This is a genomic window from Streptomyces sp. MUM 2J (genome assembly GCF_022414535.1).
In the GTDB taxonomy this organism is placed as follows: domain Bacteria; phylum Actinomycetota; class Actinomycetes; order Streptomycetales; family Streptomycetaceae; genus Streptomyces.
The window spans coordinates 57063-114424 of record NZ_JADWYM010000008.1; the positions used below are offsets into that span (position 1 = coordinate 57063).

Consider the following 57362-nt stretch of genomic DNA (forward strand, 5'->3'; position numbering starts at 1 on the left):
CTCGCTCGGCACGACGCTCAAGGGCCAGCGAGTCACGTCCGCCAAGCTGAACGTCTACGCCTCCTGGTCCTCGACCTGCACGGCCGAGGTGTTCTACGTGCACCCGGTGAGCCAGTCCTGGTCGCCCACGACGACCACGACCTACCCGGGGCCGTCCTACAGCACGGCCATCGGCTCGGCCACGGTCGACCCCGGCTCCTCCTGCACCAACACCAGCGCCTCCACCAGCGTGGGCGTGAAGATGCCGGTCACCCTCCCGACCTCGTGGTTCGACCAGATCGCCGTCGGAGCCACCCAGTACGGGCTGGCGCTGACCGCCCCGGTCAACGACGGCCTGCACTGGAAGAAGTTCCACTCGGACAACTCGTCCACCTCCGGCTTCCGTCCGGCGCTCGAACTCACCTACACGCCGAACACCAAGCCTCAGGTCAACGCCCAGTACCCGCCGGTGAACTACCGGGCCCGCACCCTCCAGCCCGAACTGCTGGTCTACGCGAGCGACGCGGACAACTGGCCCGGTGCCCTCTCGTACTCCTTCGAGGTGTACGACGCGGACTCCGGCAGCAACACGCCCGTGGCCTCCTCCGGCCTCACCTCCTCGCCGACCTGGCGCGTGCCGGCGGGCAAGCTCACCTGGTCGAAGAACTACCTCTGGTACGTGAGCGTCACCGACGGCTACGACGCGGTGCTGTACTCGGCCAGCCGGTTCTCCACCGCGGTGCCGCAGCCCCCGGTGACCTCGGGACTGGCGCAGAACGCCAACGGCCACGAGTTCGACCCGTCCGACGGCAACTACACCACCGCGGACACCGACGCCGACGTCTCGGTGGTCGGGCCCTCGCTGCGCATCGACCGCGCGTACAACAGCCTCGACCCGCGCATCGACAACGCCTTCGGTGCCGGCTGGTCCACCGTGGCCGACATGCGTGCCACCGAGGCCAAGGACAGCACGGGCACGGTCACCAGCGTGGTGCTCACCTACCCGGGCGGTGAGCAGATCGCCTTCGGACGCAACGGCGACGGGACGTTCGTGCCGCCACTGGGCCGCTACGCCCGGCTGCAGGCCGTCACCGGCGGCTACAAGCTGACGGACAAGGACTTCACCGCCTACAGCTTCACCGGGACCACCGGCACGACGGGCAGCTACGCGATATCCGGCATCACCGACTACGCCGGCCGGGCGGAGACCTTCGCCTACGACACCTCCCACCGGCTGACGAAGGTCACCAACACCACATCGAACCGCTCGCTGACCCTGGCCTGGTCCACGCCGGCCGGGGCCACCGCCGCGCACGTGAGCACGGTGACCACCGATCCGTCCGTCGCGGGTGACGCGACCACGGCCCAGACCTGGACATACGGCTACACCGGCGACCAGCTGACGGGCGTGTGCCCGCCGGCCGACCCGACCGCCTGCACCACGTACACCTACGCGACCGGCAACCACCACCGGACCACGGTGCTGGACGCCGACCCGTACGCCTTCTGGCGGCTCGGTGAGGACACCGGTGCGACCGTCGCCACGGACGCCGTCTCCGTCAACCAGGGCAAGTACAACGCCCTTTACCACGACGTGGCCCTGGGCGGCTCCGGCCTGCTGGCCGGCTCCACCCTGAAGACGGCCGGCTTCAACGGCTCCACCTCGTACGTGGAGATGCCGAGCGCCCCCGGCGCCACACCCTCGTACACGACGATCTCGCTGTGGTTCAAGACCACCCAGGCCGGCGGCGTGCTCTTCTACTACGGCGACCAGCCGATGAGCGCGGCCGACCCGGTCGCGAGCACCCACTACAACACCCCGGCACTCTTCGTCGGCACCGACGGCAAGCTGCGCGGCTGCCTGGCGACCGGGAACTGCGGCACCACGATCACCTCCTCAGCCACCGTCACCGACGGCCAGTGGCACCAGGCGGCGCTCACCGGTGCGGGCAACACCCAGACCATGTACCTGGACGGTGTCTCCCAGGGCACCAAGTCCGGTGAGATCAAGGACTGGAACACCCCGTACATCACGCTCGGCGCGGGTGTGAACACCCACGGCTGGCCGGCGATGGACCCGGACGACGAACTCGGCCACTACGCCGGGCAGCTCGCCGAGGTCGCGATCTACACCGCTCCCCTGGGCGCGGAGCAGATCGGTGCCCAGTACCAGGCGGCCACCCACTCCGCCGGCCTGCTGGACGGCATCACCACCCCGGGCGGCAAGACCCGGTCCTCGGTGGTCTACGGCACCGCCGATGACACGGTCCTGCAGGCCACGGACGGCAACGGCGGCACCTGGAAGCTGCACCCTGCCACCGTCACCGGCTCCTCCCAGGTGTACCGCTCGGCCGTGATGGGCGCCGCCCCGCACGGCTACTGGCGTCTGGGCGACACCCAGGGCGCCGCGCAGGCCGCCAACGAGGTGCACACCGGCTTCGGCACCTACAACACCGTCACCCAGGGCGTCACCGGCCCGTTCGGCGCCGGGGACGAGACGGCGGCCGCGTTCGACGGCACCAGCTCCTACGCGGAGGTGCCGTACGGCGTCTGGCACGACAGCACGGACCGATCGGTCGAGCTGTGGTTCAAGACCGCCGGGCCCGGTGTGCTGATGAGCGACCAGAGCCGCGCGCCCGACGACCCCGCCGGGGTCGGCGGCTCGTGGAGTCCGGTGCTCTACGTCGGCGCCGACCACAAGCTGCACGGCCACTGGTGGGACAAGTCCGGCAGCGGCGGCAGCACCTTCGGCTCCACGTCGACGGTGACCGACAACGCCTGGCACCACGCGGTGCTCAGTGCCTCCGGTGGTCAGCAGACCCTCTACCTGGACGGCAAGAAGCAGGCCGACTACACCGGCACCCCGGACGACCAGACCACCACCCGGACCTTCATCGGCGCCGGGTTCACCAAGAGCTGGTACAGCTCTCCGGCCGACATCAGCTACTTCAACGGTTCCATCGGGGAAGTCGCCGTCTACCGCACGGGGCTGACCGAGGCCGAGGTCGGTCGCCACTGGTCCGCCTACAAGGCGTCCTCGGGCGTCGCCCCGGTCCGCACGGTCACCCTGACCGACCCGGCCGACAAGACGCTCACCTACGTCTACGACGCGGAGATGGGCAACCGCCTGCTGGCGTCGATCGACACCGAGGGCCAGCGCACCACCTACGGCTACGACACCGGTGGCTTCCTGCACACCGTGACGGACGCCAACGGCAACCGGCGCGTCACCGGCCACGACGTGCGCGGCAACACGGTCTCCGCGACCACCTGCCAGGACACCGCGGCCGACAAGTGCTCCACCACGTACTTCACCTACTACCCGGACGCGACCACCGCGTTCCCGCCGATGGACCGGCGCAACGACCTGGTGCTCACCGAGCGCGACGGCCGTTCCTCGGGTCCCTCGGACAACACCTACCTGACCACCTACACCTACGACACGAACGGCAACGTGCTGTCCGTGACCACCCCGCCGGTGGCCGGGCACCCGCAGGGCCGGACCACCTCGACGGCGTACACCACGGCCGGCACCCCGGCGGCGGAGGGCGGTACCGCCACCGCACCCGCCGGACTGGTGTCCCAGGTGACCACCGCCAGCGGGCGGAAGACCTCCTACAGCTACTACGCGAACGGAGACCTCGCCGGGATCACGGACGCCAACGGCGGCGCGGTGGCGTTCGGCTACGACGGCCTCGGCCGGCTGACCACCCGGACCGAGACCTCGGACGCGGTCCCCGCGGGCATGTCGACCACCCGGACGTACGACAAGGACGACCGGGTCGTCACCGAGACCGGGCCGCAGGTCACCAACCGGGTCACCGGCGCGGTGCACCAGGCCAGGACCACCACCGGCTACGACGCCGACGGCAACATCGTGTCGCAGACCGTCGCCGACCTGTCGGGCGGTGACGCGGCACGTACCACCTCGATGACGTACGACGCCCACAACCAGCTCGCGAGCAGGACGGACCCGGGAGGCGGTACCACCTCCTTCGCGTACGACGCCTACGGCAACACGGTGCGGGAGACCGACCCGATCGGGAAGGTCAACACCTACGCCTACGACGGTGAGGGCCGGCTCCTCACCAGGAGCCTGCTGAACTACGCCGGGGACCCGAACAACCCCTCGTCCCCGACCACCCTGGTGCAGGAGTCGCGGTCCTACGACCCGGCGGGACGCCTCGCCTCCCTCACCGACGCGCTGGGCTGGACGACGGAGTACACCTACACCGACGACGGCCGCTCCGCGACCGTGGTCCGCAAGGACCCCCAGTCCGGCAAGTCCTTCACGCTGCGGGACAACACGTACGACGCGGCCGGCAACCTGATCAAGCAGGTCACCGACAACGGTCAGGTCACCAGCGCCTTCACGGTGGACGCGGCCGACCGTACGGTCTCCTCGGTGCTGGACCCGGCCGGGTTCGCCCGGACGACGACGGTCTCCTACGACCCCGACGACAACGTGGTCTCCGAGTCGGAGACCGACCCGGCCTCCGGCGAGGTGTCCACCAAGGACACCCGCTACGACAAGTTGGGCAACGTCACCGGGGTCACCGTCCATGACGGCAGTACGGCGCCGGTGGCCCGGTACGCGCTGGACGAGACCACGGGCTACTCCGTCGGTGACTCCTCCGGCGCGAACAACACCGGGGCCCACGGCACCGGCATGCACTGGAACACCGACCACGGCGGCAGTGCCGTCTTCGACGGCGACGCCCAGTCGTACGCGCAGACCGACGGCCCGGTGGTCAACACCAGCGGCAGCTTCACCGTCTCCACATGGGCGAAGGTGACCGACACGACGGCATCCCGGGGCTTGGTCTCGCAGAACGGCGACAACGTCTACGGATTCGTCCTGTACTACTCCACGAGCCTGGGATGGACGTTCCTGCGCCGGGTCGCCGACAGCACGAGCGCCTCGTACGTCAGCGCCGCATCCGGTACGGCCGCGGTGTCCGCGGGCACCTGGACGCATCTCGTCGGTGTCTACGACGCCGAGGCGGCGAAGATCCGCCTGTATGTCAACGGCACGCTCGTCCAGGAGAAGCCGTTCACCAGCACATGGGAGGCCACCGGCGCCCTGCAACTCGGACGCTGGCAGATCGGGACGGGCTACGACGGCAGGCTCAAGGGCGGCCTGGACGACGTCCAGGTCTACGGCGAGGCACTAACCTCGTCCCAGGTGTCGTCGCTCTACGGCGGCACGCTCCCGGCCGCAGGCAGCTCGGTGCGCTCCACCACCTGGAAGCTCGACCAGCGCGGCCTGCCGCTGTCGATCACCGATGCCGACGGCGACGTCACCGACTACGGCTACGACGAGGCCGGTCGGCAGACCTCCGTCACCGAGCCGACCGTCCAGGCGGAGCAGGAGGGCGGGACCCCGGTCTCCGTCCGCCCCGTCTCCATGACCGGTTTCAACACGTTCGGCGAGGCGACCGAACAGGCCGACCCGCTGGGGAACGTGACCGTCCGCGCCTATGACGCCGACGGCCAGGAGACCTCCACCACGGCGCCGGCCTACACGGCTCCCGGCTCGGCCACGCCGATCACGGCCACCTCCTGGAACGAGTACAACAAGCTCGGTCAGGTCACCGCCGAGGTCGACCCGCTGGGCAACCGCACCTCGTACACGTACACGCAGCTGGGCACCATCGCCTCGGTCACCGAACCGAGCGGCGCCACCACCACGTACGGCTACACCGACAACGGCAAGCAGCTGTCGGTGACCCGGCCGGGCGGTGCCCGTCAGGAGATGACCTGGGACTACCTGGGCAACCAGGTCACCAGCACCAGCGTCGAGCGGGTGCCCACCCAGCAGTCGTACACGACGAGCTACGAGTACGACGCACCCGGCGGCCGGCTCTCCCGGTCCGTCTCCCCGACCGGGGTGGAGCGGACGTACGCGTACGACACCCTGGGACAGGTCACCAGGAGCACCGACGGCGCGGGCAACTCCTCCACGTACACCTACACCATGAAGGGAGCGCTGCTCACCTCCAAGGGGCCCGACGGCACGAGCACCGAGAACACCTACGACGGGTTCGGCAACCCGGTCTCCACCAGAGACCTGGACGCCTCGGGCACCGTACTGCGGACCGCCGGTTCCACCTACGACCGCTCCGGCAATCCGCTGACCTCCACCGACTACCGCGGACACACCACGACCTTCGGCTACGACGCCTCGGGTCTGGTCACCCAGGTGGTGGAACCGGTCTCGGCGACCGAGTCCGTCACCACCACCTACGGGTACGACGCGGCGGGCCACCTCACCCGCTTCACCGACGGACGGGGCAACCCCTTCCTGACGACGTACAACGCGTGGGGGCTGCCGGAGTCGGAGATCGAGCCCTCGACACCGGCCCATCCGGACCTCGCGGACCGGACCTTCACCACCGTCTACGACGCGGCGGGCCGGCCGACGGAGAACCGTTCCCCCGGCGGGGTGACGGTCTCCTACGCCTATGACGCCAACAGCCGGCTGGTCCGTCAGTCCGGCACCGGCGCCGAGGCAGCGACGGAGGACCACACCTACGACTACGACGCCGCGGACCGGGTCACCGCCGTCGCGGGCGCCGGAACGGAGAAGGACACCTTCACCTACGACGACCGGGGCCTGCTGCTCTCCACGGCGGGACCGTCGGGAACCTCGTCCTTCGCCTACAACGGCGACGGCGCGATGACCTCCCGCACGGACGCCTCCGGTACGTCCGCCTACGGCTACGACACGGCGGGCCGCCTCAAGACGGTCGCCGACGGAGCCACCGGCACGTCGATGTCCTACGGCTACGACGTCAACAGCAACGTCACCTCCATCGACTACGGCACGGGCAAGGCGAAGCGGACGTTCGCCTACGACGCGCTGCAGCGGCTGACCGACGACCGGCTCACCTCGCCCACCGGCCAGGAACTGGCGGACATCGGCTACGGGTGGGACGCCAACGGCAACGAGACCTCGAAGACGACCACCGGTGTGGCGGGAGCCTCCGCCAACACCTACACCTACGACTGGGCCGACCGCCTGGCGTCCTGGAACAACGGGACGACCACGGAGGTCTACGGCTACGACGCGTCCGGCAACCGCACCCGCGTGGGAGGCGACACCTACACCTACGACGCCCGCAACCGGCTCACCTCGGACGGGCACAGCTCCTACTCCTACACCGCGCGCGGCACGCTGCGCTCGGTCACGGACGAGGGCGGCCAGACCACCTCGACGGCGGCGGACGCCTTCAACCGGGTGATCAGCGAGGGCGACCGCACCTACGCCTACGACGGTCTGGACCGCGTACTGGGCGCCGAGGACGGCAACGGCACCGAGCTGTACGGCTTCCAGTACAGCGGAACCGGGAACGACGTGGCCTCGGACGGTGTCGCGTCCTACAGCCGCAACGTGGACGGCTCACTGATCGGCGTGAAGACCCCGGGTGCGGCCGTCCTGGCCATGACCGACCTGCACACGGACGTGGTGGCCCAGTTCACCGCGGACGGGGAGGCGCTGACCGGCTCGGCCACGTACACGCCGTTCGGCAAGGTGGCCCAGTCCACCGGGATGATCGGCCGGTTGGGCTACCAGTCGGGGTGGACCGACCCGGGCACCGACAAGGTCAACATGGCCGCGCGCTGGTACTCCCCGGAGACCGGCCAGTTCAACAGCCGGGACACGGTCCGCACCGGCTCGCCCGGTGACTCCGCCTCGGCCAACCGCTACGGCTACGCCAACGACAACCCGATGGCGACCGTCGACCCCACGGGTCACTTCGGCTGGGGCAGCATCGGCTCAGCGATCTCGAAGGGCTGGCACAAGACCACCAAGGCCCTGTCGAGCGCGCGGCGCACGGTCACCAGAACGGCGTCGAGCGTCTACCACTCGTCCGTCGCCGCGATCAAGAACCAGATCAACCACCGGCTCGCCCAGGCGAGGGCGGTCAAGAACGCTCTCAAGGCGGGCGCTCTGCGGCTCGCCCACGCGGCAGGCCGGAAACTCGGCACGGCGGTGAACCGGGTCAAGGACCTGGGGCACAAGGTCAAGAACTGGAGCAGCCAGAAGTACAAACAGGCCAAGAACAGGTACAACCAGGTCAAGAACTACGGCCGCAGGGTGGCCACGCAGGTGGCCAAACAGGTCACCGCGAGGGTGTCCCAGGCCGCGAAGGTGGTCGGGAACGTCGCCGACACCGTCGCGAAGGGCCTCGACAAGGTCGGCGAGGGCATCCAGAAGGCCAAGAAGGCGACCGCGGACTTCGTCAAGGAGAACGCGGCCACCATCGTCTCGGTGGGCGTCGGCTTCGCCGTCTTCGCCGGCTGCACGGTAGGCAGCTTCGGTGTCGGAGCCGTCGGCTGCGCGGTGGCCGCGGGTATCGCGGCCAACAGCGTCGGCTACCTGATGAGCGACGGCCCGAAGTCGCTGGGCGGGTTCGCCCTGGCCGTCGGCGTGGGTGTGGCCACCGGCCTCATCGGCGGCGCACTGGGGGGCGCCGTGGCCAGTTCAGTGGGCCGCGTGCTCTCCGGGGCAGCCGGACGCATCCTCGCGGGCGCGGCGGCCGGTGCCGCGGACGGCGCCCTCGGCGGAGCCGTCACCTACGGAACCTCCTGCGTCAACAGCGAGGAGGGCTGCTCCGCAGGCGGCGCCGCGAAGGCCACCGCGATCGGCGCGGCGATGGGCGGCGTCTTCGGAGCCGTGGGCAGCGTCCGCAGCCCGAAGGCGAAGCCGAAGCCGAAGCCGGGCGGGAGCCGCGGCGGCTGCCGCACGCAGGTGCCGCACAGCTTCATCGGAGCCACGTCGGTCCTGATGGCCGCCGGCGTGACCAAGCTGATCTCGCAGGTGAAGGCCGGGGACTACATCCTGACGGCCGAGCCGGGCAAGAAGGACAAGGAGAAGCACCGCGTCGCGGCGGTGATCGTCACCAAGACCGACCGCGACTACGTGGACGTCACGGTGGCCACCCCGGCCGGTCCGAAGACGATCCACACCACCGAGCACCACCAGTTCTACGAGGCCACCCGGAACGCCTGGACCCAGGCGGGCGACCTCAAGACGGGGCAGAAGCTCCAGAACGACGACGGTGGAACATCCACGATCGTCGGTGTGAAGGCGTACACGGCGCAGCACGTCACGTACGACCTGACCATCGAGGGCCTGCACACGTACTATGTGCTGGCGGGCGAGACTCCGGTCCTCGTTCACAACAGCAACGGCTGTCCCACTGGGAGGTTGTCGGATCCCCTGCCCAGGGGGATGAACAATAAGATCGCTTCGGCCTACGACGACGTGAGGGCAGGGCGGATTCCTTCGCACGATACGTACGGGGGACGTGAACACCCGTGGTGGGCAGGTTCTAAGGAGTACCGCGTGCCGGGCAGGCCTGAAACTGACAGAATCCTGGAAAAGGAGCTGCCGAACGGCGTCAAGGTATACGGCTGGACGTCCACGCATTACACGAAGATTCAACGCTTCAGTGCACCCCATTTCCCTGACTCGGGGTGGAATTAGTAGCTCTATTGGTTAACTGGTGCAGCGACTTGATTGTCGCTGCACCAGTTCCGGTTTGGGGATTAGGTGTGGCTGGCGAACTGCCCGTAGTGGGTAAGGCAGATTTTCCGATGTACGTGGTATCGGATGAAGAGTCCGGGGGGGTGCTTGTTGCCGCTGAGGGAGTAGAGGGGTTTTTTGTCGACCCGGAAGCGGAATCGCCGGAAGTGGCCTTCCTGAGGGCCCATGAGGTCGAGAAGGGTGGGCGGAGGGTCGAAGATGCAGTGATGGCGGTCATGAATCGTCAACGGGAGAAGATTGGCGAGTACTTCATTGGTCGGGCTGTGCTCGGAGACCCTGGCGTAGGGGAGCCAGGCGGAAATATTCCAAGAGTCGCTTTCCGGTTCTTTGGTAATCGTTGCGAGTATCCCGAAGCTGAGAGAATTTGGCTGCGTTGGGCATCAGGGGTCGCCCTGGAGAAGGGTGAATGGGTTCGGTGGCCGGCGAACTATCAGGGCGCATGGCTGCACGTTGTTCAAAACTCCTGGTTCGCTTCGAACCGTAGGGCTGCTCGCTATGGAGTGGAGGACGTTGTCCACTTGGACGGTGGGCAAATTTCCACGAAGTCGGGGTTCTACTGTGCATTGGGTGAGGCAGTCAATGGCCCGGGCGGTTACTTTGGGTCGAATCTTGACGCTCTCGCGGGCTGTATTTCTTCGAGTTTCGGCGAAGGGCCCCCGGCGAGGATTATTTGGCGGAACTTTCAGACGTCTCAAGAATCCCTTGATAATGCCTTCCTGGATTCGATTGTGGGACTAATGCGAGAATTTCGCGTAGATCTCGCCACTTGCTGACTTTGGGGCGCGTGCGCGAGCAAATATGACGCCCCGCCAGATGGCATCTGGCGGGGCGTCTGGGCGGGGTGACGGCAGTAGTTGACGGCAACGTCAGCGGACGGCGGCTCCGACGAGGGGTGGTTCGTTGCCGTCGTCGGGCTTGCTGGTGGTCTCGGTGGGGTTGCGGAGGGCGTGTCCGAGGAGGTCGATGGCGTCGCGCTGGAGGCGGAGCCGGACGTGGGCGTACACGGTCGCGGTGACGCCGATGTGGGCGTGGCCCAACAGCTCCTTGATCACGACGAGTTCCACTCCTTGTTCCAGGAGGAGGGTCGCGGTCGAGTGGCGGAGGTCGTGGAACCGGATGCGGCGGAGCCTGGCCCGGCGGAGCAGGGTGTTGAAGTGCCGGGTGAGGGTGGATCCTTCGATCGGGGCGCCGTCGGGACGGGTGAAAACATAGCCGCTGTCCTTCCAGTCCGTCCCCGCCGCCTCGCGTTCCTGGAGTTGCCGGTTGCGGTGCTGTTCGAGGGAGCCCAAGCACGGCGTGGGCAGGGCGATGCGTCGTTCGGAGGTCTTGGTCTTGGTCGGGAGGGCGGTCAGGCCGCTGGAGTTGGTGCGCTGGAGGGTGCGGCGGATGCTGGCGGTTCCGCCGGCCAGGTCGAGGTCTTCCCAGCGTAGGCCGAGAAGTTCGCCCTTGCGGAGCCCGGTGTGCAGGGCGAGTTCGAACAGCGCCTGCAACCGGTGACCGTTGGCGGCGGCCAGAAATTTGCGGGCTTCGTCGGCGGTGAGGGGTTCGAAGCGGCGGGGGCGGGGTGTGTCGGTGCGGACGTTTCGGGCGACGTTGTGTGGGATCTCTTCCTCGCGCACGGCGTGCTCCAGGGCGGACTTGAGTACGGAGTGCACGTAGGCCAGGGTCAGGGGCGAGAGCCGCCTTGCGCAGCACTTCCCGGCGGCGCAGCAAAGGGGTTGTTCACGGGCCGCGTCGAGGCCGCGGGCGCAGCATTGGCAGCTGGTGCGGAGTTGGTTGAGCCAGGTGCGGACGTCCTTGGCGGTGAGCTTGGCGAGCTTCTTTCGTCCGAGGCCGGGGATGAGGTAGAGCCGGGCGACGGCGGTGTAGCGAGTGTGGGTGTTCTCGCGGATCTGGTAGACGGCGACAGCGTCGAGCCAGTACGTCAGGTACGCGGCCACGCTGCCCTGCGCAGACGGGACGGGGACACCACGGTTGCTGGCGGCGATCTTCTCCGTGAGCTTCGCCAGGGCCTCCTTCCTGGTGGTGCCGTAGACGCGGATGCGCTTGCGAGTGTTGCCGGGGGCGAGGACGTATCCGGCGGCTTCCCAGCGGCTGTCCTTGCGCTGGTAGACGGTTCCGTCGCCGTTGGCGCGGGTGCGGCGGGAGGGGCTGCTGTCTCGGGGAGTGGTCATTACGCGGCTTCCTGGTCGAGGCGGGTGCGGATGAAGTCGGTGAGCGCGTGGGCGGGGATGCGGCGGGCGCGGCCGAGGGTGATCGAGGCGAGCTGGCGGGTGCGGAGCAGGTCGTAGACGGCGGAGCGGCCGAGCTGGAGGCGGGCCATGACCTGGGGAACCGTCAGCAGGTCCAGCGCTGGCTCTGTCTCCGGGTGGAGGACAGTGGGCGGGGGCGAGGTCATCAGCAGCCCCCTTCGGCGATGAACCGGCGTTCCAGCTCCCTGCGATGCCAGACGGCGGCAGCCAGGAGCGCGGCGCCGGGGCTATAGCCCGAGCCGAGATAGGTCCAGTGGCCGACGACGAGGGTGGTGTCCGGGTCGTGCTCGGGCAGGCCAGCGTGGGAGCGGGCCTGTTCGGTGCGCCAGGCGCGGCGGGCGGCGCGCAGCGCGCCGAGGGTGGTGGAGTAGCGGCGGGATTTGGTGGAGAAGTGGCCCCGGAAACCGAGCATGTGTGCCCACTTCCAGAGCTTCAGACTGGCGAACTCTGGCAGCTTGCCCAGCTCCCAGCAGGTGCGGATCATCTGCCGCACGTGGCGTGCGACTGCGAGCCGTGGCAGGGGCCGGGCCTGTCCGGTGCCGTCGCATGCGGTGCAGGGGAGCGGGGTTCCGTGGGGCAAGAGGGTGGCGCCGCGTCCCTGGCAGGGGCGGCAGAACAGGGCGCGGTCGAGGGTGCCGGAGGCGTCGGCGGACTTGGTGGCGTACTTCGCCACGTAGGCGGCCACGGCCTGGTCGGTGACTTCGGCGTCGGTGCCGAAGGCGGCGATCTCGCGTACGTCGAGTTGTTCGCCCCAGGCGAGTTCGCGTTCCCCGACCGCGTCCGACTCGACCCTGACGCGGACTCGGGCGGCGGCGGCGCGTACGGCGTCGGTGAGCACGGCGACGGTGGCGTACGGCGGCGGGGTCTGGCTGGTGCCGTCCGGGCCGTCGAGGCGGATGACGGCGTGGAAGTGGACCAGGCCGCGCTGCTGGTATTCGGCGACCTTGGCGAAGGAGACCCGCATTGCCGTGTGGGCGGCCTTCTGGGTCATGCCGAGTCGGGCGGCGAGTTCGCGGCGCAGGTAGGTGGTGAAGCGGGCCCACAAGGCTCCGGCGTGGGCGTTGAACAGGACCGCGCCCGCGTAGTCGTACGTTGCCGGGTTCAGCGGCGTCCCGAGCAGGGCGTCCGTGGGTTCGTGGAGCTTGCGGCAGCGGCAGGGCCGGATGTTGCCGCCGGGGGTGGTGGGGCGGTTGTGGACGGGGCCGAAGGACGGCGGGGTGAGGGTGACGAAGACGCGGGGGCGGGTGCGGACGGTGTCGGGGACGGTCTTGCCGCCGGAGAGGCCGGCGCGGATGAGGTGGTAGGTGTCGGCGGCGTAGAGGCGGGAGCAGGCCGGGCAGCGGGAGGCGCGGCGGTTGCCGCACGCGGTGAGCAGGCTGCCCATGGGCTCCTCGGACGTGGTGTAGGAGCGCAGTACCTCGCCGGTCGTGGTGTCGACGGTGGCAGTGTGGCCGGTCAGGCGGACGGGTTCGGTGCAGCCGCCGAGGCGTTCGATCTGGTGCTGTGCGCGGTCGAAGTCGGGCTGGTTGACGAGGTGGAGCAGGTCCCGCACGGCGGGGCTTGCCACGTGGCGCAGGTCCAGGGTGACCATTCGGGGCGTGTCCCTTCTGTCGGGTGGGCTCCGGGCAGCAACCGGCCAGGGAAGGACGGCGAGTTGGCTTGTTGCCGGAGGCATGACGAACCAGGCCCAAGAGGTGGGCGACTGGTTCGGAGAGGGTGAATCGGCCGGCGGGTGGCCCAGGTCAGAGCTGGGCGAGCGCGGCGGTGGCGACCGGCAGGGCGACGCCCATACGGGTCTTGAGCTGGGCGGCCGTGATCGGCGTGCCGTGCTCGGCGTGGTGGTTGTCCGCGATGCGGCGGGCCGCGTCCAGCAGTGCGGCGGGCAGGGCCGGGCGGGAGGCGGTCGCGGTGGTGCGGGTGGCGGTGACCGGTGCAGCGGCCAGGGCCGGGGCGGGGGTGGGCGTCTCCGTGACGGGTTCGGGCACCGCGGCAGGTGCGAGTTCGGGGGCGGGAGTCCGCAGGGCGGGAGCGGTGTGGGTGAGGGCGTGGAACTGGGCCAGGAACGAGGGGCCCACGGTCCCCCAGCCCAGTAGCAGGAGCGGGGCGACGGTGTCGAGCGCGGCGCGGCCCCAGTGCTGGAGGATCAGCGGTTCGGCGGTGTTCAGGCCCAGGGTCAGCACGCCGCACAGGTGCAGCAGGCGGGTTCCCGCCTTGAGTTCGGGTTCGGGGACGCCGCGCAGGGCCAAGAAGCGTAGGGCGACGAGGAGCCCGACCACGGATAGGTCAACCATGGGCGCGATCAGCGGCGCGATGGGGTGCGGGACCCCGAGTCGCAGGGCGAGCGCCCAGACGTTGCCGAAGGAGAAGACGAAGGCCAGGGCGGCGATGACCGCCATGACCACGGTCACGGTGCGGCGGGTGAACTGTTCCTCAGTCATGGCTCAACCTCCTTATCCGGAAGCAGGGTTCAGGTACGGTCAGCGCCGGGCGATAGAGACGACGGTCGTGCCGTCGTCGTCGGGCAGGTCGGCCCACAGTTCGGGGTCGCTGGTGTCGAGGAACAGGGCGGGGTCGATGGCCAGGTGAGCGGTCGTGATCGCGATGCGGGCCGCGTCGGTGTCGTCGACGTACGGGGTGCGGATGCGGGCGAAGCCGGGCCGACCCTGCATCGCCATCACGGCGACGCCGGTGTAGGCGGGGTCCTGCAAGGTCACTGGGCTCGCGTCCGGCCAGTTGCGGATGTCGTCGCCGAGCGCGGCCACCGCGGCTTCCACGGTCTTCTGCGCGAAGGACAGGCCGACCGGGCACACATCGCGGATGAACGTGGGGATCGCGTCGCCGGTCACCTTCTGGCTGACGATCAGCACCAGGAAGCCGACGCTACGGCCCTTCTTCACCAGGTCTTCGACCAGGCGCGCGTTCTCCGCTGTCAGCGCGGCGAGCCGCTTGGTTTCCTGGTCACTGCCCTTGTACTCACGGAAGTACGTGTGGGCCTCATCGATGATCAGCACGGTCAGCGGCCAGACCTCCGAGGGGCCGACGTGCCACATGTTCTTGACCCCGAGGACGTTCCGGATCACCGACGAACGCGCCCGCCGCAGCGCAACGAGCCGCTTGAACAGTGCGTTGGCGTCGTCCAGATCGTCACCGACGAACGCGAACAGCCGCTCGTGTACGTCGGCGTAGTCTCCCTCGGACGCGGCCGACACCTTGCCGTCTGCCACCGCGAACTGAACCGCAGGCGACGGCGCGAGATCACAGACGAGCTTGTTGATCATCGACGTCTTGCCCGCACCCGGCACACCGGCCACGGTCACGCCGGGCACGTTCGCCAGCGAGACCATCACCTCAGTGGCGTACTCGTCCACGCCCAGACTCCACCGCGACAGATCGGCCGGCACCGCCCCGTTGGGGTGGTGCTCGGTGGCCATGACCAGGGGATCGGTGCGAACGCCCCGGATCACCACGCGGCCGGGGCCGTCCGGCGTCACGGACACGCGTGTGCACCGCCAGGCGTCCGCGAGGAAGCGGGCCGAGCGCTGGAACTCCTCCAGGCCGACTTTCGGCAGGCACTTCGCCCGCACGATCACGCCGAACCGGTCTGCCCTCACCTTGATCTTGGGCACCAGCACGCGCGGTGCGGTGGTGCCCTTCGGGGCGGTCAGGTCCGCCAGCCAGCCGGGCGTCTTGTCCGTCACCGTCAGGCCCGCCATCCGGGCCAGGCGTATCCAGCCCCGGCGCACCCGCATCGCCTGACGAATGCTTGCCCGTGTCGCCCGGTCGGCCCGCATGTAACGCACCAGCGCCAGCCCCAGTCCCAGGCCGACCACTGACACCGCGATCAGCAGCACGTCCGGCGCGTGGTTGATCACGTCCATCACGGTTTCCATGTCACTCCCCCGTTCTCGCAGATCAGACGGAACACGTCCGTCAGGTCCAGGCCCGCCGCCTCAACAGGGGGCAGGCGCAACAGGTCGAGCACGCGGCCCGACACCGAGCAGGTCAACGCGGCCGGGTCGGTCCCCGGCAGGGGCCGGAGCGGGTAGATGTCCCGCTCCGACTCCGGGCCCTCGAAGCGGATCACGCCGCCGCTCCCGCCAGTTCCAGGCTGGAGGCGCGAAAGGCGATGCCGTCCTGAAGCTGTCCCTTCTGCACGCGCGCCCACGGGATTGCCACCAGGTCCAGCGGCTTGACCATCGCGCCCGCCTTGAGACCGTCCGGGAGACCTGACTCCGGCAGCGTGATCTTGAGGATCTCCGCGCGGCCGTCCTCCATGAGCATCACGGTCACGGTGTAGAGCGACTCCCCGCTGTCACGGTCCCGCGCGATCTCGCCGGTCTCCATGTCCTTGATCTTGAGCGTCGCCTCGGTGCCCGCGATCCACACCTGAGACGGGAGTAGCGCCACACGAATCCGAGACATAGCCATGCCATCACACCCTTGTTCGATGGAGCCGCTTGGTCGGCTCGCGAACGACACTACTGATACACGCGGACACCTGCAACACCGAAACGGCAGAACACATAGATACCCGCCAAACTCGATCTCCTGATGGTCCGAACGTCATGGCGCGCAGGTGTGTCACGTGGCCGGGGCGCCGCTACCCTGGGGGAATGACCCTGCCCCTGGAGGAGGACCCGAGGCCGCCGTTCGTCCAGGCCGCCGAGGTACTCCGAAACGCGATCACCGATGGCGAGTTCGCGCCGGGCGAGAAACTGCCGTCAGCCCGCGTGCTCCAGGAGCGTTTCGGGATCGCCAGCTCGACCGTCCACAACGCGCTGCGCGTGCTCAAGGGCGAGGGTCTTGTGTACTCGGTCATGGGGCGCGGCAGCTACGTCCGCGACTGGATCAATGAGCCCGCCACCGACGCGCCGGCCGCTCGCGCGGGCGAAAGCGCCAGCCGGATCGACCCGGAGGACCCCCGCCCGCCGTACGTGAAGGTGGCGGAAGCGCTTCGCGCGCAGATCCACAGCGGCGAGCTTCCCCCAGGGCAGAAGCTCCCGACCTCCCGCGAGCTCCAGCAGATCTTCGGCATCGCCAGTGCCACCGCGCAGAACGCGCTGCGCGTCCTCAAGGACGAGGGACTGATCTACTCCGTCCACGGGCGCGGGGTCTTCGTCCGCAAACTGCCGCCTGCCCAAGACGCCGCACTGCGGTGGGACCGCGCCAACGAGCTGGCCATGGCACGCCGCGAGGAGGACCGCAAGGCCGTCGAGGCCACCGGCAAGACCGACGAAGAAGCCGCCGCCGAACTCAAGCAGGCACAAGCCGAACTCGCCGCAGCACGCGCCAACCTCGACGCGATCACGGGCCGGGTCAACGCCCTGGTCGAAGACCAGAAACGCCGTGCGCGTCTTCGCGGCGAGACCCACCCGGAGGAAACGGGGAAACGAGCAGCGGAGCTCCGAGCTGCCCTCAACCGCCGAGGCAACCGCCCCACCCAGTAGCCACAGCACCGCCGCAGAAACGCGGAGCTGTTCAGAGTTTCTTTACTGGATCAAGGCGACCCGCTGACGCGGGCCGCCGCGCGTCGGCGGCCGGTGACCGCCGCCCGCTCCTGTCTACCGCCCCGCTGGCGACGGCCTCCGACCACTCGGCGCGCAGAGCCCGGGAGCATAGGCCGGACCGCCAACCGAAAGCCCCGCTGTCCGACCGCTCAGCAGCAGACCGGCCGGGCACCCGAGAGGCCGTCCGGCCCCGGTCGTACCGTGCGGCGTCAGTATCCCGGCGGTGCCGTCGTCCGGAACGCGGCCGTGGTGCCTGGCCGGGGCCGTGACGATGGAGTAACTGGGCTGATACCGGTGCGGGGTTGAGCGAGACATACGTGACGGGTGATCGGTCGGCGCGCCCGCCGTCCTGGCTGACTTTCGGAGGCTGAGGCCAGAACCTCACGGTCATGGGCGCGGCGCGCACGTGAAGGCCCGTCCCCGCCGAGGCTGACGAGGACGGGGGAGCCTCAATCAGTTACGCCCGGCAGGGACGGGAGTCGGGTGGGGCAGCGCGGTACCCGGGCGAGCAGGGCGGTCAGGTCTGCCGCCAGGCCCGCCAGGGCCGGGTGATGATCTCCCGGTAGGTGTGGTGGGACGGGTTCTGACCGCAGTGCCGCAGCACCCAGTTCTGCGGTTCGGCGAAGTCCTCGCCTGCCGGGGACGTCTCTCCGTCCACGGCACACTGCATCGCATACAGGACCGGCTCCGCGTCCGGCTCGCGGTCGGGCTGGAGCGTCCAGGTCTCGTAGCGCAGGACCGAGCGAGGGGTCACCGTCCCCACCTCCGGTTGGCCACGGCCACCTTCGCGCTCAACTCCTCCGTCGGAGTCGGTGGGCGAACGTCCTCGGGCGGCACGTCCCACTCCCGGCCACCGCACGGTGGCCGAAGCTGCACGTACGGCCCCACATGCCCCATCACCACGCCCACCTTGCCGCTCCGCCGGTCGACCGCCACGGCGCCCACACTGGGCGAGGGGGTGCACCGGACCGTGTCGGAATTGCGGTCCGTCATCGTGACCACCCCGGCAAGGCGGTCCGCGGCCGGGTATCCAGTCGCAGGGCGGGAACACAAGGTGTGGCGCACTTTCGCACGTAGACGCTCCTCAGTGGCGTGAATCCGTGCCCCTGGGCCTGTCGATGCCGCAGGGTCGGCACCGATCCTCACGCCGGTCGCCAGGACGAAGGAACCTCCACCAAACCCCACTCCGGGACGTCCCGCACCATGTAGAACGTCCCTAGTGCCGTCCTGAGACGAAGGGGGAGACTCATGCCCAACGAAAGACTACGAGCCGTCATGGCGGCGGGAGGCTGGACGTACGCCGCCCTCGCTCAGGAAGTCGAGGTCGACCCCAAGTCGGTCGAGCGCTGGGTGAACCTCGGGCGCACGCCACGCCGTACCACAGCCCTCCAGGCGGCCCGAGCCCTGGGAGAAGACGTGCACGCACTCTGGCCGGCGCTCCGCCAAGCCCGCCCCGCCCGCGCCATCAGCCCCGAACTGGTCGCGCTCTACGAGCAGCGGGCCGACATCCCCGCCTCCACGTTCACCGACCTAATGGCCCAGGCCCGGGAACGGATCGACATCCTCGTCTACGCCGCCGTCTTCCTCCACGAGGCGTACCCGAGGCTGAACGAACTCCTCACCGAACGCGCCGCCGAAGGCTGCACCGTCCGCATCGCGATCGGGGACGCCGACAGCGACAACGTCCAAGCCCGCGGCCAGGAAGAGCGGTTCGGCCACGGCATCGAATCCCGCTGCCGCCTCGCACTCATGCACTACAGGCCGCTCACCGGCAGCCCCGGCATCGAAGTCCGCACCCACAGCACCACGCTCTACAACTCCCTCTACCGCGCCGACGACCAGCAACTCGTCAACGCCCACGTCTGGGGCGTCAACGCCTACGCCGCCCCCGTGTGGCAACTTCGGCGACATGAGACAGGCGGCATGTTCGACACCTACGCCGAGAGCTTCGACGCGGTGTGGGCAACCGCGACCCCCGTACGAGAGGAAGGCTGACCGTGGCCCGCACCGAGTACTACGACGACCCGAACGCCCCCAAGCCGAACAGCATGGTCGTCGCCGCCTCCGCCGTCGTCACCGACGACCACGGCCGCATCCTCCTCCAGCGCCGCCGCGACAACGACCTGTGGGCGCTGCCCGGAGGCGGCATGGACCTCACCGACTCCCTGCCAGGCACGGCCGTCCGCGAAGTCAAAGAAGAGACCGGCCTCGACGTAGAGATCACCGGCCTGGTCGGCACCTACACCGACCCGAAACACATCATCGCCTACACCGACGGCGAGGTCCGCCGCCAGTTCAACGTCTGCTTCACCGCCCGCATCACCGGCGGTCGGCTGGCAATCTCCGACGAGTCCACCGAGCTCCGATTCGTGCCGTCGGAAGAGATCGAGCAGCTGCCGATGCACCACACCCAACGGCTCAGGCTCCAGCACTTCCTGGAACAGCGCGAGAAGCCGTACCTGGGCTGAACCGGCTGACGGCAGTAGCTGACGGCAACAACCCCGCACAACCACGGACACCCGCGCACCTCACCGGACCAGCAAACTGCGCTTGACCTGCGAAAAAGCAGGTCGAAGGCTTCGCGTAGCACACGTACTATGTGCTGGCGGGGGCGACGCCGGTACTCGTTCACAACTGCGGGGAGGCCGATGATGACTTGCTCGACTTCGCAGACGAGGCGCTGAGTATGAGTCCGGAATCGCGTCCCAATGTTGCCACGAAGATTACCTCTGCGGATGGAGAGCATGTCCGTTTCTCCTATGCAACGGATACGCGCAGTGGCGCAATGCCTCCGCAGACAGCGAGGGCAGTAGCCAACTCCGGACACCATGGTGGGTGCGGGGAAGTTGGGTGTGCCATTCAGTTCGAGAGCGCTGGCATCCCGCTAGAGGGGGCGACATTCCAGTCTGTCAGGATCGGCGGTGGCGGTAGAGGGAATTCTTTCCCTATTGAGGATCATGGTGAACTGATCGCACCATGCCCTGCCTGCCAGCGGTTCTTGCCTCAAATCGGTGGACGCGGGTGAGTCTCGTGCCTGTCTCTCCAGAGTTGCGCGCCGCACTTCAAAGATTGAGAGAAGTGCGATCCGAAAGGCCTTCGGGTGGGCGTGAAACTGAATCTTTTGCCGCGTGGCGGGAAAGGATTGCAGACGCTTTGGATTCACTGGCCGGCGTTCTCATCTATCAGGAAGATCGCCAGAGAGCTGCCGCCGAAGCGGCCTCTGCTCGCGCCGAAGCAGAAAGAATCCGTGCTGAACTGAATCAACTGGACTGATGGATAGAGCTCTGCTCTGATCCGTCTGTTTCCGCAACGGCAAGGCGGAATGTCCTTGGGTATATCAGAAGCCCCACCGAGAGTAATTTCGGTGGGGGTTCTGAGTCGTTTGACGGCAACGCTGACGCTGAGGTTGAAAGGGCAGGGTGACTGGCTACGGGGGCTCCAGTCCGAGTCCGGTCTCGTCTACGAAGCCGTTGAGGATCTGCGGTCGGCGTTGGATGGCGCGTAGGCGGTTCTTCACGAGGCGTCCGCGTAGCACACGTACTATGTGCTGGCAGGCAAGACGCCGGTCCTCGTACACAACAGTAATTGCCCTACGAGTGCTGCGAGTGGAGAGAAACTTCGTAGGCAGCTCGCGGAGGAGGCTGGTCAGCTTCCGGGCATTCGCTCGGCAGATGACATCTTCGATACTCCGTCTGCCCTCAGGGGTGGCGTAACGCCCGATCAGGTCAAGCCGTTCTTTGCGGGTAAGTCGGGATGGCGTGAAGAAGGCCTGGGGCGTGGCAAGAACGCTGGAGGTGGATGGGTGATTCGCGAATACACGGGTCGAGGAGACCCGACCGGGCGGATGCTCAGGTGGAATCCTGGCGGTGGCCATCACGGAGAGGGTGCCTACTGGAGAGTCGTGGGCCCTGAAGGAGATCTGGGAGGGATCATTCGATGACCGGGGAGCGAAAGCTGGCCGACTTTCGGCGGTGGACTCTCGCTGTGTTGGACCTGCTCAGCGCAGAACCCGATCGTCAAGCTGCATATTTGCAGGCGTCAGGAGTGGGGGTGGATGAGATCCTGCTTCAGTTCGACGACGTGCTGCATGTAGCGCGCGCCAGAGTGGGCGATCGTTCGCTAAGCCATGAGGAATACCTCCTGCTTCAGTCGGTCAATGGACTCGCGGATGCTGTGAGTGCGGGACCTGAGTCGATTTGGACTGAGCTCGCGCTCGAAGAAGCGGTCGAATGGCGAGAGCTTCGGGCTGCGGCGAGAGCGGCGAAGGCGAGTCTTGAGAGGTCTTGGAGTCAGGATTTCGATAACTCGCCGAAATCTCTTGACGGATGATTCGTGGCGAATTTGCTTAGCATTCGCCAGCGTGAGCAAGAGGCGTTTCGGTAGTTCGCTGGAATAGACAACAAGTGCCCCCACTGATTCACAGCAGTGGGGGCACTTGAGTCGTTTGACGCTGAGGTTGAAAGGGTGGGGTGACAGCGGGCGTTGGCGGTGCTACATCCTCGTCATGAGGTACGCGGATGGTGGCGGTCTGACCGCTGCGGGGCGGGCGAGGCGTGAGGCGGTGCGTTTCGAGGCCGCGGAGATGTTCGGGCAGGGGATGCGGCCGCCGGAGGTGGCCCGCCGGTTACGGGTGTCGCGGAAGTCGGCGTATGCCTGGCACGCTGTCTGGCGTGAGGGCGGCAGCATGGCCCTGGCTTCCAAGGGAGCCGGCGGCTTTCCGTGCCGGCTGGGCGATGTCCAGGCGGAGCGGTTGCAGGCCGAGCTGGAGGCGGGACCGGCGGCGCACGGCTGGACCGAGGATCAGCGGTGGACCCTGGCGAGGGTCGCGGAGCTGATCCATCGCCTGTTCGGCTACCGGTACACCCCGCGCGGGGTGTCGTATCTGCTGCACCGGCTGGGCTGGTCACCCCAGGTCCCGGTGCACCGGGCGGTCGAGCGGGACGAGCAGGCCGTTGCCCGGTGGCGGACGGAGCAGTGGTCACGGGTAAGAGGGCGGCCCAGCTCCTGGGCGCGTGGATAGTTTTCGAGGACGAGGCCGGGCAGGATCTGAAGCCCGGCAAGGGCCTGACCTGGTCGCGGCGGGGCCGGACGCCGCTGGTCAGGGTGACCGGGAAGGGATCGGGCCGGGTCTTGATGGCCGGGTTGGTCTGCGTCAGACCGGGCCGCGAGACCAGGCTGATCTACCGGACGCAGACGTACCGGGGCCGTACCGGCGAGAAGAAGGGCTTCCGGGCCCGCGAGTTCGCGGACCTGCTGACCTCCGCCCGCCGGCAGCTCGGCGGTGCCCCGCTGATCGTGGTGTGGGACAACGCCAGCACCCACCACGCCAAGCCCTTACCGGAGTTCTGCAACCGCAACAGCGACTGGCTCACCATCGTCAAGCTCCCGCCCTACGCACCCGACCTCAACCCCGTCGAAGGCGTATGGGCCCACCTGAAGAAGTCCCTGGCCAACCTCGCACCCCACACGATCGACGACCTCACCCCACTCGTGAAGAACCGCCTACGCGCCATCCAACGCCGACCGCAGATCCTCAACGGCTTCGTAGACGAGACCGGACTCGGACTGGAGCCCCCGTAGCCCGTCACCCTGCCCTTTCAACCTCAGCGGCAACACGGGCGCACAACAGGGCACTTCCGCGCACACTCACGGACAGGCCGGAATCGCTGACCGGCAAAAACGCAGATGACGACCGACCAGCGCGCACACGTACTATGTGCTGGCTGGCGGCGTGCCGATCCTCGTTCACAACTGCAATGGAAGGGATCCCGTCAATGGCGGGCTCGATGACGACACCTATGACCGAATAGATGGTGCGCACGGCCCGGACGTAGCCGACGGAGTCGATTACCAGGTGCAGAGGATGCATGACGGCTCCTCCACTGCCGCGGATCACGATCTTCCTGGTATCGGGCATGATCCTGATGCGTTGGCTTCCTACTTTGCGTCGTGGCGAGGCAAGATGACGCATACAGATACTAGGACTGGATCGCGTGTGGCATACGACTCCAGTCGAGGTGTGCTACTTGTGACGACTGGCCGTAACATCCACGGGTTTAGGTACAGTCAAGGAGCCTTTGAAAGCGGGAGGTATGTGACGCCATGAGGGTGAAAGTTGCAGCCACGGCGACTCGCAGTGGAGTCCTCTTGCGGTTGACGGAGGTGCAGAAGCAGTTGATCTGCGAGACGCTCATGTTCCACGCGGACCGCCCCGATGGGGATCGTCCTTCGATTGTGCGCCTCGGTGTCGATCGCGCAAGCGCTGCACAGGTGATGAAGAAGGCTGCCGGGTCGACTTCAGAGTTCCAGCTGAATGAGATTCATGTGCTGTTTGCGGCATTGGTTTCCGCTCCAGTCATGATGCCCTCTGAGGAGGTGTTCTACGAAAGAATCGGCTTCTTTCGAGAGCAGGCATTTGCATTGGCTGGCGGGTTGGTGAGTGCCGTCGGGGAAGCGCCTGGCTGGACCGGAGAGCCTTCCGGGAGTGCTTAACCGGGGGTTGTGCCTTTATGTAGTTCCGTGAGTTCGCTTGGGGCTTGTGAGGGCACGCAAGCGCAAATCTGAAGCCCCGTCAGGCATGTCCTGGCGGGGCTTCTGCGCGTCGTGACGCTGGGGTTGAAGGGGTGGGGTGGCAGGAGGCGTTGGCGGTGCTACATCCTCGTCATGAGGTACGCGGATGGGGGCGGTCTGACCGCCGTGGGGCGGTCGAAGCGTGAAGCAGTGCGCTTCGGGGCCGCGGAGATGTTCGGGCAAGGGGTCCGGCCGCCGGAGGTGGCCCGCAGGTTACGGGTGTCGCGGAAGTCGGCGTATGCCTGGCACGCCGCCTGGCGCCAGGGCGGCAGAACGGCTCTGGCGTCCAAGGGGGCCGGCGGCTTTCCGTGTCAGCTCAGCGACGGTCAGGCAGAACGCCTGCAGGCCGAGTTGGAGGCAGGGGCGGCCGCGGACGGCTGGACTGAGGACCAGCGCTGGACCCTGGCGAGGGTCGCGGAGCTGATCCACCGCCTGTTCGGCTACCGGTACACCCCGCGCGGGGTGTCGTATCTGCTGCACCGGCTGGGCTGGTCACCCCAGGTCCCCGCGCACCGGGCCGTCGAGCGGGACGAACAGGCCGTCGCCGCGTGGCGGACGGAGCAGTGGTCACGGGTAAGAGGACGGCCCAGCTCCTGGGCGCGTGGATCGTCTTCGAGGACGAGGCCGGGCAGGATCTGAAGCCCGGCAAGGGCCGGACATGGTCGCGGCGCGGGCGGACGCCGCTGATCAAGCAGCAGTGAGGGGTGGGCATCCTGTGACGTCCTCTCCGTGCCGTGCGCCGGGTGTCCGGCGTCGGTGGCTCGTCTCCCTGGCGCGCGAGCCCACCCCTCCCGGGGACGGAGGGTGCGGTCAGGCTCGCGCGATGCACTGCCGACCGCCTTGTGTAGCGTGCCCGTTACCGCATGTAGGGCATCGGGGGTCATGTTGCCCTGCTTTCGGGGTGGTATGGGGATCAATAGGGTGAGCCCGGCTGAGGAAGGGGACCGCATGGCCGCGAGGACGTCTCCGACAGAGCGACAGAAGAGGCTCGGCGCGGAGCTGCGAAAGATGCGCACAGCCGCCGGGATGACCGGGGAGCACGCCGCCGGGCTGCTCGGCGTGGACCGGGGAAAGATCTCCAACATCGAGTCGGGTGCGCGTGCCATCAGCGCCGAGCGTCTGCGCACCCTGGCCCGCAACTGCGGCTGCGAAGACGAGGCTTATGTCGACACTCTGGTCGGCATGGCCCGACCGGCCCGGGACGGCTGGTGGGAGCGGTATCGCGGCAGCCTCCCGGCCGGGTTGCTCGACATCGCCGAACTGGAGCATCACGCCGTGCGGATCCGCAGCGTGCATTTCGTCCACATGCCGGGGCTGCTCCAGTCCAGCGACCACGCCCAGGCCGTCTTCAAAGCCGCGCTGCCCCCGCTGCCCGAACACGAGGTGGCGCTGCGGCTGGCTCACCGGCTGGAGCGCCAGCGCGTTCTGGAGGGCGACGAGCCGACCGCGTACGTCGGCATCGTGCACGAGGCCGCGCTGCGCATGAGGTTCGGGGGCCGCAAGGTGGCGCGCGGCCAACTGGAGCACCTGCTCAGTACGGCTCGGCGACCCCATGTGACCGTGCGGGTCATTTCCTTCGACGCCGGCTCGTTCCCGGGCGCCGGACAGACCGTCGTCCACGCGGAAGGGCCGATGCCCCGACTCGACACCGTCCAGACCGACAGCGCCCACGGCCCGGAATTCCTGCATCAGGAAGCTCAGTTGTCCAAGTACCGAGCCCAACTGGACTGTTTGGAGCAGCGCGCGCTGTCTGCGGAGGAGTCGCACGACTTCATCCAGGACATCGCCAGTCGACTCTGAGGAGAAGGACCGATGCCCGACCCCGAGATCACCTGGGAAGACCCGTTCTGCGCGGAGGGGTCCGCCTGCTTCCGCGTGGGCACCGACCCCCAGGGCAACGCCTACATCGCCATAGCCGGTCAGGAGGAGCACTACCTGACCGACTCACGTGAGGCGCTGCGCACCCTGATCCTGGACATCAAGGCCGGCAAGGCCGACCACCTGTTGTGAGCGGAACCGCCCGGCGGTCAGCCCGCCGGGCGGTAGTGGCCCAGCACCCACGGCAGGTGCGCGCACCACTCCGCCAGTCGGGCGCGCGGCCTGGCGTTCACCACGGCGTCGTAGAAGTGGCCGTCCAGGTGGATCACCCCGAGCATCAGCGTCTTGCCGTTCGGGCTCACCCGGTAGTGGACGCTGTGGATCTCCGGCCAGGGGAACTCGGCGAAGACGCCGTTCACCTCAAGGGTGACGCCCTCCGCGTCGACGGCGATCGCGCTGCTCCCGTCCACCGCCGTGAACTCCGGCCCCGCGGGCGGGCACGACGCCGGAACCGGAGCGGGTACCGCCCCGTACGGCGGGGGCATGTGCCGCGGCGGGGGCGGCGTGGGCGCGTACTGCGGGGGCGGAGGGAAGGCGTACTGCGGCGGGGGCGGGCCGAAGCCCGGCGGCGGCGTGGGGCCGGGGGGCGGTGCGGGCTCGGTCATCGGTCGGTCCTCGTGCTCTCGGTCGCGGTCACGGTCGCGGTCACGGCATCCGGGTGCCGGAGGCGTGGCTCTTCGCTGTGGAATACGTGTGAAACATTTTCGCCTCCCCACCGCATCAATGAAGTGAGGACCTCTTCGACAGCCGGTACACAGCCTCAGGGAGCGCACATGAGACAGGTCCGCGCACAGGAGTACGCGGAGTTCGCGGCAGCACGCACAGGGCAGTTGTACCGGTCGGCGTGTCTGCTCACCGCCGGGGACACCCACCTGGCGGAGGACCTGGTGCAGGAGACCCTCGGGCGCGTCTACCTGCGCTGGGGGCGGGTCTCCCGCGTCGGCAACCCCGCCGCGTACGCGCAGACCGTCCTGACACGCACCTTCCTCGCCCACAAGCGGCTGCGCAGGAACACCGAGCGCGCCACGGACGTCGTACCGGACACCGCGGACGACCTGCCCGACGCCTCGCTGCGGCTCACGCTCCTCCAGGCGCTCGGGCAACTGCCCGCGAAGGACCGGGCCGTGGTCGTACTGCGCTACTGGGAGGACCGGTCCGTCCAGGAGACCGCCGACGTGCTGCACGCCAGCTCGGCCGCCGTGCGCACCCGGAGCGTGCGGGCGCTCGCGCGGCTCCGGGAACTGCTCGGTGAGGACGTCGGCGTGTACGCCCGCCCGTGAGCCTCCGGGCGCCGCAGCGTCCCCGCTGCCGCTGCCGGGCAACGGCAGCCGTCTCCCGGCCCTCGCCGTGGTGTCCCCCGCGACCCTCCCCGCCGCCCGCCCCTGCCGCTCTTCCCCACCCTCCCCGCTGCGTTCCCCAAGCCTCTTCGACCTCGTGAAACGGTGGCCCGCCATGCCCGTCGACCAGCACAGCGACCCCTTCGACGCCCCACAGACCGATCCCTTCGAGGACCGGCTGTCCGCCGCCCTCCACCAGGCGGGCGGAACCTTCGACACCAACCGCGCCGCCCTCGCCGCCGCCGGTGCGGCGCGCGGCCGGCGGCTGCGCCTGCAACGCCGGGCCGCCGTCCTGGGCGGCGCCGCGAGCGTGGCGCTCGCGGCGGTGGGCGGGGCGCTGCTGGTGCCGTGGGGCGGTTCGGCCCCCGCCTCCCGGGCGACCGCCGTGGGGGCCACGCCGAAGCCGTCCGCCTCGACCTCGACGTCGGCGTCGGCGTCGGCGTCGGCGTCGGCCACGGCCGGGTCCACAACCACGGCCACGGCCACGGCCACGACCGCCGAGGGCCCGGTGTCCGCGGAGCAGATGATCGAGACCCTGAAGAAGCTGATGCCGAAGGGCACGTTCAGCCAGGAGGCCGGACGCGGCACCCAGAAGGACAAGGACCTGCCGATCGCCGCGCCGTACGCGTCGGTCGTCTTCGAGGACGGCAAGGGCCCCGCGGCGGTGTCCGTCTCCCTGAACCGGGTGCAGCCGGGCACGCAGGAGGCCCAGGACGCGTCCCGGTGCCCGGACAAGGTGTACGTGCCCTACGACGCCTGCACGACGAAGCGGCTGGACGACGGCTCCGTGATCATGATCCTCCAGGGGTACGAGTACCCGGACCGGCGCGTGGACACCAAGCTCTGGCGGGCCGAGCTGCTCACCCCGAAGGGGCAGCAGGTGTCCGTGATGGAGTGGAACTCCGCCAGCGAGAAGGACGCGCCGATCAGCCGGCCCGAACCGCCGCTCGACCCCGAGCAGCTGACACGGCTCGCCTCGGCCCCGGAGTGGCGCACCGTCGTGGACACCATGCCGGAGCCTCCTAAGGTGACGGAGAAGCCCGGCTCGCAGCCCTCGCTGCCCGACGTCCACGCCCGGGCCACGCTGCTCCAGCTGCTGCCCAAGGACCTGGACGTGGTGGACAAGAGCAGGGGCGACGACAGCGAGTTCGCCTACGCGGTCGTCGACGACGGCAGGGGCAGGAGCCTGGTGCAGGTCAATGTGCAGCCCGACATGCGGGATGCGGCGGACGCCCTCTTCGGCTCCGGCTCCGAGACGCTCTCCGACGGCACCCGGGTCGCCGTGCACCAGGGCCCAGGGGCGAAGGGCGCCGCGGGGAGCGTCATGTGGACCGTCGACACCATGCGGCCGGACGGACGGCGCGTGGTGATCAGCGCCTTCAACGCCGGTACGCAGCAGGAGGCCGCCACGCGCGCGACACCGGCGCTCACGATCGCGCAGATGCGCGAGATGGCGCTGAGCACCCACTGGTTCCGGGCGCAGAGCACGAACTAAGTGCCCGTGCGGTGCCGCCTGTTCGGAAGAAGCCCGGGCACGGCCGGCCCCGGATCTGCTGCACGCACCGCACCGCACCGCACCGCACCGCACCGCACCGCACCGCACCAGGATCAGCGGGCCCGGCCGTCCGGGGCACCACAAGGGGGCGTGCGGCGAACGCCAGGAAGCCGCAAGGAGCAACTCGTTCGGGCCGTCCGGGCGACCGGGCACCGGTTCGGCGGAAGGGCATCCGCCTCGCCCGCCGCCCGGACCCGCGCCGGTCCGCAGGGCCCCAACGGTCCGCGGGGCCGCGCCGTCGTGAGGGGCGCGGGCCCGGCCGGCCAGGGGTCGCTCAGTCGGTGCCCTCCGCGCCCGCCGCCTTCTTGGCGCCGCCCGCCCGGTCGGTATCGGCGCCGACCGGGCTCTCTGTGCCGGTGCCGCCGTCGGCGGTGTTCCCGGCGTCCGCGACGGCGGCATCCGTGCCCTCGGCGGTGCCGTCGGCATCGGCGCTCGCCGCGTCCCCGGCGGCACCGGAGGAGTCCCCGGATCCGGTCGTGTCCTCGGTGGCGGCCCCGTCCTCGGTGGCGGCGGCCTCCCCGGTCGCGGCGTCGTCCTCGAAGTAGGCGTCGAGGACGGCGTCCAGCCGGCTCTCCCACTCCGGGAACTCCGACCGCGACGTCGCCTCGACCTCGATCGGGTACCAGCGGCGGTCGGGGGTGTGCACGGTGACGGTGAAGCGCTTGCCGAACCGGGCGGTCGCCGTCTCGATCGCGCCGATCTCGTCCCAGCGGAACTCGCACGCCTGGTCGTCGAGGGCGAGCGCCACGCCGTTCCGGTCGGCGACGATCCGCGCTCGGCGGTCGGCGGCCTCGAAGACCGGCCCGTCAAGGGCCCGCTCCGCGGGTTCCCCGGCGGATTCGCCGGCCCGCGTGTCCTCGGCGGGCGATTCCGCCGGCTCCCCGGCCGATTCCCCGGCGCCGTCGTCGGCGGGGCCCGACGGCTCAGCGGCCGAGGGCTCCTCCGGTGCGGCGTCCTCGACGTCGGCGGCGTTCACGGTGCCCCCGGGCGCCGCGGACGCGGGGGTGGTGAGCCCGGGGATGAAGGCCGGGTCGAATCCGGCGCCCGTGACGGGCTCGGCCTTCAGGGGCTGGCTGCTCGAACCTCTGCGCTGCTCCACAGCGGGCAGTATGGTCGACGATCCTGTGCCGCACACAGTCAGCCCCTACTTCGTTATAGGACTCCTGGCGCGAACGGTGCCCGGGGGCTCAGTCCAGGACCGCGAGCGCGTCGATCTCGATGAGAGCCCCGGCCGGGAGGCCGACGTGGACGGTCGTGCGGGCCGCGGGCGGCCCGGTGAGGCCCTGTGCGTCGAAGCAGGCGTCGTAGAGGGCGTTCATCTCGGCGAAGTGGGCGGTGTCGGTGAGGTAGCCGCGGATCGTCATCACGTCGTCCCAGCCGGCTCCGCCCTCTTCGAGGACCGCCCGGACGTTGGCGGGGGTCTGGAGGGTCTGCTCGCGTCAGGGTGGGTCCGGCGGGCGTCGGGCCCGGCCCTCCTCGGCGGGCAGGAAGCCGACCTGTCCGGCGACCTGAGCGATGTTGCCCGTCCGTACGCCGTGCGAGAACCGGGCGGGCGGAGTGGTGTGGGTCGCGGGGGTGAGCGCGGTCTTCCGCGTCATGCCGTGGCTTCCTCGACGGGGGTTCTGCCGGAGTACTCGCCGCTGATCGCGTCCGCGGTGGAGCGCACCAGCGGGAGCAGGGTGAGGAGTTCCTCCGCGGTGACGACGACGTTGGGGGCGGACACCGACATCGCGGCGGCCACCCGGCCGTCGGCGCCCCGGATGGGGGCGGCGACGCAGTTGATGGACTCCTCGTGGCCGCCGAGGTCGGTGGCCCAGCCCTGTTCCCGCACCGCCGCCAGCTCCTTGAGGAAGGCGGGGGCGTGGGGGGTCGAACGGGCCGTGTAGGGGGGATAGTCGAGCTTCTCGGCTACGGCGCGGCGCTGGGGCTCCGGCAGGTCGGCGAGGAGCAGCTTGGCCACGGCGGCGACCGTGATGGCCACGGGCCGGCCGATCCGCGAGTACATGCGGACCGGGTAGCGGCTGTCCACCTTGTCGATGTAGAGGACCTCATCCTCCTCGTACACGGCGAGGTGGACGGTGTGGCCGCACTGCTCGTTGAGGCGGACGAGGTGCGGGTGGGCGATCTCGCGGACGTCGAGGTTCTCCATCGCCTCCTGGGCGAGGGCGAACAGTCGGGCGCCGAGGCGGTAGCGCTGGTCGGACTGGCGGTAGACGAGGCCGTGGCCGAGGAGGGTGCGCAACAGCCGCAGGGCCGTGGACTTGTGGACGCCGAGGCGGCCGGCGACCTGCCCGAGGTCGGCGGGGCCCTCGGCGAGCAGCGGCAGGATGCTCAGGGCACGGTCGACGGTCTGGCTCATGGGGTGTGTACCTCCTCCTGGGGTCCCGGGTCGTGCGTCCAGCCGGGGCCGAGTCGCAGTGTCCCCCATGCGGTGTCGTCGAGCGCGGCGAGACGGTCGGCACGGTCGCGGGCGGGCGGTGCGGCGAGGTCGCCGGGGGCGGTGAGGGCGGCGGCGGCCCAGAGGTGGCCGTGGCGGAGCCGCTGCCGCGGGGTCAGGCCGCGCAGGGTCGCGGAGAGGAAGCCGGCGGCGAAGGCGTCCCCGGCACCGACGGCCGCGACGACGCGGACGTGCGGCGGCCGCTCCAGGGTGGCGGTGCCGTCGGCCTCCGCCGCCCTGCCGCGGTGCCGGTGGAACGCGATCGCGCCGCCCCTGCCCAGTTTGACGACCAGGGTCCGCGGTTCCGGGAGGGCCTCGGCGACGGCGCGGCTGCCGTGCAGCCCCCAGGCGTCGCGGGCCTCGTCGGCGCCCACGAAGACGATGTCCGCCGCGCGCGCCAGTTCCAGCAGCACCCGCGCCCCGTCGCCGTCGCGCCACAGCGCGGGCCGGTGGTTGACGTCGAAGGACACCAGGGGGCGTCCCGGCCGGGGCCGTGTCAGGTCGCGCAGCAGTTCCAGGCACGGTGCCGACAGGGCCGCGGTGATGCCCGTCAGGTGCAGGATCCGGGTGGAGCGGACCGCCGCGGCGTCGATGGTGCGGGGGCTCATCGCGGAGGCGGCGGAGCCGGCGCGGTGGTAGACGACCTCGTGGGCCGGGGTGCCCCGGTCCCCCGCTGTCCGGAAGTAGACGCCGGTGGGGCGCCGGGCGTCCCGCTGGACGGCGGTGACGTCGACGCCGTGGGCGGCGATCGCGTCGAGCAGATGGTCGCCGAAGCCGTCCGTGCCCACCCGGCTGACCCACCGCACCGTGTGCCCGGCGGCGGCCAGCATGCAGGCCACGTTGGACTCGGCGCCGCCGACGGAGCGTTGGAAGGACGGCACGTCGGCGAGGCGGCCGGGGCGGGTGGGCAGGAACGTGACCATGGACTCGCCGACCGCGACCACGTCGGCGACCTCGGCTGCGGAGCCGCCCGGGTCGCCGGTACCACCCGGGTGGCCCGGCCCGCCGGAGGCACCGCCGCCGCCGTGGGCGTGGCCGTCGGCGTCCGTGTCGGGGGCCCGGCGGGCTCCGGTGCCGGTCACGATCGTCGTGGCTCCTCGGGGGGTGCGGGCGGCACAGGCCGCGTTGACCCCGTGTCGGCCGAGATGTTAGACAGCGGTGAGCGTCATACGCAACGTGTGTTGCACCGTGTGCAACATGCCTGATCTGGGAGGCTCTTATGGCAGCCGACGGTGCCTCGGACGCCCTGGCGCGGCTCGCGGACGAGCGGGTCGACCACCGGTTCAAGGGCCTGCCCCCGGACGCCGACGGCCTCACCGTGGGCGAGCTGGCCGCCCAGCGCCGCAACCTGTTCACCGGCGGCTTCACCACACCCGTGCTGACCCTGTCGGCCGAGCGGCTGGAGCACAACCTGGGGCTGATGGAGACGTACGCCGAACGGCACGGTCTCGCCTTCGCGCCGCACGGCAAGACGTCGATGGCCCCGCAGCTCTTCCGGCGTCAGATCGAGCGCGGGGCGTGGGGCATCACGCTCGCGGTGCCGCACCAGGCGCGCGTCGCACGGGCCTTCGGGATCAGACGGATCTTCCTCGCCAACGAGGTCGTCGACGGGCCCGCGCTGCGCTGGATCTCCGCCGAGCTCGACGCCGACCCCGACGTCCGGATCGTCTGCTACGTCGACTCCGTGCGCGGCGTGGAGCAGATGGACTCCGCACTCGCCGGGGCCACCCGCCCCCTCGACGTCGTCGTGGAGCTCGCCGCGGGCGACGAGGCGCGCACCGGGGTGCGGACCGGGGAGGAGGCGGCGGAGGTGGCCGACGCGGTCGCCCGGACCCGCACCCTCCGGCTCGTCGGGGTCGCCGGGTACGAGGGGGAGGTCCCGCGGGCCACCCCGGAGCGGGTGCGCGCCTGGCTGCGGCGGCTCGTCGCGCTCGCCGCCGGCCTCGACGCGTCCGGCCGGTTCGACGGGACGGAGGTCGAGGAGATCGTCGTCAGTGCGGGTGGCAGCGCCTGGTTCGACACCGTCGCCGAGGTGTTCGCCGACTTGCCGGAGCTGTCCCGGCCGGTGCTGAAGCTGCTGCGCTCCGGTGCCTACGTCTCGCACGACGACGGCCACTACCGCCGGCTGACGCCGTTCAACCGGGTCCCGGAGGAGGGCGCTCTGGAGCCGGCGTTCCGGCTGTGGGCACAGGTCGTCTCCCGGCCGTCGGCCACCCAGGCCTTCGTCAACGCGGGCAAGCGGGACGCCGCCCACGACCTGGACCTGCCCACCGCGCAGGTCGTGCGGCCCGCGGACGGCACCGCCGAGCGCCCCGCCACCGGTGTCGAGGTGACCGCCCTGTCCGACCAGCACGCCTGGCTGCGCACCGAGCCCGGCGCCGGACCGGAGGTCGGCGACTGGGTGGGGCTCGGCCTGTCCCACCCGTGCACGTCCTTCGACAAGTGGCCGCTCATCCCGGTCGCCGAGGCGGACGGCACCGTCGTCGACTTCGTCCGCACCTTCTTCTAGAGGGTCGTGATGGACGACCTCGTCATCCGGGACGCCGACGTCGTCGACGGCAGCGGGGAGCCGTCGTACCGCGCCGATGTCGTCGTCGGCGGCGGACGGATCGTGTCCGTCGTCAAGGAGGCCGCCGCCGCGGGTTGCCTGCGGCCGAGGGCGGCGCGGGAGCTGGACGCCGAGGGGCTGGTCCTCTCCCCCGGTTTCATCGACATGCACGCGCACAGCGACCTGGCCCTGCTCGGCGACCCCGACCACAGCGCCAAGGCCGCACAGGGCGTGACGCTGGAGGTCCTCGGCCAGGACGGGCTGTCGTACGCGCCGGTCGACGACCGCACCCGCGAGGAGGTGCGCCGGGTGATCGCCGGCTGGAACGGGCCGGGCGACGACGTCGACGCGGACTGGCGGTCGGTCGGCGAGTACCTCGACCGGCTGGACCACGGCTTCGGCGGGCGGGGCATCGCCGTCAACGCCGCCTACCTCGTCCCCCAGGGCACGGTGCGGGCCCTCGCCGTCGGCTGGGAGGACCGGAGGGCCACCGCCGGCGAGCTGGACCGGATGCGGCGACTGGTCGCCGAGGGGCTGGAGCAGGGTGCGGTGGGGCTGTCCTCCGGGCTCACCTACACCCCGGGGATGTACGCCGACGACGCCGAACTCACCGAACTGTGCCGGGTGGTGGCCCGCTACGGCGGCTACTACTGTCCCCACCACCGCTCCTACGGGGCCGGCGCGCTCCAGGCGTACGCGGACATGGTCGCGCTGACCCGGAAGGCGGGCTGCGCCCTGCATCTGGCGCACGCCACCCTGAACTTCGGCGTGAACGGGGGCCGCGCACCCGAGCTGCTGGCCCTTCTGGACGACGCCCTCGACGCGGGGGCCGACATCAGCCTCGACACCTATCCGTACACACCCGGCTGCACGACACTCGCGGCCCTGCTGCCGAGCTGGGCGGGCGAGGGCGGACCGGAGGCCGTCCTCGCCCGGCTCGCCGACGAGGGGACGGCCGAACGGATCCGGTACGACCTGGAGGTCACGGGGGCGGACGGCTGCCACGGTGTGCCCGTGCAGTGGGACACCGTCGAGGTCTCCGGCGTGGCCGACCCCGCCCTGGCCGCGTACACGGGCCTCACGGTGGCGGAGTCGGCCCGCCGCGCCGGCGAGAAACCGTGGGGTGTCGCCCGCCGGCTGCTTCTTCGGGACCGGCTCGGTACGACGGTCCTCCAGCACGTCGGCCACGAGGAGAACGTCCGGGCGATCATGCGGCACCGAACCCACACCGGCGGCTCGGACGGGATCCTCCGGGGCAGCAGGCCGCATCCGCGGGCCTACGGCACCTTCCCTCGCTATCTCGGGCACTACGTACGGGAGTTGGGCGTGCTGTCGCTGGAGGACTGCGTCGCCCACCTCACCGCCCGGCCGGCGGCCCGGCTGCGACTGCCGGACCGGGGGCGGATCCGCGAGGGCCACCGCGCCGACCTGGTGCTGTTCGATCCGGCGACGGTGGCGGCGGGGTCGACCTACGACAACCCCCGCACGCTACCGACCGGCATCCCCCACGTGCTGGTCGACGGACGGTTCGTGATCGAGGACGGGCAGCGCACGGACGTGCTGGCGGGGCGGGCGGTCCGCAGGACGCCCACCCCGTGACGGCGCGCTACGGCTTGGGCAGGACGCAGTCGCCCGCGCTCAGGTCGAGCCGGTTGCCGCTCGTGAAGCAGGCCGGGATCTGGTAGGTCTCCTGGGCGTAGTTGATGCCCTCGCGGACGGTCACGTTGCCGTTCTCGTCGACCTCGCACGGGTTGTTCACGGTGCAGGTCTCGCCGTCCTCGTTGCCGGTGTTGTTGACGGCGACGACCTTGCCGGTGGCCTGGTCGATCACCGGCGAGCCCGAGGTGCCGCCGATGGTGTTGCAGGAGGGGGTGTAGCGGACCGAGTCCTTCCAGGTCCAGTCGCCCTCCTTGAGGCGGTAGGCGAAGCCGTCGATGTTGCAGTTGTACAGGCGTCGCCAGTAGCCGGAGGCGACGGTGATGGCGGTGCCGGCGACGGGGTGGGTGTCGGCGACGGTGAGCGCCTCGATGCCGTACCGCGACCTGATCTGCGCGTAGGTGCGGGTGGTCTCGTAGATCGTGACGTCGGTGTCGGTCATCGTCGAGTAGACGACCTTGTCGGCGCGCAGGGTCCCGATCCGGTAGCCGTAGGAGCTGAGCAGGCTGAAGGAACGGCGGGAGGACTGGTCGACGATGACCTCGCCGGGCTCGGGGAAGCCGGTCTCCAGGCAGTGGCCGTTGGTGAGCACCAGCGCCGGGGCGTTGTCGTCGGAGTCGGGGAAGCGGATCACGGAGCCGGAGCAGTTGCTGAGCGCGACGGTCCCGGCGAAGTCGACGGCCTTGAGGGCCGGCGCGTCCGCGGCCGATGCGGTGGACGCCTGCGCCGCGGTCGACGCGGTCGGCGCCGACGGGGCGGCGGCCCGCTCGGGCGCGGCCATCGCGGGTGCCGCACCGGCCCCGGTGATCACCAGGGCGGCGAGTGCGGCAAGGAGAGGCTTGTTCATGTGGGGGTCCCCTCGAATGACGGGGCGGCCGGTGGGTTGCCCGGCCGCCCGCTTTTTTGTCATGAGCATTGTTGTCGCAGTGAGGGGTGGGGACAAGGAGGCCTTTTCGGCCGCCGCCTGACGCACCCTCAGGCGGCCCGTCAGGGGGCACTCCGGCCGCCGGACACCGCACCCGATGCCGGCGCCCGCCGGCTGCCGAGCAGGGCCGCGACCCCGGCCGGACGACGACGCGGCGCATCGCGGAACGGCGGACGGCGCTCCGCGACGCCGGCGCACGCAGATGGCGCGAACCCCGCCCTCGACAAGGGGAGGTGGAGCGCGAGGAAGCGGAGTACGGGGGTACGGAAGGCGGAGTGCGGGGGTACGACGGCGGAGTTCGGGCCGGTCCCGCAAGACGGCGACCCGATCTCGCGCTCCTCGGCTACTTGGGGCCCTTGCTCGCCCCCTGGCCGCGACCGGGCTTGCCGCCGGCATTCCCCCGCGCCGGTTCCGTCGGGGCGGCCGGAGCCGTGGTCGGGGACGCCGCCGGGGTCGCCGCCCCGGTCACCCCGCCGGCCACGGGTGCGCTCCGCGTGGCGCCCGGGCTCGCGGACGGACCGGAGGAGGCGTCGGCGGACGAGGAGGCACCGGCGGACGGCAGCCCGCCACCGGCGGCGGTCGAGGTGCTGGCGGACGGCGTGGCCGGGGCACCGGACTGCGCGCCCGGCACGCCGCCGCTCCGCTCCTCCTGCACCCAGGGCAGCTGATCACCGGAAGAGCCCGAGTCGAACGCGCCGGCGACGACGGCGCCGATGAACAGCACGCCCACCGCGCCGACACCGATCGCCGCACGGCGCAGCAGGCGCTCGCGCCGCCCGGAGCCGTCGGTGAAGACGGTGCCGTCGTCGTACCAGCGGCCGGCGGGGTAGTCGTGCGGGCCACCCTCCGGGTCGTCACCCTCCGGCCCGCCCCGGCCACGGCCGCCGGGGCCGGGGTGACCTTCGTGGCCGGGGTGACCGCCGGGGTCGTCATGTCCGGTCCGACCGCCGCCCGGGGGGCCGTCGTGGCGGGGGTGGCCGTCCTGGCCCCCGTGACCGTCCTGGCCCCCATCGCCGTAGTGACCGGCGTGACCGCCCCGGGACGCCTGGTCGGGGTGATCGTCACGGCCCGGGTGGCCGTGCTGGCCCCGATGGCCGGGACCGTGCCCGTGGCCGTGGCCGTCGGGTCCGGTGGGCGGCGGGGCCGCGGGGGCTTCGGGGCCGCCCGCCCGATGCCTCCCGCGCGGCGCGCCCTGGGGCGACTGGGGCGACTGGGGCGACTGGGGCATGGGAGGCACCTGGGGCAGCCGCTGGGTCTCGTCGTAGGCGTTCTGCCAGCCGTGTGCGGCGGCCGGGTCCACGAACTGGTCGTAGGCGGGCGACTGCGGCGCCTGCGGACGGTACACGTTCGGGTGAGCCTGAGGGTCACCCTGTTCCGGATACGAACCGTAGACGTCATGGGCGCTGGTCGCATTGTTCGCGACATGTGCGCCGTACGCCCCGTTTTCGTACTGCGGTGGACTGGACATGGCGGCGCATTGTAGGGACGGAAGGGGCTCGAGAGACAGCCGTCGGCGATAACAGTCCAAACCACCCGTCTCACGTGGCGGAAAACACGGCCCACGAGGCGATACCGAGCCGTAAGCTCCTGGACATGCAGGTGATCCAGTCGACCAAGCTCGCCAACGTCTGTTACGAGATCCGGGGCCCGGTGCTCGAGGAGGCCATGCGGCTTGAGGCGGCAGGCCACCGCATCCTCAAGCTGAACACCGGAAACCCGGCAGCCTTCGGCTTCGAGTGCCCGCCGGAGATCCTGGAGGACATCCTCCGCAACGTCTCCACGGCGCACGGCTACGGCGACGCCAAGGGCCTCCTCGCGGCCCGCCGCGCGGTCGTCATGCACAACCAGACCCTCGGCATCGAGACGGACGTCGAGCACGTCTTCATCGGCAACGGCGTCTCCGAGCTGATCGTGATGGCCATGCAGGGGCTGCTCGACGACGGTGACGAGGTCCTCGTACCGGCACCCGACTACCCGCTGTGGACGGCCGCGGTGTCCCTGTCCGGCGGGACGGCCGTCCACTACCGCTGCGACGAGCAGTCCGACTGGATGCCGGATCTCGCGGACGTGGAGCGCAAGATCACCGACCGCACCAAGGCCCTCGTCATCATCAACCCGAACAACCCGACGGGTGCGGTGTACGACGAGGCCGTGCTCAAGGGCCTGACGGACATCGCCCGCCGGCACAACCTGCTGGTCTGCTCGGACGAGATCTACGACAAGATCCTCTACGACGGCGCCAGGCACATCCCGACCGCGTCCGTCGCCCCCGACCTGCTGACCCTGACCTTCAACGGCATGTCCAAGGCCTACCGGGTCGCCGGGTACCGGGTGGGCTGGATGTCGATCTCCGGGCCACGCGCGCACGCCGACTCCTACATCGAGGGCCTGACGATCCTGGCGAACATGCGCCTGTGCGCCAACATGCCGGGCCAGCACGGCGTCGTCGCCGCGCTCAGCGGGCGGCAGACGATCAACGACCTGGTGTTGCCCGGCGGGCGGCTGAAGGAGCAGATGGACACCGCCTACGAGCTGCTCACCCAGATCCCGGGAGTGAGCTGCGTCCGGCCGAAGGGCGCGCTGTACCTCTTCCCGCGGCTGGACCCGAAGGTGTTCAAGATCAAGGACGACCGCCGGCTGGTCCTGGACCTGCTGCGGCGCGAGAAGATCATGGTCGTCCAGGGCACCGGCTTCAACTGGACCGAACCCGACCACTTCCGGGTGGTGACACTGCCGGCGGTGACGGACCTGCGGGACGCGATGGGGCGGATCGCGCGCTTCCTGGACGGGTACGGCCAACCGTGACGACGTTGTTTTACAGATAGCTCAACTTTAGACCGAATCCAAGCTAGGATGGCTTCCTGTCAGCACTCAGGAGGCCGTCCCATGTATGAGCCGATCCGCACCAAGTCGGTCCACAGCACGACGGCCGGCACCACCACCGACTTCCCGCACCGGTCGCGGGAGGAAGAGCTGGACATCCAGCTCGCGGGCCATCTCGCGGCCCTGCTCGCCGTCACCGACGAACTGCGCGCGCTGAACCCCTCGGACGACCTGGACACGGCGGCCGAACGGCTCGCCGAGCAGGTGGCGCGGCTGCGGGGCGGACGGCCCCCGGTCCGCGCCACGGACACCCCTCCCGGCGGAGCCGATGTCGCGTCCCGGCACCGGCGCGCCCACGCCCTCGCGGGCCGCGCCCTGGTCGTGGCCGCGTCCCGCGCCGACACCGCGGCGGCGATCCTCGCCGCCCGGCAGATGGACGCCCACGCCGCGGCCCTGGAACCGCGCGAGCTGGCATCCCGCTGACCTCCGCGGCACCCCCTCGGACGGCCCCGGACCGCGCGCACCCGCAGCGTCGCGCGGTCCGGGTGCCACCCACCGGGCCACGGGCCGCGCCAGACCCCTTCGGGATCTGGCGGGGCCCTTCGGGGCCCGACGGACCTGCACGCGGGCGCGGCAGGGCAGGGCGGCGGGTCAGTGGTTCCTGACGTACACCGTCGCCGATGCCGTGGACCCCTCGCGCAGGTCGTCGCCGGGCCGACTGACCGTGCAGGTCACGTCGCGGCGGGCGCGCCGGAAGTCGTGGAGGGTGAAGGTGCCGTCGCCCTCGACGGTGAAGGTGCCCAGGTCGTGGGTGCCGTTCGGGTCCGGCCTCCGGGGCGGGTCCGCAGCCGGAGCTCGCCGTGGTCCCGCCGGTTGGTGCGCCCGGCGAGGCGGTCCAGGTGGGTCGGCGTCGTGTCGCACGGCGACCGGCCGAGGCAGCACGGCAGCACGGCCCCGCACGCCGTTGTGCGGGGCCACGGTTCGTGACAGGGTGCCGCCGCCCGCGGCCGGCCGTGACGATCACTGGTCAGGGCTCCCATCGGGGCCGGCCGCGGGGGTATTCGGGGGGCGTCAGCCCAGGCGCTCCACCAGAGCGCGGTACTGGTCCCACAGTTCCTTCGGCGTGTGGTCGCCGAAGGTGTTGAGGTGCTCGGGGACCAGAGCGGCCTCCTCGCGCCAGATGTCCTTGTCGACGGTGAGGAGGAAGTCGAGGTCGGAGTCGGCGAGGTCGAGGCCGTCCGTGTCGAGCGCGTCCCTCGTCGGCAGGACGCCGATCGGCGTCTCGACGCCCTCGGCCTTGCCCTCCAGGCGCTCCACGATCCACTTCAGGACGCGGGAGTTCTCGCCGAAGCCGGGCCAGACGAACGCGCCCTCGTCGTTCTTGCGGAACCAGTTGACGTAGTAGATCCGCGGCAGCTTGGAGGGGTCCTTGTCCTTGGCCACGTCGACCCAGTGGGCCATGTAGTCGCCCATGTTGTAGCCGCAGAACGGCAGCATCGCGAACGGGTCGCGGCGCAGCTCGCCGACCTTGCCCTCGGCCGCGGCGGTCTTCTCGCTGGCCACGTTGGCGCCGAGGAAGACGCCGTGGTTCCAGTCGAAGGACTCCGTCACCAGCGGCACGGCGGAAGCACGGCGCCCGCCGAAGAGGATGGCGGAGATCGGCACGCCCCTGGGGTCCTCCCACTCGGGCGCGATGATCGGGCACTGCGAGGCGGGGACGGTGAAGCGGGCGTTGGGGTGGGCGGCCGGGGTGCCGGACGCCGGCGTCCAGTCGTTGCCCTTCCAGTCCGTCAGGTGGGCCGGGGGCTCCTGGGTCATGCCCTCCCACCACACGTCGCCGTCGTCGGTGAGCGCGACGTTGGTGAAGACCGCGTTGCCCCACAGCGTCTTCATCGCGTTGGCGTTGGTGTGCTCGCCGGTGCCGGGCGCGACACCGAAGAAGCCGGCCTCGGGGTTGATGGCGTACAGGCGCCCGTCCTCGCCGAACCGCATCCAGGCGATGTCGTCGCCGATGGTCTCGACCGTCCAGCCGGAGATCGTGGGTTCCAGCATGGCGAGGTTGGTCTTGCCGCAGGCGCTGGGGAAGGCGGCGGCCACGTACTGGGACGCGCCGGTGGGCGGCGTGAGCTTGAGGATGAGCATGTGCTCGGCCAGCCAGCCCTCGTCACGGGCCATCACCGAGGCGATGCGCAGGGCGTAGCACTTCTTGCCGAGCAGGGCGTTGCCGCCGTAGCCGGAGCCGTAGGACCAGATCTCGCGGGTCTCCGGGAAGTGGGAGATGTACTTGGTCTGGTTGCAGGGCCAGGGAACGTCCTGCTGGCCGGGCTCCAGCGGGGCGCCGAGGGTGTGCACGGCCTTGACGAAGAAGCCCTCGTCACCGAGTTCGTCGAGGACGGCCCGGCCCATGCGCGTCATGGTGCGCATGGAGACGGCGACGTAGGCGGAGTCGGTGATCTCGACGCCGATCGCGGACAGCGGGGAGCCGAGCGGGCCCATGCAGAAGGGCACGACGTACAGGGTGCGGCCCCGCATGGAGCCGCGGAAGAGGCCCTTCTCCCCCTGGAAGATCTCCCGCATCTCGGACGGGGCCTTCCAGTGGTTGGTCGGGCCGGCGTCCTCCTCCTTCTCGGAGCAGATGAAGGTGCGGTCCTCCACCCGCGCGACGTCGGAGGGGTCGGAGGCGGCGTAGTAGGAGTTCGGGCGTTTGATCGGGTCGAGCTTCTTGAACGTGCCCTTCGCGACGAGCTCCTCGCACAGGCGCTCGTACTCGGCCTCGGATCCGTCACACCAGACCACGTTGTCCGGCTGGGTCAGTTCGGTGATCTCGTTGACCCACGAGATCAGTTCCTGGTGGTGGGTGGGGACGGGGGGAGCCGCGATGTCGCGCGCCACGATTGCTCCTAGATGAGGGATTTTTTGTTGGAGGCCCCGTGGGGGCTGCGACCCGAATGCTTGCCGGAGGGTGCCCTGGCGCTCATTCGGTGCCGACCGCACTCATTTGATCATCCGACGCGACTGCGCAGATGTCCAGAGGGCGTCACAGGTGAGCATCGCCACGTTGGCCGTGACGTGAGAGGATGGCCACTCTTCACCGGGTAACCCGACCAACCGATCCGTAACTTACGGTTCCGTAGGTACGATGCGGCGCATGACTGCGTCCGCCTCCGACGCGCCCACGGACATGCCGGCCGCCGGCCGCGGTCCCGCGGCGCCCTCGATCCCGCACCAGATCGCCCACACCCTCACCCAGCCGCTGAAGCCGAAGCTGCGCGGCTGGCTGCACCTGGGGATGTTTCCGGCCGTCCTGGTCGCCGGACTGGTCCTCACCGCCCTGGCCGACTCCACGCGGGGACGCATCGCCTGCGGGATCTACGTCCTGACCGCCTGCCTGCTGTTCGGTGTGAGCGCCCTGTACCACCGGGGCAACTGGAGCCCGCGCATGGACGGCGTCCTGCGCCGGCTGGATCACGCCAACATCTTCATGATCATCGCGGGCACGTACACCCCGCTGACCCTGCTGCTCCTGCCCGGCGCCGAGGGACAGTGGCTGCTGTGGGGGATCTGGGCCGCCGCGGCGGCCGGGATAGTCTTCCGGGTCTTCTGGGTCGGCGCCCCCCGCTGGCTCTACACACCCTGCTACATCGCGATGGGCTGGGCCGCCGTGTTCTTCCTCCCCGACTTCATGCGCACCGGCGGCATCGCCGTCCTGGTGCTGGTCATCGTGGGCGGACTGCTCTACAGCGCCGGTGGCGTGATCTACGGCATCAAACGGCCCAACCCGTCACCGCGCTGGTTCGGCTTCCACGAGGTCTTCCACTCGTTCACCCTGGCCGCGTTCGTCGTCCACTACGTAGGGATCTCGCTGGTGGCATACCAGCACGCATGACCGCTCCACCCCCTTCGGGGCGCATGGCCACGGCTCTCCAGCCGTGGCCATTTCTCGTGTGCCGACAGCAGGGCCGACCCTCCGGGAGCAGACATCTATTGACAGCTACTTCATTTTGAGAGCTACTGTCATTTCATGGTTGCTCTCACCCAAGTGGACGAGACGCGGCGCGACGCACGCCGCTGGTGGGCCCTCGGGGCCCTGGTCGCGAGCATGCTCACGCTCGGCTTCGACATGACGATCCTCAACGTGGCGCTGCCGACCATGGCGAGCGAACTGGGCGCCACGACAGGCCGGCAGCAGTGGCTGGTGGACGCCTACGTCGTCGTCTTCGCCGCCCTGATGCTCCCGGCCGGGCTGCTCGGCGACCGGTTCGGGCGGCGGCGCATGCTCATCACCGGGCTCGGGGTCTTCCTGCTCGGCTCACTGGTGGGCGCGCTGGTCCCGGACGTCGACTGGGTCATCGCGGCCCGCGCGTTCATGGGCATCGGCGGCGCGCTCGTCACTCCGCTCGCACTGTCCGTGCTGCCCTCGTTGTTCGGCCCGGACGAACGCACCAAGGCCGTCGGCATCATCTCCGCGGCCTCCGCGCTCGGCATGCCGCTCGGCCCGATCATCGGCGGCTGGCTGCTGAACCACTTCTGGTGGGGTTCGGTCTTCCTGGTCAACGTCCCGATGGCCGCCCTCGGCATCGCCGCCTGCGTCCTCCTGCTCCCCGAGACCAGCGACCCCTCCTCCCCCACGGTCGACACCCTGTCCACCGCGCTCACCGCGACCGGGCTCGGCGCGCTCGTCTACGCGATCATCGAGGCACCGGGCCGCGGCTGGACCGACCCGCTGGTGCTCTCCCTGTCCGGCGCGGCGACCGTCCTGATCACCGTGCTGGTGGTGCGCGAGAGGAAGGCCGAGCGGCCGATGCTCGACATGGCGCTGCTGGCCCACCGCGGCTTCCTGTTCAACACACTCGCCGCGACCCTGGTGATGTTCGTCCTCGCGGGCCTGCTGTTCGTACTGCCCCCGTACCTCCAGGCGGTCCTCGGCAACGACGCCCTCGGCACCGGCGTGCGCCTGCTACCGCTGATGGGCGGGCTGGTGGTCGCCGCACGGGGCGCACAACCGGTCGTCGCCAGGTTCGGTCCGCGCGCGGTGGTGAGTGCCGGCCTGGTGGTGCTGGCCTTCGCCGCGCTGCTCGGCAGCCGTACGACGGTCGACTCCGGCTACGGCTTCACCGCACTGTGGCTCTCGATCACCGGGTTCGGCTTCGGCTTCTCCGTCGTCCCGGCCATGGACGGCGCGCTCGGCGCCCTGCCCCGCGACCGGGCCGGCAGCGGCTCGGGCCTGCTCATGACCCTGCGCCAGGTCGGCGCCGCGATCGGCATCGCCCTGCTCGGCAGCCTGCTCGCCGGTGCCTTCCACGACCGGCTCGACCTCACCGGCCTGCCCGCGAAGGCCGCCGACGCCGCCGGGGACTCCGTGGTCGCGGCGCACATCGTCGCCGGGCAGACCCACTCCGCCCACCTGGCCGCCTCCGCGGACGGCGCGTACGTCCACGGCATGAGCGTCGTCCTGCTGGTGTGCGGCATCGCGGCGCTCGTGGCGGCGCTGCTGGCGGGCGCGTTGCTGCCGGGCACGCGGGCCGCCGAGGCCGCTGAGGGCACGCCGGACATGGCCGTGCCTGCCTCCGATACCCGACAATGAGCACCATGACGGCCGCACGTACCCCCCTCCCTCCCGCCGACCGCCCCCCGCTGGGCCTGCGCGAGCGCAAGAAGATCAAGACCCGGGAGGCGATCCGTGCGGCCACGTACGAACTGATCAGGGAGCAGGACTACGACGCCACGACGATCGAGCAGATCGCCGACCGGGCCGAGGTGTCGCCGTCGACCGTCTTCCGGTACTTCCCCACCAAGGAGGACATCGTCCTCACCGACGAGTACGACCCCATGCTGCTGGAGGAACTGCGCGCACGGCCCGCCGGGGAGGCCTGGATGGACTCGGTGCGGTACGTGATGCGCCGCGCCATCGACATCATGATGGCGGAGAACCCCGAGGTGGTCCGGATGCGGGCGCACCTCGCGGTCCAGGTCCCCGCCGTCCGCTCCCGGATGGCGGAGAGCATGTCGGAGACCGGACGCCTGCTGCGCGCGGCTCTCGCCGAGCGCACCGGCCTGGACCCGGACGGCCTTGAGGTCCGCGTCTCGGCGATGTCCCTCATCGGCGGCCTGATGGAGGTCACCATGTCCTGGGCGGAGAACGGCTTCCAGGACGAGCTCCGGGATCTGGTCGACCGCGCCCTGGACGTCCTGGAGAGCGGCCTTCCCACCAGAAAGCCCTGAGCCCGGTGCCCCGTCCCGTGACATCCTGACCGGGTGAACGGTCCCGAGATCCACGTCGAGTTCGCCCCCGGCCTGGCCGTGTTCGTGCCACGCGATCCGCACCAGAGGCTCGTCACCGACGGGATGTCGACCCTCGGGCATGTCGTCGAGTCCGCCGGCGTGCCGCTGACCGAGGTCGGCGCCCTGTGGGTCAACGGCCACGAGGTACCCACCTCGTACGTCCCCGCCGGCGGCGACCGTGTGGAGGTCCGCGCCGTCGAGCGGCCCCAGCAGGTCCCCGGTGCCCCCCTGCGCTTCCTCCTCGACGTGCACCTCGGCACCCTCGCCCGCCGCCTGCGCCTGCTCGGCGTGGACACCGCCTACGAGTCGACGGACATCGGCGACCCGGCGCTGGCCGCCCTCTCGGCCGCCGAGCAGCGGGTCATGCTCAGCCGCGACCGGGGCCTGCTGCGCCGCCGCGAGCTGTGGTCCGGCGCCTACGTCTACAGCACCCGCCCCGAGGAGCAGCTGCACGACGTCCTCGAACGCTTCCGGCCCGAGCTGCGCCCCTGGACACGGTGCACCGCCTGCAATGGGCTGCTCCGGCAGGCCACCAAGGACGAGGTCGCCGACCAGCTCGAACACGGCACTCAGCGCACCTACGACGTGTTCGCCCAGTGCCGGGAGTGCGGGCGCGCGTACTGGAAGGGCGCGCACCACGAGCAGCTGGAGGCCATCGTGGAGCGCGCCCTGGACAGGGTCGGCCGCGGCTAGGGAGTGTCCGTCGATGTTGCCGCCGAAAGACGCCCCGAGAGCCACTTGAAACGATCGACTCAGGTCAGAGCAGATCGCAGGCGATCGGGATCGGTCGTCGGGGCATCGCAGGTGAAGTTCCGGCACACATAGGCCGTGGGCATTCCCCCACGCAACGGGCGGTCGGCCAGCAACGGGAACTCGCCATCGCCCGGCGTACCGAAAGCGACGACGGCCCCCGGTGCCGTGCCCAGCAGAGCCGTACGGTGCAGGGCCCGCGCGGCCGGGTCACCGAGCGCCGGCCCCACCACGGCCACCTCACGCGGCCCGTCGAGCAGCGCCTCGGCGACGGCGAGCCCCCAGCCGACGAACCGCGGCACCCGCGGGCCGAGCGCCCCGACCACCCCCAGGGCCCGCTCCGCGGCCGTGCGGTGCGGCTCGGAACCGGTGTGGGCGGCGTAGCCCAGCAGCGCCCCGGCCGCGGCGGTCCAGCCCGAGGGCGTGGCGTTGTCCGTGGGGTCCTGCGGACGCCGGATCAGCTGCTCGGCGTCGGCGGCGGTGTCGTACAGCGCGCCGGACTCCGGGTCGGTGAACCGGGTCAGGACGTGGTCCAGGAGCAGCCCGGCGAAGTCCAGCCACACACCCTCCCCGCTCACGGAGGCCAGCGCGAGGAAGCCCTCGGCCACGTCGCCGTAGTCCTCCAGCACCCCGGCGTTGCCCCCGGCCCGGCCGTCCTTGCTGGTCCGGGCGAGCCGGGCGTGGTCGTCCAGGTGCACCCGCACGAGCAGGTCCGCGGCACCGACCGCCGCCTCGACCAGGTCGCGCCGGCCGAAGTAGGCGCCTGTCTCGGCGAGCGCGGCGACGGCGAGACCGTTCCAGGCGGCGACCACCTTGTCGTCCCGCCCCGGAGCCGGCCGCTCCCCCCGCGCCGCCAGCAGGCGGCTTCTGACGGACTCGATCCGCCCGGAGTCGAAGACGCCCTCCGCCTGCGGGAGCCGCAGCACGGACGCGCCGTGCTCGAACGTGCCCTCCTCGGTCACACCGAAGTACTGCGCGGCGAGTTCGGCATCGTCCCGGAGGACCTCCCGGAACTGCTCCGGGGTCCACACGTAGTACGCGCCCTCCACATGCCGCCCGGTCCCGTCATCGCTGTCGGCGTCCAGCGCGGAGGCGAACCCGCCCTCGGGCGTGCGCAGTTCGCGCACCATGAAGTCCGCGGTCTCCAGGGCGACGCGTCGGGCCAGCTCGGACCCGGTGGCCCGCCACAGGTGGGCGTAGGCGCGGCAGAGCAGCGCGTTGTCGTACAGCATCTTCTCGAAGTGGGGGACCACCCAGTCCCGGTCGACGGAGTATCGGGCGAAGCCGCCGCCGAGCTGGTCGTAGATGCCCCCGCGGGCCATGCGCTCACAGGTGTCCCGGGCCATCTGCAGGGCACCCTCGGAGCCGGTCCGCGCATGATGCCGGAGGAGGAACTCCACCACCATGGACGGCGGGAACTTCGGCGCCCCGCCGAACCCGCCGCGCTGCGCGTCGTACTCCCGGGTCAGTCCGAGCAGGGCCTCCGCGAGCGCCTGCTCCCCCGGGGCGTCGCCTCCGTCGTAGGAGATCTCCCGCTCGGCCAGGTCCCGCGCGATCTTCCCCGCAACCTCGGCGACCTCCTCCCGCCGCTCGCCCCAGGCCCGACGCACGCCCTCCAGCACCTGCCGGAAGGACGGCATACCGGGGCGCGCCTCGGGCGGGAAGTAGGTGCCGAAGTAGAAGGGCTCCCCGTCCGGCGTCATGAAGACGGACATGGGCCAGCCGCCCTGCCCGGTGGCGGCCTGGACGGCCTCCATGTAGACGGCGTCGACGTCGGGGCGCTCTTCGCGGTCCACCTTGACGGACACGAAGTGCTCGTTCATGTACGCAGCGGTGTCGTCGTCCTCGAAGGACTCGTGTGCCATGACGTGGCACCAGTGGCACGCGCTGTAGCCGACGCTCAGGAACACGGGGACATCGCGCCGCCGGGCTTCTTCGAAAGCGTCGGTCTCCCAGGGCCACCAGTCGACCGGGTTGTCCGCGTGCTGGATGAGGTACGGGGAGGTGGCCTGCGCGAGTCGGTTGCCCATGCCCCCATCCTGCCGGATCCGGGAGCCGGGCCGGGTCCCCGCCACCCTCCGGACCGGTGACGGCCGGGCGGGCGTTTCACACCAGCGCACCAGGACGGCTGACGGGGCGCGCTCAGGCCCGGCTTCCCCCGAAGTGGTGCCCGCCGCGTTGGCATGTGTGGTGCGGCGGGGCCACCACGGTTCCGCCCCGGCCCGTCCCAGACCCGCGTCGCCCCGCGGTCAGCGCTCGGCCGCCTTGAGGAGGATCCGCGCCAGTTCACGCGGCTGGGAGAACATGGGCCAGTGGCCGGTGTCCATCTCCACCAGCCGCCAGTGGTCGCTCTTCAGCAGTTCGGCCACCTCTTCGCTCGGTTCGTCTCCGTCGAGCAGGCATTTGATGTACACGGCCGGAAGTTCGCCGAGCGAGCCGAGCAGGTGGGCCGACTCGGTCAGGGTGGCGCCCGGGTGCGGAGTCGAGCCGTCCACGATCCGGTGGACCTGCTCCGCGGTGAGTCCTTGCCCCTCGTAGTCGTCCACGGCCAGGGGTGCCCAGAACCCCTCGTTCTCGGCGATCGACGTCTCCACCATGTCACGGCCGTCCGGCCAGGCGGACAGGAAGGACTCGCGGTCGACCGGGACATTGGCATCCACGAAGGCCACGAGGGCCAGCCGGTCGCCGATGCGCTCCGCGGCCTGGCCGACCGGGATGCCCGAGTAGCTGTGTCCCACCAGCACGACGTCACCCAGATCAAGGTGCTCCACCTGGTCGACGATGTCCTGGACGTGGGTCTGCTGTCCGGCCGCCACCCCACGCTTGTCGGCAAGACCGGAGAGCGTCACCGGGTGGACGCCGTGCCCCGCTGCGCGAAGCTCTGGCACCACGTCGTCCCATGCCCAAGATCCGAGCCAAGCGCCTGCGACCAGTACGAAGTTCGCCATCGAATGTCCGGGGCGCGGTCCCCTTGCAGGTCCGTCTCCCCCGTCTCCTCTCCCTGTGTGCGTCCGCTCCTCCGCACAGCCTTGCAGAACTTCCTCCCGAATGCGCTGGGCGCGACGGGCAGGACGGGCATGGGACGTTCACTCAAGCCGGTCGACGATCTCGCGGACCACCTGGTGCCGGCCCTCGTCGTCGAAGAAGTGCCCGCCCGGGACCGGTGTCAGGCTGAACCGGTCCCGCGTCTCCCGGGACCAGTCCTCCATCCGCGCGGGATGCGCTTCGGGGTCCTCGGTGCCCGCGAAGGCGTGGATGGGGATGTCGAGTGGTGTCTCGGGGTGGAAGTCGTGGGTGCTGAGCACCGTCAGGTCCGCGCGCAGGGTCGGCAGCAGCCCGGCGAGCAGTTCGGGTTGCTCCAGGACCTCGACTGGTGTGCCGCCCATGTCACGCACGTACCCTTCGAGGCCGTCCTCCCGGCCGTCCCACTCCCACTGGCCGTCGTCGCACGCGGGCGCCACGCTGGCCGCCACGAACAGCGCCCGCGGTCCCGGCAGTCCGCGTTCCCTCAGGGCGTGGGTCAGCGCCCAGGAGACCCTGGCTCCCATGCTGACGCCGTAGAGGGCGAACGGCCTGTCGAGGAGCGGCTCCATGGCCCCGACCAGGTCGTCGATCAGGGGGGTCATACGCTCGTACGGCGTCTCCGTGAACCGGTCGGCGCGCCCGGGGAGTTGCACGGCCACGGGCTCGATGTACCACGGCAGGTCCTGTGGCCACCCGCGGAACACCGAGGCGTTGCCGCCCGCGTAGTGGAAGCAGAAGAGACGGGTCTCGGCGGGACCGGTGCGGCCGAACCGCTTGAACCAGCGGCGGTCGACGTCCGCCCGCTGCGTGGTGGTGCCCGTCATCGGCCCGCCGCCTTGATCAGGTTGGTGGACATGAGGTCGAGGAGGGCCTCGGGGGCCTCCATGAACTTGTGGTGGTGGCCTTCGAGCAGTACGGACGTGCTCTCGCCGCACTCCTTCCAGCCGGTCATGTCGGCGTAGGGGATCTCGTCGTCCTCGCTCCAGCCGATGGCGGTGATCGGGCCGGGTAGCCGCAACGGGTCCGGCATGACGTACCGCTTGTTGGTGTCGACGTCGGCGCGCAGGATCTCCAGGTAGAACGAGAGCAGCTCCGGGTTGGGGTCGCCGCCGAGCCGCCGCATCAGGCCTTCGAGTTCGGCCCCCAGTTCCGTGTCGTCCATCGACAGGAAGCGGCCCGCGGGTCCGTCCTGCGGGGCGACCTGGGAGGACACGTAGAGCTGCGACGCGGTGGGCTTGCCCGTGCGGGCCAGCTCGGCGGACACCTCGTAGGCGGCGAGTGCGGAACCGCAGTGGCCGAAGAAGGCGAACGGCACGTCCAGGTGTTCCTCCAGGCTGGGGACCATGGCCTGGGCGAGTTCCTGGTAGGTGGTGAAGTTGGGCTCTGCGAAACGCGTCTCGTGGCCCGGGAGTTCCACCGGGATGAAGTCCACTCCGTTCCACTGGCGCGGCCACTGGCGGTACATGCTGGCGCCGCATCCCGAGTAGGGGATGAGGAACACCCGCGCTACGGCGTCGGCTGACGGCCTGTGGGGCAGCCACGGGTTCCGGCCGGCGGGGCGGTGGTTCATCGGCGGCTCTCCAGGAGTCGGGAAGCGGGGGGCTCAGCGCAGTCGGGCGGTGATCGGCAGGTGCTTGTACCCGGAGATGAAGTTCGACTGGAGTCGGGACTTCTCCCCCGCGTACGCGAAGTCGTGGAACCGGTCGAGGAGTTCGGTGAAGAGGATCTTCAGGGTGACTCTGGCCACGGTGTGGCCGACGCAGTAGTGCGGGCCGATGCCGAACGCCACGTGCTTGTTCGGCCTGCGGCGCAGGTCGAAGGTGTCGGGGTCCGTGAACACCTCCCGGTCCCGGTTGGCGGAACCCAGCCAGACCACCACGGCGTCGCCGGCCCTGATGCGGGTACCGCGGATGACGGTGTCGTTGACGGCGTACCGCATGAAGTGGCTGACCGGGGAGGCCATGCGCAGCGCCTCCTCCACGGCGGTGGGCGTCACGCCGAGGTCGCGGGCCCAGGTGTCGAGGAGCCCGTCCTCCACGTGCTCGGCCATCATGTAGTTCGGCGAGTGCGGGGTGGTGACCACGGCGCCGAGGAGCACGCTGTAGCAGTTGGACATGACCTCGCCGGGCGTCATGCGCCGGCCGTCCACCTCGGTGGTGATCAGGACGCTGATGAGGTCGTCGCCCAGGTTGCGGCGGCGCTCGCCGTAGATGTCCTGGAAGTAGGCGAACAGCTGGCGGTGCGCGTTGTCGAGGGTCGCCTGTGTGCCGCCGGGCAGCCGGTACTCGGGGTCGTCGGCGGCTATGGAGGAGTTGAGCAGCGTGGCCAGCCATGGCCAGTCCTCCCGGGGCAGGCCCATGGACGTACCGCCCACGGCGACCGGCAGGGCCAGCATGGCCTCGGCGAAGTCGAACGGGCCGCCGTCCTCCAGGGGCCTCAGGACGTCGAGGACCAGTTCGCGGATCATCTGGTCCTGGCGCTCGATGGCCTTGATGGCCATGGCCTTCTGGAGCCGGGCGCGCATGATCGTGTGCCGGGGCGGGTCGGTGGCCGCGATCTGCCGGCCGCCTGCCGGGTCCTCGACGCCGAGGATGTTCAGCAGCGTGCCGCGCTCGGAGGTGAACGTGTGCGAGTCGCGCAGCACCTGGTCGGCGTCGTGGTAGTTGGCCACCGACCAGAAGCCGTTGTTCTCGTCCACCTGCTGCCAGGTCAGGTGGTCCTTCTCGCGGAGCCCGGCCCAGAGCGGATGGAAGTCGCCGTGGCTGTAGAGCACGGGGTCGGCCAGCCCCATGGCGGCCTTGCCGACCGGGCAGCCGGGGGCGGGCGGGGCGGGTACGACGGGGCACCCGTCGACCGGGGCCGCGACCCCGGCAGCGGTCTCATCGAGCGGTGGCATCCTCGGCCTCCTGTGTTGACTCGGGCGAGCCCAGCCCCTCGCTCTGCCGCAGGCCTTCGGCGAGATCTGCGATCGTCGGACGCAGGTACAGCATCCGGGCCGGCAGGTCGACGTTGAAGTCGCGCTGCAGAGCGGCGAGCAGTTCGGCGGCCATCAGCGAGTGCCCGCCGAGCTCGAAGAAGTTGTCGGTGGAGCCGATGGGCTCGACGTCGAGGGCGTCGCTCCAGATCTCGGCCAGGCGGCGCTCCAGGTCGTCGGCCGGCTCGACGTACTCGTTCCACACGTTGCGCGGGATCTTGGCGGAGGGCAGGGCGCCGCGGTCGACCTTGCCGTTCGCGTTGAGCGGGATCTCGGGCAGGGGGATGATCGCCCAGGGCACCAGGTGTGCGGGCAGGACGGCCGCGAGCCTCTCGCGGAGGCTCGCGCCGAACGCGGCGGCGTCCTCCTCGGCCATGGCGCCCACGGCGACGTAGGCGATCAGCCGGGTGTCACCCGCTCCGTCGGTGTGGGTGAGCGCGGCGGCCTCCTCGACCCGGGGGTCCTTGAGGAGTTCCGTCTCGACCGTGCTGGGCTCGACCCGATAACCGCGGATCTTGACCTGGCGGTCGGCACGGCACAGGAAGTCCATGGTGCCGTCGGGTAGTTCGCGGACGATGTCGCCGGTGCGGTACATGCGGCGGCCGGGTTCGGGGCTGCGGATGTCTGCGACGAACTTCTCGGCGGTGGCGCTCGGCCTGTTGAGGTAGCCGGTGGCCACGCCGTCGCCGCCGACCCACAGTTCGCCCCATTCGCCCGGCGGGACGGGGCGCATCGCGTCGTCGAGGATGGTGGCGGTGGTGCCGTGGATGGCGGTGCCGATCGGAACCCGCTCGTTGTCGCTGCTGGTGCGGGTGGTCCAGCAGGTGGTGAACGTGGTGTTCTCGGTCGGGCCGTACCCGTTGGTGAACGTCAGGTGCGGATGAGCGGCCAGGACCCGGCGGACGTGGTCCGGGGAGAGTACGTCACCGCCCGCGAGGAGGTGGCGTACGGTGCCCAGCCCGTCGAGGTGGTGGGCGACCAGCTTGTGGAACAGACCCGAGGTCAGCCACAGGATGGTGACGCCTTCGTCGTGGATGGTCTTGACGATCTCGTCCAGGTCGGCCCGCCCGGACGGGGCGAGGGCGAGCCGGCACCCCTTGACCAGCGACGTCCAGATCTCGAAGGTCGACACGTCGAAACCGACGCGGGTGATCTGCAGGAAGACGTCATCGGGGCGCACGTCGATCCAGTCGGGCGTGTCGATGAGCCGGAAGATCGCGCGGTGCGAGACCACGACGCCCTTGGGCACGCCGGTGGAGCCCGAGGTGTAGCAGACGTAGGCGGGGCTGTCCGGTCCGATCTCGGTGGCGGGCAGCAGTCCGGGCTCGGCGGCGGCGGGCTCGGCGGGTTCGTCGATCGACAGCACGTGCTCGATGCCGTCGGCAAGCGGCGCGGTGCCGGAGTCGACGACGGCGAAGCGGGCCCGCGCGTCGTCGAGGATGCGTGCGCGCTGCTCGGCCGGCTCGGCCGGGTCGAGGTACAGGTAGGCGCCGCCCGCCTTGATGATCGCCGTCAGAACGACCATGAGGTCCATGGAGCGGTCGAGCATGACGGCGACGACGCTGCCGCCACCGACCCCGACCGCGCGCAGCCGCCGTGCCAGGGCGTCGGCGCCGGCGTCGAGCTGCTGGTAGCTGAGGCTGCGGTCGCCGTGGCTGATCGCGGTCGCATCGGGGGTCCGCGCGGCCTGCTCCGCCACCATGTCGTGCACACATCGTGGCGAGCGAGCTGACTGAAGGCTACCCATCACTGATTCCCTACCTTGTGATTCTCTGCTCGGCTCTTCGCCACCGCTGCCGCGTGGACTCAACGGGAGGCGGGGGCCACCGCCGGGTCCTGGCGCGCGCTGAGGGGGCGGAGGTCGGTCCAGTTCTCGTCGATGTAGTCCAGGCAGGACTGCCGGGTGCCTTCGTGGACCGCCGTCCAGCCGGCCGGGATGTCCAGCTTGACCGGCCAGAGCGAGTGCTGTTCCTCGGCATTGACGAGGACGGCGAAGGTCCCCTTGGAATCGTCGAAGGGATTCATTTCATGGGCTCCTTGAATTGGCAGCTGGAAGGGGAGCGGGCCGGGCTGGAATGCCGCACCGTGATGTGAGAGGGGACGCCGCGCTGCCGGGGATGCCGACGAACTGCGCACACTGGTCGCCCAATTACTGCTGGGCGTCGAGCTGAAGCTACCCGTACCGCACCCCCACGTGCTGTCACATGAAAGGACGACATCCGGGTCCGGACGCTGCGTCAGCCCACTTTGTGCACCCAGGCATTGGGGTCGGGAAGCCGCCCGTACTGGATGCCGAGCAGTTCCTCGCGCAGCCGTCGGGTGACGGGTCCGGGCTCGCCGTCGCCGATGGTCCACCCCTTGCCGCCGGCTCCCTTGACCCGGCCGATCGGGGCGATGACGGCCGCCGTCCCGCAGGCGAAGGCCTCGGTCATCCTCCCGGACGCGCACAGCTCCTCCCACTGGGGCACCGACACGGGCCGTTCCTCGGCGTCCAGCCCGAGTTCGGGGGCCAGGCGGAGCAGGGAGTCGCGGGTCACGCCGGGCAGCAACGTGTCGGTCAGCGGGGGCGTGACGATCCGCGGCCTGCTCCCCTCGCCCTCTCGAAGGACGAAGAAGACGTTCATGCCACCCATCTCCTCCACCCAGGTGTGCTCCGCCGCGTCCAGCCACACCACCTGGTCGCAGCCCTCGGCGACGCCCTGGCGCTGGGCGGCGAAGGCCGCGGCGTAGTTGCCGCCGACCTTGGCCGCGCCGGTGCCGCCGGGCGCGGCCCGGGTGTACTCCTCCGACAGCCACACCGTCAGCGGCCGGAGTCGTTCCCCGGCGCCGAAGTAGGCGGTGGCGGGCGAGGCGAACACCACGAACAGGTAGCTTCGCGAGGGGAGCGTGAACCCCAGCCCGTGCTGGGTGGCGATCATCAGGGGGCGCAGGTAGAGGCTCTCGCCCGCCTTGGAGGGGACCCAGGCGGCGTCCTGCGCGACCAGCAGTTCCAGGGCCCGCAGAAAGGTCTCCTCCGGGATGGCGGGCATCGCGAGGCGATCGGCGGAGCGGTTGAAGCGGGACGCGTTGACCCACGGCCGGAACAGAGCGATGCCGCCGCTGTCCTGCCGGTACGCCTTCATGCCCTCGAAGCACTCCTGGCCGTAGTGGAACACGGAGGCGGAGGGGTCCAGGCTGATCGGGCCGTACGGTTCGAGCCGCCCGTCGTGCCAGCCGTGCTCCTCGTCCCAGCGCACGGTCACCATGTGGTCGGTGAACATCGTGCCGAATCCGGGTGAGGTGAGGATCGCCTCGCGTTCTGCGTCCGACACAGGCCGGTCACTGGTGCGGATCTCGAAGTCCACCGGTTGACCACCTCTTCCTTGCTGAACTCGGTTTCGGGAAAGCCCTGTTGCAGCCTCGAAACTACCCGCGGCAGGTCGGCGCCGCAGTGTCACATGAAAGGACGACATGCGGGCGTGGGGCCGGTGAAGGAGGCTGACCGAGGCTGGGGAAGCTGTCGGATTTCGGCTCACAGTTCCCACCGAAGTGGCCGCGGACGGAGTGGAATTACGTATGGGCATCGCCATTGCCAAGCTGGAAGCCTGGATGCGCGACTACTACCACAAGGTCGATCACGACATCGGCAGCAGCGGCGTGCGCGATCTCTCCATGGCGGAACTGCGCACGCTCTGCGGGTTCGAGCTGTCCGAGCTGGACTCGCTGGTGCTGCACGACAGCGAGGCGTACGGCGGCCCCGGACTGCGTACCGCGCTCGCGGACCGCTGGACCGGTGGAGACGTCGACCCGGTCATGGTCACGCACGGGTCCAGCGAGGCGATCTACATCGTCATGCACACGCTGCTCAGGGCCGGCGACGAGGTGATCGTCGTCGACCCGGCATACCAGCAGCTGTACGACATAGCCCAGTCGAAGGGCTGCCGGATCACCCGCTGGCCGCTCCGCGCCGACCGCGGCTTCTCCCCCGACATGGAGCTGCTGCGCAAGCTCGCCGCGTCCGGCCCCCGGATGATCGTCGTGAACTTCCCGCACAACCCGACCGGGATGTCGATCAGCGCCGAGGAGCAGGACGAACTCATCGCCATCGCGGCCGAGTCGGGCGCCTGGTTGGTCTGGGACAACGCGTTCGGTGAGATGACCTACACGGCGGACCCGCTGCGTCTGCCGCACGACCGCTACGACAAGGTCATCTCCTTCGGCACCCTCTCCAAGAGCTACGGCCTGGCCGGCATGCGGGTGGGCTGGTGCCTGGCGCCGCGGGAACTACACGAGGAGATGGCGGTGCTGCGCGACTACATCGCGCTGTACGTGTCGCCCGTCCTGGAGTTCTTCGCCGAGAAGGCCGTCCGCAACGCCGACCGCATCGTGGCGCTCCAGCGTGAGCATGCCGGCGCCAACCTCCGGATCCTGCGGGACTGGGCCGACGGTCTGCCCGACCTGGTCCGGCTCACCCCGCCCGACGGCAGCGTGACGACCTTCGTCGAGTTCCCCCACCTCCCCGACGTGGAGCGCTCCTGCCGGCGGCTGGCCGAGGAGCACCGGGTGCTGCTCGTTCCCGGCATGTGCTTCGGCGACGACTTCCGCTCCTACGCCCGGCTCGGTTTCGGCGGTACCACGGCTGAGCTGACGGCCGGGCTCTCCTCCCTCGAACAAGTGCTGCGCGAAGACTCCCGAACGGTGGCGGCCCGATGACAGACGACCTGCAGGCCCGTATCGCGGCCCTCTCACCGGACAAGCGAGAGCTGCTGGAGCGGCGGCTCGCCGAGATGGCGGCCGAGCGCGCCCCTGCCGCGGACGGCCGCGTCGAGCCGCGCGACCGCAGCGTGCCGACCCCCCTGTCGTTCGCGCAGCTACGCGAGTGGACCACCGGCCGGATCCGGGGGTCCAACAACATCGGCGGGGCTCTCCGGCTCGTCGGGGACCTCGACCTGTCCCTGCTCAGCCGGGTGCTGACGGAGATCGTCGGCCGGCACGAGGCGCTGCGGTCCACGGTGGAGCTGAACGACCGCACCCCGGTGCAGGTGGTGCAGCCGGTCACGCCGGTGCCGACCCCGCTGGTCGACCTCTCGGACCTGCCGGCCGAGGAGCAGCTGGGCGAGGTGCAGCGGCGAGCCGACGCCGAGCTGGTGCGCCCCTTCGCCCCGACGGACGCACAGCGACTGCGGATCCAGCTGCTGCGGCTGGCCCCGGACACCCACGTGGCGCTGTTCACCACCGACCACGCGGCGTCGGACGCGTGGTCGATGGCCATCCTCGTACGGGAGTTCGTGACCCTGTACGGCATCCACCGGACCGGCGGTACGGGCGGGCTC

General features: G+C 70.3%; 50 protein-coding genes and 1 pseudogene (2 of these 51 cut by a window edge). 25 read left to right on the forward strand and 26 right to left on the reverse strand.

Going from position 1 to position 57362, the window contains the following annotated elements:
• Together I3F54_RS10380 and I3F54_RS32505 are read left to right on the forward strand one after the other, a co-directional pair.
• On the forward strand, positions 1-9472 hold the 3' portion of the coding sequence (locus I3F54_RS10380) for a LamG-like jellyroll fold domain-containing protein (RefSeq protein WP_240118379.1). Its footprint begins 1160 nt before the window's first position; 9472 of the gene's 10632 nt are visible here — the last part of the coding sequence; the start codon falls outside the window, past its left edge; it ends in the stop codon at positions 9470-9472.
• Between the two features lie 275 nt (positions 9473-9747).
• On the forward strand, positions 9748-10305 hold the full coding sequence (locus I3F54_RS32505; RefSeq protein WP_374205893.1) for a barstar family protein: 558 nt from the start codon (positions 9748-9750) through the stop codon (positions 10303-10305).
• Positions 10306-10398: 93 nt separating this feature from the next.
• Here I3F54_RS32505 and I3F54_RS10385 read toward each other — a convergent pair whose 3' ends face one another.
• The 7 genes from I3F54_RS10385 to I3F54_RS10415 form a co-directional block, all read right to left on the reverse strand.
• Positions 10399-11706 (reverse strand): site-specific integrase, encoded by a 1308-nt coding sequence (locus I3F54_RS10385; protein WP_240118380.1) that lies wholly within the window; start codon positions 11704-11706, stop codon positions 10399-10401.
• Entirely contained in the window at positions 11706-11930 is a 225-nt protein-coding gene (locus tag I3F54_RS10390; RefSeq protein WP_240118381.1) for a helix-turn-helix domain-containing protein, read from the reverse strand. The genes I3F54_RS10385 and I3F54_RS10390 overlap by 1 nt, the downstream gene beginning before the upstream one ends.
• Positions 11930-13375 carry a zinc finger-like domain-containing protein gene (locus I3F54_RS10395; protein ID WP_240118382.1) on the reverse strand — a complete coding sequence of 482 codons (1446 nt, stop codon included), beginning with the start codon at positions 13373-13375 and terminating at the stop codon, positions 11930-11932. The genes I3F54_RS10390 and I3F54_RS10395 overlap by 1 nt, the downstream gene beginning before the upstream one ends.
• A 151-nt stretch (positions 13376-13526) precedes the next feature.
• A complete protein-coding gene (locus I3F54_RS10400; RefSeq protein WP_240118383.1) occupies positions 13527-14222 on the reverse strand; it encodes a DUF2637 domain-containing protein in 696 nt (231 codons plus the stop codon).
• Positions 14223-14261: 39 nt separating this feature from the next.
• The gene (locus I3F54_RS10405; protein ID WP_240118384.1) at positions 14262-15674 is read right to left on the reverse strand and encodes an FtsK/SpoIIIE domain-containing protein; all 1413 of its coding nucleotides are present in this window, start codon (positions 15672-15674) and stop codon (positions 14262-14264) included.
• The gene (locus I3F54_RS10410; RefSeq protein WP_240118385.1) at positions 15662-15868 is read right to left on the reverse strand and encodes a hypothetical protein; all 207 of its coding nucleotides are present in this window, start codon (positions 15866-15868) and stop codon (positions 15662-15664) included. Before I3F54_RS10410 ends, I3F54_RS10405 begins: the two co-directional genes overlap by 13 nt.
• Positions 15865-16212 carry a hypothetical protein gene (locus I3F54_RS10415; RefSeq protein ID WP_240118386.1) on the reverse strand — a complete coding sequence of 116 codons (348 nt, stop codon included), beginning with the start codon at positions 16210-16212 and terminating at the stop codon, positions 15865-15867. Before I3F54_RS10415 ends, I3F54_RS10410 begins: the two co-directional genes overlap by 4 nt.
• Positions 16213-16397: 185 nt before the next feature.
• Here I3F54_RS10415 and I3F54_RS10420 point away from each other — a divergent pair, with 185 nt between their 5' ends.
• On the forward strand, positions 16398-17231 hold the full coding sequence (locus I3F54_RS10420; protein ID WP_240118387.1) for a winged helix-turn-helix domain-containing protein: 834 nt from the start codon (positions 16398-16400) through the stop codon (positions 17229-17231).
• Between the two features lie 577 nt (positions 17232-17808).
• Here I3F54_RS10420 and I3F54_RS10425 read toward each other — a convergent pair.
• Positions 17809-18054, reverse strand: coding sequence for a hypothetical protein (locus tag I3F54_RS10425; RefSeq protein ID WP_308373345.1), 246 nt, complete (start codon positions 18052-18054; stop codon positions 17809-17811).
• Positions 18042-18284, reverse strand: a complete 243-nt coding sequence (locus I3F54_RS10430) for a hypothetical protein (RefSeq protein WP_240118389.1) — start codon at positions 18282-18284, stop codon at positions 18042-18044. The genes I3F54_RS10425 and I3F54_RS10430 overlap by 13 nt, the downstream gene beginning before the upstream one ends.
• Positions 18285-18539: 255 nt before the next feature.
• On the opposite strand from I3F54_RS10430, the gene I3F54_RS10435 reads away from it, so the two are divergent.
• From I3F54_RS10435 to I3F54_RS10460, 6 genes are all read left to right on the forward strand, one after another.
• Entirely contained in the window at positions 18540-19286 is a 747-nt protein-coding gene (locus tag I3F54_RS10435; protein WP_240118390.1) for a helix-turn-helix transcriptional regulator, read from the forward strand.
• 2 nt (positions 19287-19288) lie between these two features.
• Positions 19289-19759, forward strand: a complete 471-nt coding sequence (locus tag I3F54_RS10440) for an NUDIX domain-containing protein (RefSeq protein WP_240118391.1) — start codon at positions 19289-19291, stop codon at positions 19757-19759.
• 562 nt (positions 19760-20321) lie between these two features.
• A complete protein-coding gene (locus I3F54_RS10445) occupies positions 20322-20564 on the forward strand; it encodes a hypothetical protein (RefSeq protein WP_240118392.1) in 243 nt (80 codons plus the stop codon).
• A 777-nt stretch (positions 20565-21341) separates the two neighbouring features.
• Complete coding sequence (locus tag I3F54_RS10450; RefSeq protein WP_240118393.1) at positions 21342-21620, forward strand: hypothetical protein; 279 nt, start codon at positions 21342-21344, stop codon at positions 21618-21620.
• Positions 21621-21795: 175 nt separating this feature from the next.
• A complete protein-coding gene (locus I3F54_RS10455) occupies positions 21796-22311 on the forward strand; it encodes a winged helix-turn-helix domain-containing protein (RefSeq protein ID WP_240118394.1) in 516 nt (171 codons plus the stop codon).
• Positions 22266-22871 carry a transposase gene (locus I3F54_RS10460; RefSeq protein WP_240118395.1) on the forward strand — a complete coding sequence of 202 codons (606 nt, stop codon included), beginning with the start codon at positions 22266-22268 and terminating at the stop codon, positions 22869-22871. Before I3F54_RS10455 ends, I3F54_RS10460 begins: the two co-directional genes overlap by 46 nt.
• Before the next feature lie 4 nt (positions 22872-22875).
• Here the strand turns inward: I3F54_RS10460 and I3F54_RS10465 are convergent, their stop codons facing one another.
• Positions 22876-23160, reverse strand: a complete 285-nt coding sequence (locus I3F54_RS10465; RefSeq protein WP_240118396.1) for a hypothetical protein — start codon at positions 23158-23160, stop codon at positions 22876-22878.
• Between the two features lie 293 nt (positions 23161-23453).
• Between I3F54_RS10465 and I3F54_RS10470 the strand changes: the two genes are divergently transcribed.
• The 4 genes from I3F54_RS10470 to I3F54_RS10485 all read left to right on the forward strand — a co-directional run bounded on the left by I3F54_RS10470 (position 23454) and on the right by I3F54_RS10485 (position 25871).
• Positions 23454-23783, forward strand: a complete 330-nt coding sequence (locus I3F54_RS10470; protein ID WP_240118397.1) for a hypothetical protein — start codon at positions 23454-23456, stop codon at positions 23781-23783.
• 171 nt (positions 23784-23954) lie between these two features.
• Positions 23955-24500, forward strand: a complete 546-nt coding sequence (locus tag I3F54_RS10475) for a winged helix-turn-helix domain-containing protein (RefSeq protein WP_240118398.1) — start codon at positions 23955-23957, stop codon at positions 24498-24500.
• Positions 24501-24809: 309 nt separating this feature from the next.
• Positions 24810-25661 (forward strand): helix-turn-helix transcriptional regulator, encoded by an 852-nt coding sequence (locus I3F54_RS10480; protein ID WP_240118399.1) that lies wholly within the window; start codon positions 24810-24812, stop codon positions 25659-25661.
• Between the two features lie 12 nt (positions 25662-25673).
• Positions 25674-25871, forward strand: coding sequence for a hypothetical protein (locus tag I3F54_RS10485; RefSeq protein ID WP_240118400.1), 198 nt, complete (start codon positions 25674-25676; stop codon positions 25869-25871).
• 17 nt (positions 25872-25888) lie between these two features.
• On the opposite strand, the gene I3F54_RS10490 is transcribed toward I3F54_RS10485, so the two are convergent.
• The gene (locus tag I3F54_RS10490) at positions 25889-26344 is read right to left on the reverse strand and encodes a hypothetical protein (protein WP_240118401.1); all 456 of its coding nucleotides are present in this window, start codon (positions 26342-26344) and stop codon (positions 25889-25891) included.
• 168 nt (positions 26345-26512) lie between these two features.
• Here I3F54_RS10490 and I3F54_RS10495 point away from each other — a divergent pair, with 168 nt between their 5' ends.
• Positions 26513-27019, forward strand: coding sequence for a SigE family RNA polymerase sigma factor (locus I3F54_RS10495; protein ID WP_240118402.1), 507 nt, complete (start codon positions 26513-26515; stop codon positions 27017-27019).
• Between the two features lie 172 nt (positions 27020-27191).
• The gene (locus I3F54_RS10500; RefSeq protein ID WP_240118403.1) at positions 27192-28571 is read left to right on the forward strand and encodes a hypothetical protein; all 1380 of its coding nucleotides are present in this window, start codon (positions 27192-27194) and stop codon (positions 28569-28571) included.
• A 334-nt stretch (positions 28572-28905) separates the two neighbouring features.
• On the opposite strand, the gene I3F54_RS10505 is transcribed toward I3F54_RS10500, so the two are convergent.
• From I3F54_RS10505 to I3F54_RS10520, 4 genes and pseudogenes are all read right to left on the reverse strand, one after another.
• Positions 28906-29730: a hypothetical protein gene (locus I3F54_RS10505; RefSeq protein WP_240118404.1), complete on the reverse strand. Its 825-nt coding sequence runs from the start codon at positions 29728-29730 to the stop codon at positions 28906-28908.
• Between the two features lie 88 nt (positions 29731-29818).
• A pseudogene (locus I3F54_RS10510) lies at positions 29819-30229 on the reverse strand (RidA family protein).
• Entirely contained in the window at positions 30226-30990 is a 765-nt protein-coding gene (locus I3F54_RS10515; protein WP_240118405.1) for an IclR family transcriptional regulator, read from the reverse strand. The pseudogene I3F54_RS10510 and the gene I3F54_RS10515 overlap by 4 nt, the downstream one beginning before the upstream one ends.
• Complete coding sequence (locus I3F54_RS10520; protein ID WP_308373361.1) at positions 30987-32012, reverse strand: sugar kinase; 1026 nt, start codon at positions 32010-32012, stop codon at positions 30987-30989. Before I3F54_RS10520 ends, I3F54_RS10515 begins: the two co-directional genes overlap by 4 nt.
• 275 nt (positions 32013-32287) lie before the next feature.
• Here I3F54_RS10520 and I3F54_RS10525 point away from each other — a divergent pair, with 275 nt between their 5' ends.
• Both I3F54_RS10525 and I3F54_RS10530 read left to right on the forward strand, forming a co-directional pair.
• Positions 32288-33577, forward strand: coding sequence for an amino acid deaminase (locus I3F54_RS10525; protein WP_240118406.1), 1290 nt, complete (start codon positions 32288-32290; stop codon positions 33575-33577).
• A 9-nt stretch (positions 33578-33586) separates the two neighbouring features.
• Positions 33587-35215 (forward strand): amidohydrolase family protein, encoded by a 1629-nt coding sequence (locus I3F54_RS10530; RefSeq protein WP_240118407.1) that lies wholly within the window; start codon positions 33587-33589, stop codon positions 35213-35215.
• A 7-nt stretch (positions 35216-35222) separates the two neighbouring features.
• On the opposite strand, the gene I3F54_RS10535 is transcribed toward I3F54_RS10530, so the two are convergent.
• Together I3F54_RS10535 and I3F54_RS10540 are read right to left on the reverse strand one after the other, a co-directional pair.
• Positions 35223-36119 carry a serine protease gene (locus I3F54_RS10535; protein ID WP_240118408.1) on the reverse strand — a complete coding sequence of 299 codons (897 nt, stop codon included), beginning with the start codon at positions 36117-36119 and terminating at the stop codon, positions 35223-35225.
• Between the two features lie 421 nt (positions 36120-36540).
• Entirely contained in the window at positions 36541-37665 is a 1125-nt protein-coding gene (locus I3F54_RS10540) for a hypothetical protein (RefSeq protein WP_240118409.1), read from the reverse strand.
• Positions 37666-37790: 125 nt separating this feature from the next.
• On the opposite strand from I3F54_RS10540, the gene I3F54_RS10545 reads away from it, so the two are divergent.
• Both I3F54_RS10545 and I3F54_RS10550 read left to right on the forward strand, forming a co-directional pair.
• Entirely contained in the window at positions 37791-39002 is a 1212-nt protein-coding gene (locus I3F54_RS10545) for a pyridoxal phosphate-dependent aminotransferase (protein WP_240118410.1), read from the forward strand.
• Between the two features lie 81 nt (positions 39003-39083).
• On the forward strand, positions 39084-39503 hold the full coding sequence (locus I3F54_RS10550) for a hypothetical protein (RefSeq protein ID WP_240118411.1): 420 nt from the start codon (positions 39084-39086) through the stop codon (positions 39501-39503).
• 588 nt (positions 39504-40091) lie between these two features.
• Here I3F54_RS10550 and I3F54_RS10555 read toward each other — a convergent pair.
• Positions 40092-41912 (reverse strand): phosphoenolpyruvate carboxykinase (GTP), encoded by a 1821-nt coding sequence (locus I3F54_RS10555; RefSeq protein WP_240118412.1) that lies wholly within the window; start codon positions 41910-41912, stop codon positions 40092-40094.
• 256 nt (positions 41913-42168) lie between these two features.
• Here I3F54_RS10555 and I3F54_RS10560 point away from each other — a divergent pair, with 256 nt between their 5' ends.
• The 4 genes from I3F54_RS10560 (at position 42169) to I3F54_RS10575 (ending at position 45995) form a co-directional block, all read left to right on the forward strand.
• A complete protein-coding gene (locus I3F54_RS10560) occupies positions 42169-42906 on the forward strand; it encodes a hemolysin III family protein (protein ID WP_240118413.1) in 738 nt (245 codons plus the stop codon).
• Between the two features lie 135 nt (positions 42907-43041).
• Positions 43042-44604: an MFS transporter gene (locus tag I3F54_RS10565; RefSeq protein ID WP_240118414.1), complete on the forward strand. Its 1563-nt coding sequence runs from the start codon at positions 43042-43044 to the stop codon at positions 44602-44604.
• A 5-nt stretch (positions 44605-44609) separates the two neighbouring features.
• Positions 44610-45242 (forward strand): TetR/AcrR family transcriptional regulator, encoded by a 633-nt coding sequence (locus I3F54_RS10570; RefSeq protein WP_374205889.1) that lies wholly within the window; start codon positions 44610-44612, stop codon positions 45240-45242.
• 33 nt (positions 45243-45275) lie between these two features.
• The gene (locus tag I3F54_RS10575; RefSeq protein WP_240118416.1) at positions 45276-45995 is read left to right on the forward strand and encodes a Mut7-C ubiquitin/RNAse domain-containing protein; all 720 of its coding nucleotides are present in this window, start codon (positions 45276-45278) and stop codon (positions 45993-45995) included.
• Positions 45996-46054: 59 nt separating this feature from the next.
• On the opposite strand, the gene I3F54_RS10580 is transcribed toward I3F54_RS10575, so the two are convergent.
• The 8 genes from I3F54_RS10580 to I3F54_RS10615 form a co-directional block, all read right to left on the reverse strand.
• Complete coding sequence (locus I3F54_RS10580; protein WP_240118417.1) at positions 46055-48082, reverse strand: thioredoxin domain-containing protein; 2028 nt, start codon at positions 48080-48082, stop codon at positions 46055-46057.
• 219 nt (positions 48083-48301) lie between these two features.
• Positions 48302-49000: an alpha/beta fold hydrolase gene (locus I3F54_RS10585; protein WP_240118418.1), complete on the reverse strand. Its 699-nt coding sequence runs from the start codon at positions 48998-49000 to the stop codon at positions 48302-48304.
• A gap of 138 nt (positions 49001-49138) precedes the next feature.
• Positions 49139-49900 (reverse strand): thioesterase II family protein, encoded by a 762-nt coding sequence (locus I3F54_RS10590; protein ID WP_240118419.1) that lies wholly within the window; start codon positions 49898-49900, stop codon positions 49139-49141.
• Positions 49897-50646 carry a thioesterase II family protein gene (locus I3F54_RS10595; RefSeq protein ID WP_240118420.1) on the reverse strand — a complete coding sequence of 250 codons (750 nt, stop codon included), beginning with the start codon at positions 50644-50646 and terminating at the stop codon, positions 49897-49899. Before I3F54_RS10595 ends, I3F54_RS10590 begins: the two co-directional genes overlap by 4 nt.
• 33 nt (positions 50647-50679) lie before the next feature.
• Positions 50680-51972 carry a cytochrome P450 gene (locus tag I3F54_RS10600; protein ID WP_240118421.1) on the reverse strand — a complete coding sequence of 431 codons (1293 nt, stop codon included), beginning with the start codon at positions 51970-51972 and terminating at the stop codon, positions 50680-50682.
• Positions 51956-53752: a non-ribosomal peptide synthetase gene (locus tag I3F54_RS10605; protein ID WP_240118422.1), complete on the reverse strand. Its 1797-nt coding sequence runs from the start codon at positions 53750-53752 to the stop codon at positions 51956-51958. The genes I3F54_RS10600 and I3F54_RS10605 overlap by 17 nt, the downstream gene beginning before the upstream one ends.
• A 104-nt stretch (positions 53753-53856) precedes the next feature.
• Complete coding sequence (locus tag I3F54_RS10610) at positions 53857-54075, reverse strand: MbtH family protein (RefSeq protein WP_240118423.1); 219 nt, start codon at positions 54073-54075, stop codon at positions 53857-53859.
• 212 nt (positions 54076-54287) lie between these two features.
• Complete coding sequence (locus I3F54_RS10615) at positions 54288-55394, reverse strand: branched-chain amino acid aminotransferase (protein ID WP_240118424.1); 1107 nt, start codon at positions 55392-55394, stop codon at positions 54288-54290.
• A gap of 211 nt (positions 55395-55605) precedes the next feature.
• Between I3F54_RS10615 and vioD the strand changes: the two genes are divergently transcribed.
• Both vioD and I3F54_RS10625 read left to right on the forward strand, forming a co-directional pair.
• A complete protein-coding gene (vioD, locus tag I3F54_RS10620; RefSeq protein ID WP_240118425.1) occupies positions 55606-56742 on the forward strand; it encodes a capreomycidine synthase in 1137 nt (378 codons plus the stop codon).
• Positions 56739-57362: the 5' portion of a non-ribosomal peptide synthetase gene (locus tag I3F54_RS10625; RefSeq protein ID WP_240118426.1), read on the forward strand. Its footprint extends 4071 nt past the window's final position; 624 of the gene's 4695 nt are visible here — the first part of the coding sequence; it begins with the start codon at positions 56739-56741; the stop codon falls past the right edge of the window. Before vioD ends, I3F54_RS10625 begins: the two co-directional genes overlap by 4 nt.

Bases quoted from the DNA above. Each gene is read 5' to 3' on its own strand.
- I3F54_RS10565 (WP_240118414.1), top strand. From the start codon at position 43,042: ATGGTTGCTCTCACCCAAGTGGACGAGACGCGGCGCGACGCACGCCGC.
- I3F54_RS10485 (WP_240118400.1), top strand. From the start codon at position 25,674: ATGCCCGACCCCGAGATCACCTGGGAAGACCCGTTCTGCGCGGAGGGG.
- I3F54_RS10390 (WP_240118381.1), bottom strand. From the start codon at position 11,930: ATGACCTCGCCCCCGCCCACTGTCCTCCACCCGGAGACAGAGCCAGCG.
- I3F54_RS32505 (WP_374205893.1), top strand. From the start codon at position 9,748: ATGAATCGTCAACGGGAGAAGATTGGCGAGTACTTCATTGGTCGGGCT.
- I3F54_RS10600 (WP_240118421.1), bottom strand. From the start codon at position 51,972: ATGCCACCGCTCGATGAGACCGCTGCCGGGGTCGCGGCCCCGGTCGAC.
- I3F54_RS10535 (WP_240118408.1), bottom strand. From the start codon at position 36,119: ATGAACAAGCCTCTCCTTGCCGCACTCGCCGCCCTGGTGATCACCGGG.
- I3F54_RS10595 (WP_240118420.1), bottom strand. From the start codon at position 50,646: ATGAACCACCGCCCCGCCGGCCGGAACCCGTGGCTGCCCCACAGGCCG.
- I3F54_RS10500 (WP_240118403.1), top strand. From the start codon at position 27,192: ATGCCCGTCGACCAGCACAGCGACCCCTTCGACGCCCCACAGACCGAT.
- vioD (WP_240118425.1), top strand. From the start codon at position 55,606: ATGGGCATCGCCATTGCCAAGCTGGAAGCCTGGATGCGCGACTACTAC.
- I3F54_RS10610 (WP_240118423.1), bottom strand. From the start codon at position 54,075: ATGAATCCCTTCGACGATTCCAAGGGGACCTTCGCCGTCCTCGTCAAT.
- I3F54_RS10580 (WP_240118417.1), bottom strand. From the start codon at position 48,082: ATGGGCAACCGACTCGCGCAGGCCACCTCCCCGTACCTCATCCAGCAC.
- I3F54_RS10400 (WP_240118383.1), bottom strand. From the start codon at position 14,222: ATGACTGAGGAACAGTTCACCCGCCGCACCGTGACCGTGGTCATGGCG.
- I3F54_RS10420 (WP_240118387.1), top strand. From the start codon at position 16,398: ATGACCCTGCCCCTGGAGGAGGACCCGAGGCCGCCGTTCGTCCAGGCC.
- I3F54_RS10525 (WP_240118406.1), top strand. From the start codon at position 32,288: ATGGCAGCCGACGGTGCCTCGGACGCCCTGGCGCGGCTCGCGGACGAG.
- I3F54_RS10480 (WP_240118399.1), top strand. From the start codon at position 24,810: ATGGCCGCGAGGACGTCTCCGACAGAGCGACAGAAGAGGCTCGGCGCG.
- I3F54_RS10590 (WP_240118419.1), bottom strand. From the start codon at position 49,900: ATGACGGGCACCACCACGCAGCGGGCGGACGTCGACCGCCGCTGGTTC.
- I3F54_RS10475 (WP_240118398.1), top strand. From the start codon at position 23,955: ATGAGGTACGCGGATGGGGGCGGTCTGACCGCCGTGGGGCGGTCGAAG.
- I3F54_RS10550 (WP_240118411.1), top strand. From the start codon at position 39,084: ATGTATGAGCCGATCCGCACCAAGTCGGTCCACAGCACGACGGCCGGC.
- I3F54_RS10405 (WP_240118384.1), bottom strand. From the start codon at position 15,674: ATGGAAACCGTGATGGACGTGATCAACCACGCGCCGGACGTGCTGCTG.
- I3F54_RS10540 (WP_240118409.1), bottom strand. From the start codon at position 37,665: ATGTCCAGTCCACCGCAGTACGAAAACGGGGCGTACGGCGCACATGTC.
- I3F54_RS10490 (WP_240118401.1), bottom strand. From the start codon at position 26,344: ATGACCGAGCCCGCACCGCCCCCCGGCCCCACGCCGCCGCCGGGCTTC.
- I3F54_RS10545 (WP_240118410.1), top strand. From the start codon at position 37,791: ATGCAGGTGATCCAGTCGACCAAGCTCGCCAACGTCTGTTACGAGATC.
- I3F54_RS10560 (WP_240118413.1), top strand. From the start codon at position 42,169: ATGACTGCGTCCGCCTCCGACGCGCCCACGGACATGCCGGCCGCCGGC.
- I3F54_RS10415 (WP_240118386.1), bottom strand. From the start codon at position 16,212: ATGGCTATGTCTCGGATTCGTGTGGCGCTACTCCCGTCTCAGGTGTGG.
- I3F54_RS10570 (WP_374205889.1), top strand. From the start codon at position 44,610: ATGACGGCCGCACGTACCCCCCTCCCTCCCGCCGACCGCCCCCCGCTG.
- I3F54_RS10585 (WP_240118418.1), bottom strand. From the start codon at position 49,000: ATGGCGAACTTCGTACTGGTCGCAGGCGCTTGGCTCGGATCTTGGGCA.
- I3F54_RS10465 (WP_240118396.1), bottom strand. From the start codon at position 23,160: ATGCATCCTCTGCACCTGGTAATCGACTCCGTCGGCTACGTCCGGGCC.
- I3F54_RS10455 (WP_240118394.1), top strand. From the start codon at position 21,796: ATGAGGTACGCGGATGGTGGCGGTCTGACCGCTGCGGGGCGGGCGAGG.
- I3F54_RS10385 (WP_240118380.1), bottom strand. From the start codon at position 11,706: ATGACCACTCCCCGAGACAGCAGCCCCTCCCGCCGCACCCGCGCCAAC.
- I3F54_RS10530 (WP_240118407.1), top strand. From the start codon at position 33,587: ATGGACGACCTCGTCATCCGGGACGCCGACGTCGTCGACGGCAGCGGG.
- I3F54_RS10495 (WP_240118402.1), top strand. From the start codon at position 26,513: ATGAGACAGGTCCGCGCACAGGAGTACGCGGAGTTCGCGGCAGCACGC.
- I3F54_RS10430 (WP_240118389.1), bottom strand. From the start codon at position 18,284: ATGACGGACCGCAATTCCGACACGGTCCGGTGCACCCCCTCGCCCAGT.
- I3F54_RS10605 (WP_240118422.1), bottom strand. From the start codon at position 53,752: ATGGTGGCGGAGCAGGCCGCGCGGACCCCCGATGCGACCGCGATCAGC.
- I3F54_RS10515 (WP_240118405.1), bottom strand. From the start codon at position 30,990: ATGAGCCAGACCGTCGACCGTGCCCTGAGCATCCTGCCGCTGCTCGCC.
- I3F54_RS10435 (WP_240118390.1), top strand. From the start codon at position 18,540: ATGCCCAACGAAAGACTACGAGCCGTCATGGCGGCGGGAGGCTGGACG.
- I3F54_RS10395 (WP_240118382.1), bottom strand. From the start codon at position 13,375: ATGGTCACCCTGGACCTGCGCCACGTGGCAAGCCCCGCCGTGCGGGAC.